The organism is Polaribacter sp. OB-PA-B3 (assembly GCF_054589375.1).
The window spans coordinates 115,343-173,013 of sequence record NZ_BAAIIX010000006.1; the positions used below are offsets into that span (position 1 = coordinate 115,343).

The 57,671-nt window shown below is 30.6% G+C and carries 52 protein-coding genes, 1 tRNA gene and 1 riboswitch (1 of these 54 cut by a window edge); of the genes, 20 read left to right on the plus strand and 33 right to left on the minus strand.

Translation table 11 applies throughout. The features are described 5' to 3' along the window. A protein-coding gene (locus tag ACYPV9_RS11750; RefSeq protein WP_459743973.1) for a hypothetical protein crosses the window boundary here: on the minus strand, positions 1-73 show its 5' portion. It extends 794 nt beyond the left edge of the window; 73 of the gene's 867 nt are visible here — the first part of the coding sequence; its start codon is at positions 71-73; its stop codon lies beyond the left edge, outside the window. A 100-nt stretch (positions 74-173) separates the two neighbouring features. Between ACYPV9_RS11750 and ACYPV9_RS11755 the strand changes: the two genes are divergently transcribed. Genes ACYPV9_RS11755 through mscL form a run of 3 tightly spaced genes read left to right on the plus strand, consistent with a single transcriptional unit; the run spans position 174 to position 2,387 of the window. After that, positions 174-809: a thymidine kinase gene (locus tag ACYPV9_RS11755; RefSeq protein WP_299063748.1), complete on the plus strand. Its 636-nt coding sequence runs from the start codon at positions 174-176 to the stop codon at positions 807-809. Between the two features lie 15 nt (positions 810-824). Further along, positions 825-1,925 (plus strand): alanine racemase, encoded by a 1,101-nt coding sequence (gene alr / locus ACYPV9_RS11760; RefSeq protein ID WP_459743975.1) that lies wholly within the window; start codon positions 825-827, stop codon positions 1,923-1,925. A gap of 54 nt (positions 1,926-1,979) precedes the next feature. Then, positions 1,980-2,387 (plus strand): large conductance mechanosensitive channel protein MscL, encoded by a 408-nt coding sequence (mscL, locus tag ACYPV9_RS11765; RefSeq protein WP_299064041.1) that lies wholly within the window; start codon positions 1,980-1,982, stop codon positions 2,385-2,387. Between the two features lie 60 nt (positions 2,388-2,447). Here the strand turns inward: mscL and aat are convergent, their stop codons facing one another. Beyond that, positions 2,448-3,077, minus strand: a complete 630-nt coding sequence (gene aat, locus ACYPV9_RS11770) for a leucyl/phenylalanyl-tRNA--protein transferase (protein ID WP_459743977.1) — start codon at positions 3,075-3,077, stop codon at positions 2,448-2,450. A 125-nt stretch (positions 3,078-3,202) separates the two neighbouring features. On the opposite strand from aat, the gene ACYPV9_RS11775 reads away from it, so the two are divergent. Together ACYPV9_RS11775 and ACYPV9_RS11780 are read left to right on the plus strand one after the other, a co-directional pair. Beyond that, positions 3,203-3,832: a YqaA family protein gene (locus ACYPV9_RS11775; RefSeq protein WP_299063739.1), complete on the plus strand. Its 630-nt coding sequence runs from the start codon at positions 3,203-3,205 to the stop codon at positions 3,830-3,832. An 18-nt stretch (positions 3,833-3,850) separates the two neighbouring features. Beyond that, on the plus strand, positions 3,851-4,102 hold the full coding sequence (locus ACYPV9_RS11780) for a DUF1456 family protein (RefSeq protein WP_077811117.1): 252 nt from the start codon (positions 3,851-3,853) through the stop codon (positions 4,100-4,102). 59 nt (positions 4,103-4,161) lie between these two features. Here ACYPV9_RS11780 and ACYPV9_RS11785 read toward each other — a convergent pair whose 3' ends face one another. Both ACYPV9_RS11785 and ACYPV9_RS11790 read right to left on the minus strand, forming a co-directional pair. Continuing rightward, entirely contained in the window at positions 4,162-4,533 is a 372-nt protein-coding gene (locus ACYPV9_RS11785) for a DUF3127 domain-containing protein (RefSeq protein ID WP_077811116.1), read from the minus strand. A 15-nt stretch (positions 4,534-4,548) separates the two neighbouring features. Continuing rightward, positions 4,549-5,409 (minus strand): flavin reductase family protein, encoded by an 861-nt coding sequence (locus ACYPV9_RS11790; protein ID WP_299063732.1) that lies wholly within the window; start codon positions 5,407-5,409, stop codon positions 4,549-4,551. A gap of 146 nt (positions 5,410-5,555) precedes the next feature. Here ACYPV9_RS11790 and ACYPV9_RS11795 point away from each other — a divergent pair, with 146 nt between their 5' ends. Continuing rightward, positions 5,556-6,704: a sensor histidine kinase gene (locus ACYPV9_RS11795; protein WP_459743981.1), complete on the plus strand. Its 1,149-nt coding sequence runs from the start codon at positions 5,556-5,558 to the stop codon at positions 6,702-6,704. Positions 6,705-6,716: 12 nt separating this feature from the next. Here ACYPV9_RS11795 and ACYPV9_RS11800 read toward each other — a convergent pair whose 3' ends face one another. The 3 genes from ACYPV9_RS11800 to greA form a co-directional block, all read right to left on the minus strand. Further along, complete coding sequence (locus ACYPV9_RS11800; RefSeq protein WP_459743983.1) at positions 6,717-6,908, minus strand: hypothetical protein; 192 nt, start codon at positions 6,906-6,908, stop codon at positions 6,717-6,719. A gap of 2 nt (positions 6,909-6,910) precedes the next feature. Beyond that, entirely contained in the window at positions 6,911-7,297 is a 387-nt protein-coding gene (locus ACYPV9_RS11805) for an HIT family protein (RefSeq protein WP_459743985.1), read from the minus strand. 72 nt (positions 7,298-7,369) lie between these two features. After that, entirely contained in the window at positions 7,370-7,843 is a 474-nt protein-coding gene (gene greA, locus ACYPV9_RS11810) for a transcription elongation factor GreA (RefSeq protein ID WP_299063724.1), read from the minus strand. Between the two features lie 120 nt (positions 7,844-7,963). Here greA and ACYPV9_RS11815 point away from each other — a divergent pair, with 120 nt between their 5' ends. The 3 genes from ACYPV9_RS11815 to purE are packed head-to-tail and all read left to right on the plus strand — an operon-like array spanning position 7,964 to position 10,106. Further along, positions 7,964-8,371 carry a Rieske (2Fe-2S) protein gene (locus ACYPV9_RS11815; RefSeq protein ID WP_299063722.1) on the plus strand — a complete coding sequence of 136 codons (408 nt, stop codon included), beginning with the start codon at positions 7,964-7,966 and terminating at the stop codon, positions 8,369-8,371. A gap of 50 nt (positions 8,372-8,421) precedes the next feature. Continuing rightward, positions 8,422-9,585 (plus strand): 5-(carboxyamino)imidazole ribonucleotide synthase, encoded by a 1,164-nt coding sequence (locus ACYPV9_RS11820; protein WP_459743988.1) that lies wholly within the window; start codon positions 8,422-8,424, stop codon positions 9,583-9,585. A 41-nt stretch (positions 9,586-9,626) separates the two neighbouring features. After that, a complete protein-coding gene (gene purE, locus ACYPV9_RS11825; RefSeq protein ID WP_077811108.1) occupies positions 9,627-10,106 on the plus strand; it encodes a 5-(carboxyamino)imidazole ribonucleotide mutase in 480 nt (159 codons plus the stop codon). Between the two features lie 15 nt (positions 10,107-10,121). Here the strand turns inward: purE and ACYPV9_RS11830 are convergent, their stop codons facing one another. Together ACYPV9_RS11830 and ACYPV9_RS11835 are read right to left on the minus strand one after the other, a co-directional pair. Then, positions 10,122-12,563, minus strand: a complete 2,442-nt coding sequence (locus ACYPV9_RS11830; RefSeq protein ID WP_299063714.1) for a LamG-like jellyroll fold domain-containing protein — start codon at positions 12,561-12,563, stop codon at positions 10,122-10,124. Between the two features lie 88 nt (positions 12,564-12,651). Next, positions 12,652-15,141 (minus strand): T9SS type A sorting domain-containing protein, encoded by a 2,490-nt coding sequence (locus tag ACYPV9_RS11835; RefSeq protein ID WP_459743993.1) that lies wholly within the window; start codon positions 15,139-15,141, stop codon positions 12,652-12,654. 169 nt (positions 15,142-15,310) lie between these two features. Here ACYPV9_RS11835 and ACYPV9_RS11840 point away from each other — a divergent pair, with 169 nt between their 5' ends. Together ACYPV9_RS11840 and ACYPV9_RS11845 are read left to right on the plus strand one after the other, a co-directional pair. Beyond that, entirely contained in the window at positions 15,311-17,332 is a 2,022-nt protein-coding gene (locus tag ACYPV9_RS11840) for a M3 family metallopeptidase (protein ID WP_459743997.1), read from the plus strand. 50 nt (positions 17,333-17,382) lie between these two features. Continuing rightward, entirely contained in the window at positions 17,383-18,594 is a 1,212-nt protein-coding gene (locus ACYPV9_RS11845; RefSeq protein WP_459743999.1) for a carboxypeptidase-like regulatory domain-containing protein, read from the plus strand. A gap of 1 nt (position 18,595) precedes the next feature. Here ACYPV9_RS11845 and ACYPV9_RS11850 read toward each other — a convergent pair whose 3' ends face one another. After that, positions 18,596-19,834, minus strand: a complete 1,239-nt coding sequence (locus ACYPV9_RS11850) for a glycosyltransferase (RefSeq protein ID WP_459744001.1) — start codon at positions 19,832-19,834, stop codon at positions 18,596-18,598. Beyond that, positions 19,835-20,308 carry a heme-binding domain-containing protein gene (locus ACYPV9_RS11855; RefSeq protein WP_459744003.1) on the minus strand — a complete coding sequence of 158 codons (474 nt, stop codon included), beginning with the start codon at positions 20,306-20,308 and terminating at the stop codon, positions 19,835-19,837. A gap of 135 nt (positions 20,309-20,443) precedes the next feature. Between ACYPV9_RS11855 and lpdA the strand changes: the two genes are divergently transcribed. The 9 genes from lpdA (at position 20,444) to ACYPV9_RS11900 (ending at position 32,917) form a co-directional block, all read left to right on the plus strand. Beyond that, positions 20,444-21,844, plus strand: coding sequence for a dihydrolipoyl dehydrogenase (lpdA, locus tag ACYPV9_RS11860; protein ID WP_459744005.1), 1,401 nt, complete (start codon positions 20,444-20,446; stop codon positions 21,842-21,844). Positions 21,845-21,932: 88 nt separating this feature from the next. Beyond that, positions 21,933-23,153 carry an acyloxyacyl hydrolase gene (locus ACYPV9_RS11865; protein WP_459744007.1) on the plus strand — a complete coding sequence of 407 codons (1,221 nt, stop codon included), beginning with the start codon at positions 21,933-21,935 and terminating at the stop codon, positions 23,151-23,153. 62 nt (positions 23,154-23,215) lie between these two features. Next, a complete protein-coding gene (locus ACYPV9_RS11870; protein WP_459744009.1) occupies positions 23,216-24,520 on the plus strand; it encodes an anthranilate synthase component I family protein in 1,305 nt (434 codons plus the stop codon). Positions 24,521-24,539: 19 nt separating this feature from the next. Then, on the plus strand, positions 24,540-24,776 hold the full coding sequence (locus ACYPV9_RS11875) for a hypothetical protein (protein WP_299063689.1): 237 nt from the start codon (positions 24,540-24,542) through the stop codon (positions 24,774-24,776). A 22-nt stretch (positions 24,777-24,798) separates the two neighbouring features. Continuing rightward, positions 24,799-26,118 (plus strand): tRNA lysidine(34) synthetase TilS, encoded by a 1,320-nt coding sequence (gene tilS, locus ACYPV9_RS11880; protein WP_459744011.1) that lies wholly within the window; start codon positions 24,799-24,801, stop codon positions 26,116-26,118. Positions 26,119-26,210: 92 nt separating this feature from the next. Further along, the gene (locus tag ACYPV9_RS11885; protein ID WP_459744013.1) at positions 26,211-28,181 is read left to right on the plus strand and encodes a protein-disulfide reductase DsbD family protein; all 1,971 of its coding nucleotides are present in this window, start codon (positions 26,211-26,213) and stop codon (positions 28,179-28,181) included. 50 nt (positions 28,182-28,231) lie between these two features. After that, a complete protein-coding gene (locus tag ACYPV9_RS11890) occupies positions 28,232-28,627 on the plus strand; it encodes a hypothetical protein (protein WP_459744015.1) in 396 nt (131 codons plus the stop codon). Positions 28,628-28,753: 126 nt separating this feature from the next. Then, positions 28,754-31,333: a phosphoenolpyruvate carboxylase gene (locus tag ACYPV9_RS11895; protein WP_299063676.1), complete on the plus strand. Its 2,580-nt coding sequence runs from the start codon at positions 28,754-28,756 to the stop codon at positions 31,331-31,333. A 48-nt stretch (positions 31,334-31,381) separates the two neighbouring features. Beyond that, positions 31,382-32,917 carry a YifB family Mg chelatase-like AAA ATPase gene (locus ACYPV9_RS11900; RefSeq protein ID WP_459744018.1) on the plus strand — a complete coding sequence of 512 codons (1,536 nt, stop codon included), beginning with the start codon at positions 31,382-31,384 and terminating at the stop codon, positions 32,915-32,917. Between the two features lie 55 nt (positions 32,918-32,972). Here the strand turns inward: ACYPV9_RS11900 and ACYPV9_RS11905 are convergent. From ACYPV9_RS11905 to ACYPV9_RS12010, 22 genes are all read right to left on the minus strand, one after another. Then, positions 32,973-33,046 (minus strand) — tRNA-Asp (locus ACYPV9_RS11905). Between the two features lie 64 nt (positions 33,047-33,110). Beyond that, positions 33,111-34,034: a DUF58 domain-containing protein gene (locus ACYPV9_RS11910; RefSeq protein WP_459744021.1), complete on the minus strand. Its 924-nt coding sequence runs from the start codon at positions 34,032-34,034 to the stop codon at positions 33,111-33,113. Positions 34,035-34,100: 66 nt separating this feature from the next. Then, positions 34,101-34,418 (minus strand): thioredoxin, encoded by a 318-nt coding sequence (trxA, locus tag ACYPV9_RS11915; protein WP_036783166.1) that lies wholly within the window; start codon positions 34,416-34,418, stop codon positions 34,101-34,103. Between the two features lie 223 nt (positions 34,419-34,641). Then, on the minus strand, positions 34,642-35,598 hold the full coding sequence (metF, locus tag ACYPV9_RS11920) for a methylenetetrahydrofolate reductase [NAD(P)H] (protein ID WP_459744024.1): 957 nt from the start codon (positions 35,596-35,598) through the stop codon (positions 34,642-34,644). Positions 35,599-35,881: 283 nt separating this feature from the next. Further along, complete coding sequence (gene metH, locus ACYPV9_RS11925) at positions 35,882-38,557, minus strand: methionine synthase (protein WP_459744026.1); 2,676 nt, start codon at positions 38,555-38,557, stop codon at positions 35,882-35,884. Positions 38,558-38,570: 13 nt separating this feature from the next. Then, the gene (locus tag ACYPV9_RS11930; RefSeq protein ID WP_299063659.1) at positions 38,571-39,560 is read right to left on the minus strand and encodes a homocysteine S-methyltransferase family protein; all 990 of its coding nucleotides are present in this window, start codon (positions 39,558-39,560) and stop codon (positions 38,571-38,573) included. A 50-nt stretch (positions 39,561-39,610) separates the two neighbouring features. Continuing rightward, positions 39,611-39,720: riboswitch (SAM riboswitch) on the minus strand. Between the two features lie 131 nt (positions 39,721-39,851). Then, positions 39,852-40,745, minus strand: coding sequence for a cysteine synthase CysM (cysM, locus tag ACYPV9_RS11935; protein WP_299063657.1), 894 nt, complete (start codon positions 40,743-40,745; stop codon positions 39,852-39,854). Between the two features lie 4 nt (positions 40,746-40,749). Continuing rightward, entirely contained in the window at positions 40,750-41,505 is a 756-nt protein-coding gene (gene epsC / locus ACYPV9_RS11940) for a serine O-acetyltransferase EpsC (protein WP_459744030.1), read from the minus strand. Between the two features lie 10 nt (positions 41,506-41,515). Next, entirely contained in the window at positions 41,516-41,845 is a 330-nt protein-coding gene (locus tag ACYPV9_RS11945) for a 2Fe-2S iron-sulfur cluster-binding protein (RefSeq protein ID WP_299063651.1), read from the minus strand. A 57-nt stretch (positions 41,846-41,902) separates the two neighbouring features. Beyond that, positions 41,903-42,958, minus strand: coding sequence for an NAD(P)/FAD-dependent oxidoreductase (locus ACYPV9_RS11950; protein WP_459744032.1), 1,056 nt, complete (start codon positions 42,956-42,958; stop codon positions 41,903-41,905). A 69-nt stretch (positions 42,959-43,027) separates the two neighbouring features. Next, positions 43,028-43,603, minus strand: coding sequence for a precorrin-2 dehydrogenase/sirohydrochlorin ferrochelatase family protein (locus ACYPV9_RS11955; protein ID WP_299063645.1), 576 nt, complete (start codon positions 43,601-43,603; stop codon positions 43,028-43,030). Between the two features lie 9 nt (positions 43,604-43,612). Then, the gene (cobA, locus tag ACYPV9_RS11960) at positions 43,613-44,386 is read right to left on the minus strand and encodes a uroporphyrinogen-III C-methyltransferase (protein ID WP_299063643.1); all 774 of its coding nucleotides are present in this window, start codon (positions 44,384-44,386) and stop codon (positions 43,613-43,615) included. 1 nt (position 44,387) lies between these two features. Beyond that, on the minus strand, positions 44,388-46,490 hold the full coding sequence (locus tag ACYPV9_RS11965) for a HEPN domain-containing protein (RefSeq protein ID WP_459744035.1): 2,103 nt from the start codon (positions 46,488-46,490) through the stop codon (positions 44,388-44,390). 142 nt (positions 46,491-46,632) lie between these two features. Continuing rightward, positions 46,633-47,880 (minus strand): sulfate adenylyltransferase subunit 1, encoded by a 1,248-nt coding sequence (locus ACYPV9_RS11970; RefSeq protein WP_299063639.1) that lies wholly within the window; start codon positions 47,878-47,880, stop codon positions 46,633-46,635. Positions 47,881-48,066: 186 nt separating this feature from the next. Beyond that, entirely contained in the window at positions 48,067-48,972 is a 906-nt protein-coding gene (gene cysD, locus ACYPV9_RS11975; RefSeq protein WP_299063636.1) for a sulfate adenylyltransferase subunit CysD, read from the minus strand. 11 nt (positions 48,973-48,983) lie between these two features. After that, positions 48,984-49,610 carry a phosphoadenosine phosphosulfate reductase domain-containing protein gene (locus ACYPV9_RS11980; protein WP_459744038.1) on the minus strand — a complete coding sequence of 209 codons (627 nt, stop codon included), beginning with the start codon at positions 49,608-49,610 and terminating at the stop codon, positions 48,984-48,986. Further along, positions 49,598-49,861, minus strand: coding sequence for a DUF2061 domain-containing protein (locus tag ACYPV9_RS11985; RefSeq protein ID WP_299063633.1), 264 nt, complete (start codon positions 49,859-49,861; stop codon positions 49,598-49,600). Before ACYPV9_RS11985 ends, ACYPV9_RS11980 begins: the two co-directional genes overlap by 13 nt. Before the next feature lie 211 nt (positions 49,862-50,072). After that, the gene (locus ACYPV9_RS11990; protein ID WP_077811079.1) at positions 50,073-50,486 is read right to left on the minus strand and encodes an RrF2 family transcriptional regulator; all 414 of its coding nucleotides are present in this window, start codon (positions 50,484-50,486) and stop codon (positions 50,073-50,075) included. 28 nt (positions 50,487-50,514) lie between these two features. Further along, complete coding sequence (locus tag ACYPV9_RS11995) at positions 50,515-51,705, minus strand: polysaccharide lyase family 7 protein (protein ID WP_459744041.1); 1,191 nt, start codon at positions 51,703-51,705, stop codon at positions 50,515-50,517. Positions 51,706-51,762: 57 nt separating this feature from the next. Next, entirely contained in the window at positions 51,763-52,926 is a 1,164-nt protein-coding gene (locus ACYPV9_RS12000) for an O-succinylhomoserine sulfhydrylase (protein WP_459744043.1), read from the minus strand. A gap of 48 nt (positions 52,927-52,974) precedes the next feature. Beyond that, complete coding sequence (gene thrA, locus ACYPV9_RS12005; RefSeq protein ID WP_459744045.1) at positions 52,975-56,376, minus strand: bifunctional aspartate kinase/homoserine dehydrogenase I; 3,402 nt, start codon at positions 56,374-56,376, stop codon at positions 52,975-52,977. 12 nt (positions 56,377-56,388) lie between these two features. Next, positions 56,389-57,663 (minus strand): O-acetylhomoserine aminocarboxypropyltransferase/cysteine synthase family protein, encoded by a 1,275-nt coding sequence (locus ACYPV9_RS12010; protein ID WP_459744047.1) that lies wholly within the window; start codon positions 57,661-57,663, stop codon positions 56,389-56,391. Positions 57,664-57,671: the final 8 nt, after the last annotated feature.

Genomic DNA, 57,671 nt, shown 5'->3' on the forward strand with positions numbered 1-57,671 from the left:
CATCTTGTTTATTTTTCATCTGTAAAATGCTATGAGCTAAACTCATTAAATCGTTTTCCAATTTTTTGTGCATAAGTTGTAAGTTGAAGTTAAAATTTACTCGTAATTTTTAATAAATTTGTTGATTACGAAAGTAACGCAAAATTTAAATTTCTAAAGCCTAAAATTACAAAATGTTTCTTGAAAATACAGTAAATCATACAGAACAATTTGGTTGGATTGAAGTAATATGCGGCTCTATGTTTTCTGGTAAAACAGAAGAACTTATTAGACGTTTAAAACGTGCACAGTTTGCAAAACAGCGTGTAGAAATTTTTAAACCCGCTGTAGATACTCGTTATGATGATGAAGAAGTAGTTTCGCATAACGATAATAGAATTAGATCTACACCTGTGCCAGCATCTGCAAACATAAGACTTTTAGCAAACAATGTAGATGTTGTTGGTATAGATGAAGCCCAGTTTTTTGATGATGAAATTGTGGCAGTTTGCAATGATTTAGCAAATAGAGGAATTCGTGTAATTGTTGCAGGCTTAGATATGGATTTTAAAGGAAATCCTTTTGGGCCAATGCCTGCATTAATGGCAACTGCAGAATATGTAACTAAAGTACATGCTGTTTGTACACATACAGGTAATTTAGCACATTACAGTTTTAGAAAGGCTAAAAACGACAACATTGTAATGTTAGGTGAAACGCAAGAATATGAGCCGTTAAGTAGAGCAGCTTATTACAAAGCATTACAAAAGCAAAAACAAGAAGTTTTATCTTCTACTGAAAAAGAATCATCTACCAAAGATTCTGACTAAAATACCGCATTTAATATGAATAACCACGTAACCGTTCTAGAAATCGATGGTGCTGCTCTAGACCATAACCTTAATTATTTTAAACAAAAAATTAATCCTGAAACAAAAATTTTAGCTGTAGTTAAAGCTTTTGGTTACGGTAGCGATGGTGTACAAGTTGCAAAACATTTAGAGGATAAAGTAGATTATTTTGCTGTTGCTTATTCGCAAGAAGGTATTGCATTAAGAAATGCAAATATTTCTAAACCCATTTTAGTTTTACATCCGCAGATACCAAATTTAAAAGAGATTGTTTCTTATAGATTAGAACCTAACTTATATAATTTTAAAATTTTTAATGCATTTTTAAAGTTAGCAGACGAAGCTCCTTTAATGAATTACCCTATTCATATTAAATTTAACACAGGTTTAAATAGATTGGGTTTTTGGCACACAGATATTCCTGCTATTATTTCTGATTTAAAGAAAACAAACCATGTTAAAGTACAATCTTTATTCTCTCATTTAGCAGCAAGTGAAGATCTAGAAGAGCAAGAGTTTAGCATTAATCAAATAAACAACTTTGCATATATTGCACAACAGTTTTATAAACATTTGGGTTACGAACCCTTATTACATATCTTAAATACCTCTGGCGTTGTAAATTATGCAAAAGCACAATTTGATATGGTTAGAGTTGGTATTGGTTTATACGGTTTTGGTAATGATGATAAAGAAACTGCTGCATTAAAAAATACTCATAATTTAACATCTATCATATCTCAAATACACACAATTAATCCAGGAGAAACAGTAGGTTACAATAGAGCATTTGTGGCAAAAAGACCAACTAAAACTGCAACTGTGCCTATTGGGCACGCAGATGGTTTGTCTAGAAAAATTGGTAATAAAAAAGGATATGTTGTAATTAACAACCAAAAAGCACCAATTATAGGTAATGTTTGTATGGATATGATAATGGTTGATATAACTAAGATTGATTGCTCTGAAGGTGATGCTGTTATAATATTTAATAATCAACAAATGATAGAACACATGGCAAATGTTTCTGAAACAATTGTCTATGAAACTTTGACTGCAATCTCTCAACGTGTTAAAAAAGTGTTAAAGAAATAATTTTTTTTAGTATTTTAGCCATTCATTAATCAATTAAATACATATAAAATGGGAATGCTTAAAGAGTTTAAAGACTTTGCAATGAAGGGAAACCTTGTTGACATTGCAGTAGGTTTTGTTATGGGTGCAGCTTTTAAACAAGTTGTTACTTCTTTTACAGGTGGAATTGTTTCACCTTTGATTGGTCTAATTTTCAATGCCGATTTAAAAGACTTAAAATATATAGTTAAAGACGGTGTTGCAGATGAAACTGGTAAAGTTGTTGGTGAAGTTGCTGTATTATACGGAGACTTTTTAACCAATGTAATAGACTTTATTATTGTTGCCTTTGTAATGTTCTTAATTGTAAAAGGTTTAAACAACTTAAAGAAAAAAGAAGAACCAGCTCCAGAACCAGCTCCAGCAGGACCTTCTCAAGAAGAATTATTAGAGCAAATTAGAGATTTATTAGCTAAGAAATAAGCAGTAATTCTTATTATAATTTATAAAAATCCTTGAGTTTAATTATTCAAGGATTTTTTTTTATTTTTCTTTTAAAATTGATAAAAATAAAGCTCTATCAATTTCTTTAGCTCCTAAACTTGCCAAATGATTATTATAAACCTGGCAATCTATTAACTTATACTTTTGGGTTTGTACTAAAAAAATAAAAGCAATTTTAGATGCATTAGACACTTTACTAAACATGCTTTCACCACAAAAAACACCGTTAACTTCTACACCATACAAACCACCCACTAATTCATTATCTAACCAAACTTCTATCGATTTTGCAATGCCTATTTTATGCAAATTTATGTAAGCTTGTTCCATATCATTAGTAATCCAAGTACCTAGCTCGTCTTTTCTATCAATATTTTTGCAATTATAAATTACATCTTCAAAGGCCTTGTTTTGGGTAATTGTAAATTTATTTTTACTAATTATTTTCCTCATAGATTTAGATACTTTTAAATCTTCTGGAAAAAGCACCATTCGATCATACGGACAATACCAAATAATAGGATCATCATCAGAAAACCAAGGGAAAATTCCGTTTTTGTAAGCAAAAATTAATCTTTCTTCAGATAAATCTCCTCCTAAAGCAATTATACCTTCTTTAGATGTATACTTATAATCAGGAAAATCAATTTTATTTGTAAGCCAAACCATGCTAAATAATATTAATAATTAGAAACAAACTTACATATTTCTTAAAAAACAGTTAATCTAAAATTCTATTCTTATTTATTTGGAATTTGTTCCTATTTTTGCAAATCAATTAAATAATTGTATTCTTGGAAAAAAAGAAAAAAAAAAGAAAGAAAAAAACCGCATTTATAGGTAAAAGGCTTCATAATTATTATGGTAGAACAGGCTTTTACATGTTTGTTTGGGAAAGTGTAAAAAAAGCTTTCTTACCTATTGTACTTGTAGTTTTAGGGCTATTTTTATTTAACAAATACGTTTACGACATTAACAAGGGCTTAGAAACAATTACAGAAACTTTTTCTAGAGTTGGTATTCTAATAACATTTTTTATTTCTGAAACTATATTAGGATTAATTCCGCCAGAAATATTTATTGCTTGGACAAAGAAAACAGACGAGCCTATTTTAAATTTATCAATGTTAGCCGCATTATCTTACTTTGGTGGTTTATTATCTTATTTTATAGGTAAAACTACCTTAAAAATAGAGTCTGTAAAAAATTATCTAGAAGTTAAAATGGCTGCTAATCTTAAAAACACTAAGAAATGGGGTGGATTTTTAATTTTAGTTGGTGCACTTTTACCTTTACCTTTTTCTATTGCATGTTTGGCTGCAGGTATGATTAAATATCCTTTTAAAAATGTTGTCTTTTTTGGATTATTCCGTTTTTTAAGGTTTGCAATTTATGCTTGGGCTATATTTAAAGTAGTTACATAAAAATAGTACCTTTGCAGTATGGGATTAACAAATAACGATATTTTAAAAAAATTACGTGTTGCGCATAAATTGCGCGATACAGATATTATAGAAATCTGCGCTTTGGTAGATTTTAAAGTTTCTAAAGGAGAATTAGGTGCTTTATTTAGAAGTGAAGATCATCCGAAGTATGTAGAGTGCGGAGACCAAATATTAAGAAATTTCTTAAACGGTTTGGTTATTCACCTTAGAGGCCCAATGCCTAAAAAAGAGAAACCAAAAACAACATAAAAAAAAGAGTGCAATTTTATAATTGCACTCTTTTTTTATATAATTTATACTTCTAAATTCTAGAAAGGTAAATCGTCTGGCTCTTCGTTAGAAACGTTAGATGCTGGCTGAAACTGATCTACTGGAGGTAAGTTTTGCCCTTGTGTGTTAGATTGAGATAAGTTCTCTATTCTCCAACCTTGTATAGAGTTAAAGTATTTCGCTTCACCTTGTGGGTTAATCCATTCTCTACCCCTTAAATTAATAGATACTTTTACGTCTTGCCCAACAGCATAATTGTTTAATAGGTCTACTTTATCTTGTACAAATTCAATCATAATCATTTGAGGATATTGATCATCTGTTGTTACAACTAATTCTCTTTTTCTAAAACCATTTGCACCAAATGTTTGTACATCTCCGATTAACTTAACTTTACCAATAACTTCCATAATATATAATCTTAACTATTTAACTAAAAGCACTTTCCAAGCACTTTCTACATCATTCTTTTTTAAAAAATCTTGTGCAAATGTATGTTTTTTTGTGGTTTCTAACCCAATAAATTTAGGATGTTCTTTCGCAAAGTTATTAACACTTTCTTCTGTTGGCAATTGTTCTACGTTACCTAACATACCCAAATTATTGCCTGTTAAAACTGTACTATTTCTAATTTCTTCACTTATTGCATCTACGCCAATACCTAATGTAGAAATTGGTTTAGGTATTTCAAAAAAACCATCTCGTGCCCTCGAATAATAACTACCGCCAGCTCTTGCAACCAAATCTATTTTATGTTGATCTATAGCTCCGTTTTCATCTAAAACATCATCAGAAATATGAATTTTAACCACTTCACAAACCACCAAATTACCTGCACCACCGTTTTCTCCTGTAAAAATAACATCGTTAACTTTACATTCAAATTGCACTGGTGATTCTGCTACTCTAAAAGGTTTTATAACATCAGATTTTAGCATTGTAAAACCAGCTTTGTCAAACTCATTTACGCCTTCTGGGTATTCGGTAGAGCTTAAAGACATTTGCTGTACAATATCGTAATTAACCATATTAATTACTACTTCTTTAGTTTCTAAAGCATTTTCTAATGTATGCTTTGTAGTATTATCTCTTACTCTCCTTGCGGGAGAAAAAATCATAATTGGCGGGTTTGCACCAAAAACATTAAAAAAACTAAACGGAGATAAATTCGGGTTTCCATCTTTATCAATAGTACTAGCAAAAGCAATTGGTCTTGGGGCAACTGCACCTAATAAATAACCATGTAATTTTGCTGTAGAAACTTCTTTTGGGTCTATTGTAAGCATATCTTATTTCTTTATAAATTCAAAAAAATCTTAATCATTAATTTTTTTTAAATAATTCAATTTTAATAAAAAAGAAAATTTTATACTGTAAAGATACTATCAAAATAGGAAATGAGTTATATACTGAAAGCTTTATATTTGTTTTTATGAATTTTCTAACCAATACTCTTTTATTTAAAAGAATTGCTGTTTTAATATCTTTAATAATCGTTTCTTTAATTCTATGGAATACCTATATATTTTTTCAGAAATTTAAAAATGATGAAAGAGTAAAAATGGAAATTTTAGGAATTGCTCAAAAGCAATTAGCTAATTCAGATTTAAATGCAGATATAACTTTACCCGATAAAATTATTGTTGCGAATACGAGTATTCCTTTAATTTTGGTTGATGAAAAAGGAAATATTGAATCCTTTCAAAATTTAGATTCAATAAAGTCTTTAAATACAGCATATCTAGAAGAACAACTTCAAAAAATGAAGGAAGAAAATGCACCTATAGAAATTAGTTACAACGGTAAAAACAAGCAGTATATTTATTATCGAAATTCTGATTTATTAAACAAACTTACCTATTACCCAATTGCCTTAATCTTAATATTGTTCTTATTCTTAAGTGTTATTTATTTATTTTACAATTCTAATAAAGCTGCAGAAACTAATAAATTATGGACAGGTATGGCCAAGGAAACTGCGCACCAAATTGGCACACCATTATCCTCTTTATTAGGTTGGATTGCCATTTTAAAAATGGAAAATGTAGACGACAAATATGTAGAAGAAATAGAAAAAGACGTAAATCGATTGAATATAATTGCCAACAGGTTTTCTAAAATTGGCTCTATACCAGAGTTAAAATCAGATAATATTGTAGCAATTACAAAAAATGCATTCGACTATTTAAAGTCTAGAAGTTCTAAACAAATTAGTTTTTCGTTTACGACTTCAGACACCAAAATAAACACTAAAATTAATGCCGAATTGTATGGTTGGGTTATAGAAAACCTTATCAAAAACGCAATCGACGCAATGCAAAGAGAAGGTTCTTTAGATATCCGAATAGAAAATACGCCTAAAAAAGTAAAAATTAGTATTTCTGATACCGGTAAAGGAATGCCAAAAAAATTATTTAAACAAATCTTTAAACCCGGTTTTACAACAAAAAAACGTGGTTGGGGTTTAGGTTTATCTTTATCTAAAAGAATTGTAGAAGATTACCACAAAGGTAAAATTTATGTGCAAAAATCTGAAATAGATAAAGGTACAACCTTCGAGATCTTATTAAATAAAGCTTAAGAGTTCAAAGAACTAATTGCCCTTATACTTCTTATATTTTGATGATAGATAACCAAAAACTAACCCAGATAACATCCAAAAAATAAATTTCACAAGAATTCTATTTAAAGTAATCTTTTCACCATCAATTAAAGGCCAAATAAAAGCCATACACAAGAACATCCAAACTCCCCAGCCTAAACCAATTTTCTGCCATTGTTTCATCTTTAAAAATTCTTGGCAATACTAGCTGCTAAAGACTGAAACTCATCCTTAGATAATTTTACTTTTTTAGAAAATTGAATGTCTGCCATTTCATTTAAAGGAATTAAATGCACATGTACATGTGGTACTTCTAAACCAATTACACTCATACCAACTCTTAAACAAGGCACTGCTTTTTCTATTGCTTTTGCTACTTTATAAGAAAAACTCATTAGAGCATTGTATTCTTCTTTAGATAAATCAAAAAGCTTATCAACTTCTTTTTTGGGCACAACCAAAGTATGGCCTTCCGCATTTGGGTTTATGTCTAAAAAAGCAATAAAATCATCATTCTCTGCAACCTTATAACTTGGTATTTCTCCTGAAATAATTTTTGTAAAAACGCTCATAATACATCAATTTTTAGTAAAAATAAAAAACGCTTTTCATTGAAAAGCGTTTTAAATAACATTTTATAGAAATTATCTCGAAATTTCTACAATTTCGAATTTCATTATACCGTTTGGTACTTTAATCTCTGCAATTTCTCCAACTTTTTTACCTAATAAACCTTTACCTATTGGCGAGTTTACAGATAGTTTTCCGTTTCTAACATCTGTTTCTGAGTCTGCAACCAATCTGTATTTAAACTCCATTCCGTTAGCCGTATTTTTAATTACAACGTTAGAATGTATTAAAACTTTAGAGGTATCTAATTGACTTTCATCTAAAATACGTGCACCAGAAATTACATTTTTTAATTTTGCAATTTTAAACTCTAAATGAGATTGTTCTTCTTTTGCAGCATGATATTCCGCATTTTCACTTAAATCTCCTTTATCTCTTGCGTCTGCAATTTCTTGCGTTACTCTTGGTCGCTCTACTTGTTCTAAATGAACTAATTCGTCTTTTAGCTTTTTTAAGCCTTCTACTGAATAATATGAAATTTCACTCATGTTGTTATAATTTAAAAATCTCATTGCCTTTGCAGGAATGAGATTGTCTTACAAATGTACAAAATATTTGTAACTTGCATTCGTTATTAAGAAAACAAAGATTATTTTATGTTTAAAAAAGTGCTTTTTTTTATAAGTTTAGTGTTGTTTTTTGCCTGTGCAGAAAACAATTTACCAGCAAACTGTTTAAGGCAATTTCCTGTTAGTTTAAGCACAGATCTAAACAATCCGCAGTTAATAAATGTGCAAACACCGGGTGGTTTTGCAAATCTTACAGGTGGCGCTAAAGGTATCTTTCTTTTTAATATAAATGGTTCAGAATTTGTTGCTTTTGATAAACAATGTCCACAAAACGATTGCAACTCTCCTATGACATTCGAAAAAGGAACCGTTTTAAAATGTTCTTGTGATGAAAGTGAATACAGTGTTCACTTTGGTGGCGCACCACAAACTGATGATTTTGAATGTCCGGCTAGACAATATAAAGTTACAAAATCTGGTTCTTCAATTAGAATCAGTAATTTTTAGTGAAAATGATTTGAGTTGTGTATTTTTGCTGAAACACAACAACTTCAACAGTGAAAAATTATTATTCTTCAGATTTTAAATTGGGCGTTCTTGGTGGTGGCCAATTAGGACGAATGCTTTTAGCAGAAACACAAAAATTAGATATTTACACCTCTATTTTAGACAGTAATAAAAATGCACCTTGTGCACAAATTTGCAATAATTTTGTTATTGGAGATTTGTTAGATTTTGATGCCGTTTATAACTTTGGTAAAACCGTAGATTTACTTACAATTGAAATAGAAAATGTAAATCTAGATGCTTTAGACAAATTAGAAAGCGAAGGCCTTAAGATTTACCCAAAACCTAAAGATTTAAGAATTATTCAAAGTAAAGCGAGACAGAAAAACTTTTACTTAGATCATCAAATACCAACTGCAGAATTTTCTCATTATGCGTATTTAGAAGAGTTAAAACATTCTTTCGAAAACAATATTATAGATTTTCCTTTTGTTTGGAAAGCTGCAAGATTTGGTTACGACGGTAACGGCGTAAAAATTGTTAGAAACATTAAAGATCTAGAAAGTTTACCTAATGTAGAGTGTATTACAGAAAAATTAATTCCGTTTAAAAACGAATTGGCTGTAATTGTAGCTAGAAACAAAGATGGTAAAGTAACAACGTATCCTGTTGTTGAAATGGAGTTTCATCCGGAAGCAAATCAAGTAGAATATGTAATTTGTCCTGCAAGAATAGAGAGTAAAGTGGCAGAAAAAGCAAGAGAAATTGCTTTAAAAGTTGTTAGCAATTTAGATTTTGTTGGTTTATTAGCAGTAGAAATGTTTCAAACCGTAGACGATAAAATATTAGTTAACGAAGTAGCACCAAGACCTCATAATTCTGGACATTACTCTATAGAAGCGAGTTATACCAATCAATTTGAACAACATTTAAGATCTATTTTAAATCTACCTTTGGGTAATACAGATAGTAAAGTTGCCGGTATTATGGTAAACTTGGTTGGTGAAGAAGGTTTTACCGGAGACGTAATTTATGAGAATATTGAAGAAATTTTAAAAATAGACGGAGTTACGCCACACCTATACGGAAAAAAAGAAACACGTCCGTTTAGAAAAATGGGACATGTTACAATTGTAAATTCTGATATAGACACTGCAAGAAAAGTTGCCCAAGAAGTAAAAGAAAAAATAAGAGTAATTAGTAAGAATAATTAACAACTTAAAGTTATTTCTGATAACTTAAAACATATAAAAATATGGTAGGTATAATAATGGGAAGCGATTCTGATCTTCCAATAATGCAAGAAGCAATTGATATTTTAGAGAGTTTTGATATTCAAATAGAAGTTGATATTGTGTCTGCACATAGAACTCCAGAAAAATTAGTAGATTATTCTAAAAACGCACATAAAAGAGGTATAAAAGTAATTATTGCAGGTGCTGGTGGCGCTGCGCATTTACCAGGCATGGTAGCTTCTATGAGTCCGTTACCAATAATTGGTGTACCTGTAAAAAGCAGAAATTCTATAGATGGTTGGGATTCTGTTTTGTCTATTTTACAAATGCCAGGTGGCGTACCTGTAGCAACAGTTGCTTTAGATGGCGCTAAAAATGCTGGTATTTTGGCAGCACAAATTATAGGTGCTTCAGATACTTGTGTTTTAGATAAAATTATTGCTTACAAAGAAGGCTTAAAACTTAAAGTAGAAAAGGCTTCTGAAAATGTTAGAAAATAAAAAAAATACTGATTGCTAATTAGCAATCAGTATTTTTTTTGTAATATTTCTATTATCTATCAAAGTTGTATTTACTATATAAACACCTGTCTTTAAGTTAGAGATATCTTTTGTATCTGTACCTAAAAATGTTTTTACTTTTCTACCTTGAATGGTATATAAACTTACATCTTTAATATTGTCTACATCAAAATCATATTCTACAATTAACTCTTTTGCTCCATCTATATAAACTGTAAAATCTTTTGAATCTATTTCTTCTACTAAAAGAGCCTCTTTACCTGTTTTCTTTGTAGCTCTTCTTTTATTTTTTGTATAAATAATTTTAAATCTTGTATTATTCTCACCAATAGTATCAATATTAAAAGTATAATCTCTTTGTCTTAAATCTACCGTTTTCTTAGCTTCTGTATCCCTTAAATAAATATAGTAATCTTCATCAATTTTTTCATCTTGAACTCCGATAGAATACTCACCTAATTCATCAACAACAAAACCTAGCTTAACAACCTTTTTATCTCTTTTTAAAATTGGTAAACCTTGTATAGACGCTTTTGCACCTCCTCTTACAATAGAGTAAAAGCCCATAGATTTTTGACTAATGTCAAAAGGTGCGTCGTAAAGCCTATCATACCTATTGGTTGCACCTTTAAGAAAACCGACTAATACAGTATTTGTTTTGTTTCCTTTATTAAATGTAAACCAAGATCTTCCTTTTCTTTTTTTTGTGACCTTAGCTTTATCTGATTTGTAAAATTGTGTGTTATTTGCAACAATTTGGTGCGTGGTTTTAAAAGTTAATGTACTATTAGCAGTAGTTCTAACAAAGAAACCTTGCCCTGAACCTATCTTACCAGTAGTAGTATTACTTAGTCCACCAGTTATGTTGTATTGCAAATAATCAGAAACATTATTATCGCCAACTTCTGCAGTATTTTGATTCCATATATAAATGGTTCCGTCAATGTCTGCATTGTCTGTATCTGCGCTTACCAAATCCCAGTCTATAGCAGAAAAATAAGGATTACCAACTAGATTATCTCCTGAAGTAGACCAAACATTATCAGGATCTGTACTTGCTAAATTACTAGAATTAAAAACATTTACAACCACGTCTCCCTCATTTAACTTTCCTGTAAAAGTTCTTAATTGCCCACCAACACCTTCGTTCTGTATTGCATAACCAATACCAGGATTAAAATCTGCAGTACCATGAAAAGCCCAATCTGAACTTGTACTACTTGCATCAAATCTATAAATTAACTCTGCGTCTGGAAATACAGTTGCAATATTAGAATCCGCAGCAACTACAGGAGAACTCCAGTAAGAATAAAAATCGTTACCAGAATAATTTGGCGTTGCTCTTTTAATATTAAAATCTCCAGACCCAGCAATTGCGGCATTACAAGAATTAAAAATTAAAGCGCCACCGTCTTCAACCGTAATTGTACCATTATTAGTTAAACCATAAAAGATGTTTAAAGTTCCGCCGCTTTTAACAACCACCTCTGCTCCTGCTTCAATTGTTAATCTTCCTATTTTAACTTCTGATGTTATTTCTGGGTTATTTGAACCATTTTGAATCACTACCGTTTGCGTCTTCGAAACTTCTGGTGATGTTGCCGCCCAATTTGTATCGTTAGAAAAATCTGAAGAAGCACCACCATTCCATGTATAACTTGTATTACTTCCGTTTGCTGTTGTAGTTGCAGCAATAGAAGAAGCCCCATTTGCTTCATAGTTAACTTGATCGCCATCTTGATAAGCAACTAAACTTGTGCCAGCAGTAAGATATGTAGATTTATTAGTATCTATTTCTGCTGCTGTTCTTGCAACGTTCCAGATTCTTAATAAAGATATATTACCATCAAAATTATTGTCAACATTATTTTGACCAGAGAAAGCTCCGTTGTAAGTAGAACCACTTGAAAAACTTGTTGGATACCTTACAGCACCACCGTTTCTACCTATAGAAATATTACCAGAGTGAGTACTTACCTGTAAACCATCTTGTTGATCTTTTTCTACGCCATCTAAATACCATCTAAAGGTTACATCTGGCGAAGCTGTATCTTCTATTGTTAGGGCTACGTGTGTCCATTTATCAACAGTAATTTCTCCTAATTCAGATCTAAAAAATCTTCTTCTAGCTGCTATATCAGCATTATTTCTGTATCCGCCTAAATAAATCCTTCCTGCTTCTATATAAAATAAAATCACGTTTACTTGCGCACCTTCTTCATACAGAACTTGTCTTGTAGTAATATCCGAAGGTTTAAACCAAAACTCTACAGTTCTGTTTTTTGTGTTCTGTAAATTAATGGCATCTGTATTTGGTATTGTAATATAATCGTTAGTCCCGTTAGCTTCAAAACCAGCTGAACATGGAATTTGAGCTTGTAAAGAACTGTAAACAATTATAAAAATATACAAAATATAAATTGTAATATTCTTCATAATTCTTTTTTTTTAAATGTGTTATAACACTATTGTTATGTCGTTTAGCTTTGTAAAAGCTTACAAAAACGACTAAGAAATTAATATCTTAATAAATAAGAATTTTCTTTCTAAACTCTTGCTTATCGCTAAAAGTTACCTTAACAAAATATACGCCTTTACTGTAGTTTGAAACACTTTTTAGATCTTCACTTTTAAAAACATTTATAAGTCTACCTTGTAAGTTATAAACCTGAATATCTTTGATTTCTTCTTGCGTATTATTTTTGATAATCAACTCTTTATTTGAGTCTACATATAAGTTTAAACTTTCATTTAAATCTTCTAAAACCTCTGTACTTAAAGTTGTTTCTTCTTTGCTATTTTTTGAATACTTTACCTCGAATCTCTCATCATTTTCACCTACAGCTTCAATTTTAAAATTATAATTACCTTCTTCTAAGTTGAAGAATACACCTAATTCTTTATCGTGTAAATAAATGGTATAATCATTATTAATAGTTTCTTCTTGTATTCCTATTGAATAATCACCTACTTTATCTACAATAAAACCTAAGGGTACAATTTCTTCATCGTCTTGTAAAACAGGTAAACCTTGTATTGATGCTTTTATAGAATTATTAATCAACGAATAAAAACCTAAAGATTTTTGATTTGTATCAAAACCAGCGTCGTAAATTCTATCAACACCTTCCGTTGCTCCTTCTAAAAAACCAATTAATAAAGTATTGGTTTCATTTCCTCTTGTAAATTTAAACCATGATCTGTCTTTTTTCTCTTCGAGCGTTTTTTTATTATTAGACTTATAAAATTGCGTATTACTAGACGCAATTTGATGTGTTGTTTTAATTTTTATTGAGCTATTTGATAAAGCTCTTACAAAAAAACCTTGACCAGTACCAATATTTCCTGTAGCAGTATTTGTAACACCACCTGTTAAATTATATTGCAGATAATCTGAAACATTGTTTTCACCTACTTCTGCAGTTGCTTGGTTCCATAAATATATGGTTCCTTGAATTTCTGTATTATCGGGGTCTTTAATTACTAAATCCCAATCTATTGCTGCTGGATATGGATTCCCAACTAAATTATCTCCATTTATAGACCAAGTATCGCCATCATTATCAGAACCTGATAAATTTGTTGTATTAAAAACATTTACTGCAATATCTCCTGAATTAACGGTACCTGTAAAAGTTCTTAACTGACCTCCTAAACCTTCATTTTGGACAGCATAACCAATTCCTTGCTCAAAATTTGAAGTACCATGAAATACCCAATCTGAATTTAGTGAACTTGCTTCGAATGCATAGATAAGTTCTGCATCAGGAAAAACTGTTGCAATATTTGAATCTGCACTAATAACTGGCGAGCTCCAATAAGAATAGAAATCGTTACCATTATAAGTAGGTGTGTTTCTTTCAACATTATAATTTCCTGTACCGCCAAGAACTTTCTTTTCTCTTAATACTAAACTCCCACTTTCTTTAACATTAATAGTACCATTATTAACTATATCATAACTAACTTCTAAAGTACCACCACTTTGTATAGTAATATTTGCACTTGCATTAACTTGCAGGTCTCCTGTTACAATATGAGTTCCAGAAGTTATTATTGGATAATTTATCGAAGCTTGAATTTCTACAGCCTCTTTTGTTAATATATCTGGCACAGAACCACCTACCCAATTAGAGCCCGTATTCCAATCTGTAGATGCAGCAGTTGCACTCCAAATAATTGTTGGTACAGGAGAAACTGTTGCTTCATTAGTGCTTACATTATCATTTGCTAAATATGTAAATGTATCTCCATCTAAAATTGCCACTAAATCATCTGTACCAACTGTAGCTATTATATCTGATTTGTAATCGTCTATTTCTTGTGCAGTTCTCACTCGATTCCAAATTCTAAATCCCCATAAATATCCTTCAAAATAATTAGTGCCAGAATTGCTAGTTAAAGCTGATGCACTATAGAAATAATCGGAATCTAATTGACTTGTCCAACCTGCTGCTGTTATACTTGGAAATCTTATACTAGTATCTTTATACCCTAATCTAACAGTATTGTGTGGTCCAAATTGATATCCAGAATTTTCACCGATTAAAATACCATTTAAATAAAATTTTAAGGCTGTATTCTGATTAGCACCCATTGGGTTTGTTGTATTATTTGCAGCTTGGGCATCATCTAAAACAAGAGCAACATGGTACCAAGTACCAGCAGTAATTGCTTTTCTTAAAAAAGTACCCTGCCATTGTGGGGAATAATCTGCTCTGTTATAACCTCCCACAACTAAATACCCTCCTTCTATATAAATAATAACTGCTCTTGTACCAGCTCCTTCTTTCATAATAAATTGTCTGGTATTAACTTCTGCTGCTTTAAACCAAGTCTCGTAAGTTCTATTGTTTGTGGTTGTACTATTAATATTTGTAATATTTGTATTTGAAGCACCACCTACATTTATAAAATCATTTACACCATCAAAATAAAAACCGTCATTATCTGTTTGAGAAAAACTACAAACTGTTAAAATTAAGAAGATTACATTTAGTGAAAAATTTTTCATAGTAGTTTTTTGGGGATTTTAGAACCTAATCAAAATTAAATACATTTTATAAATAAAGCAATAAAACTTCGATAAACGGTTGTTAAAATAAGTTTAACAGATGTTTACTTTAGATTACACAATAAAAAAATAAGTTTTTTTATCTTTGAAAACTGATATACACACATTTATGAATCCACTTTTACAAGACTTTAATACAGCTCCTTTTTCAAAAATTTCAAATAAAGATTACAAACCTGCAATTCTAAAAGCAATAGAAATCGCAAAACAAGAAATCGAGGAAATTGTAAATAACACAGAAACACCTAATTTCGAAAACACAACTGTTGCATTGGATTTTTCTGGTGAAAAACTAAATAGAATTACAAGTATATTTTTTAACTTAAATTCTGCTGAAACTAATGATGAAATTCAGAAAATTGCACAAGAAATTTCACCATGGTTAAGTGAATTTAGAAATGATATCACCTTAAACGAAACTCTTTTTAACCGTGTAAAAGCTGTTTTTGATTATAGAGAAAATTTAAAATTAACACCAGAGCAAGAAATGTTGTTAGAAAAACAATATAAAAGTTTTGCAAGAAATGGTGCTAATTTAAATGAAGAAAACAAGAAAGAGCTTAGAGAAATTGACGCTAAATTATCTAAGCTTTCGTTAAAGTTTGGCGAAAATGTACTTGCAGAAACCAATGCTTTTGAAATGCATTTAACCAAACCAGAAGATGTAGCTGGTTTGCCAGAAAGTGTTAAAGAAGCCGCTAAAGAAGTAGCCAAATCTAAAAATAAAGATGGTTACATTTTTACGCTAGATTACCCAAGTTACATTCCGTTTTTAACGTATGCAGACAATAGAGATTTAAGAAAAAAAATGGCAATTGCAGCCGGTAAAAAAGGTTTTCAAGAAAACGACTTCAACAACGAAAAAATTGTTTTAGAAATTGTTAACCTTCGTCATAAAAGAGCAAATTTATTAGGCTACAAAACGCATGCACATTTTGTTTTAGAAGAAAGAATGGCAGAAACGCCAGAAAAAGTAATCGAATTTTCTAATAATTTATTAGAAAAAGCAAAACCTGCTGCGCTTAAGGAATTTGAAAACTTAGAAAAATATGCTAAAAAACTTGATGGCATAGATCGACTACAAAAATGGGATGGTGCTTATTATTCTGAAAAACTAAAGAAAGAATTATTTGATTTAGATCAAGAATTATTAAAACCGTACTTTAAATTAGAAAACGTTATTAATGGCGTTTTCGAGATTGCGAATAGATTATTTGATCTAAATTTTGAAGAAACAAACTCTATCGATAAATATCATGAAGATGTTAAAACATACAATGTAACAGACAACGAAGGTAATTTTATTGCTGTTTTTTATGCTGATTTTCATCCAAGAAAAGGTAAAAGAAATGGTGCGTGGATGACTTCTTACAAGTCACAACAAATAAAAAACGGACTTAATGAAAGACCACATGTTTCTATAGTGTGTAATTTTACTAAGCCCACAGAAACCAAACCTTCTTTACTAACATTTAATGAGGTTACAACATTGTTTCATGAGTTTGGGCACGCGCTACACGGCATGTTAGCAAACACAACATACAACAGCCTGTCTGGAACATCTGTTTCTTGGGATTTTGTAGAATTACCAAGTCAGGTTTTAGAAAACTGGTGTTACGAAAAAGAAGCATTAGAATTGTTTGCGAGACATTATGAAACAGATGAAATAATTCCGATGAAATATGTAGAAAAAATTAAGGAATCTGCAAGTTTTCATGAAGGTATGCAAACCTTGCGTCAATTAAGTTTCGGACTTTTAGACATGAAATGGCACTCTGAAAACCCATCAGAAATAAATTCTGTAAAAGAGTTTGAAAACAATGCTTTTTCTAACACAAAATTATATCCAGATGTAAAAGAAAATGCCATGAGTACTGCTTTTTCTCATATTTTTCAAGGAGGATATTCTTCTGGCTACTACTCGTACAAATGGGCCGAAGTTTTAGATGCAGATGCATTTGAATATTTTTTAGAAGAAGGTATTTTTAATAAAGATGTTGCTACTAAATTTAAAGAAAACGTACTTTCTAAAGGTGGCACAGAAAAACCTATGATTCTTTACAAACGTTTTAGAGGAAAAGAACCAAAACCAGACGCACTTTTAAAAAGAGCTGGTTTGCTTAATTCTTAATATTGATTAATTTATTTGTTAGAAAACACCTTCTTATACGTTATTAAAGTATGAGGGACTGTATTTACATTATTGCATTGTTTTTTTCGATACAAATTACATCGCAAATAACAATTCATGGAACGGTATTTGAAAAAAGTACCCCATTAGAAGGTGCAGCTGTATATTTTAACAATACAATGTTAGGTACAACTACTAATTCTAATGGGGAATTTTCGATTACAGTAAAAGAAGGACAATATGATTTAATAGTTTCTTATTTAGGTTACAAAAAAATTAATTTTGCATTAAACACATCAAACTATACAAAACCTTTAGTTTTCAATTTAAAACAAGAAAACAATACATTAAATGAAATAATTATAAGGAAAACCATTTATGATGATGAATGGAAATATAACTTGCAAACATTTAAAAGAGAATTTATTGGAACTACAAAATTGGCTGATGTTTGTAAAATTTCAAATCCTGAAGTATTACATTTTGATTTTGATACTAAAGAGAACCTATTAAGAGCATTCGCAAGAAAACCTTTACAAATTATTCATAAAGGATTAGGTTATAGAATAATTTACGAGTTAGAAGAATTTAAAATCCATAAGAACGAAGTTACATATTTAGGATATTCTAGATATAAAGAATTAAAAGGAAGCAAACGTAAAAAGCGCAAATGGCGTTCTAATAGAATGTTAGCTTATAACGGTTCTTTTACCCATTTTTATCAATCTTTATTAAAAGGAACCACCTATCAAGATGGTTTTTTAATTCATCAATTTAAAAGAATTTTAAATCCAGAAAGACCTTCTGAAGAAAAGATTGCAAGAGCCCGAGAATTAGTAAAACTTAACAGAAATAGAATAAATTTTTCTAAAGTTATTAAGAAACCAAAAACAGCATTAGACTCATCTTTAGTGATTTTAAAAAAGGTAAAATTGCCTAAATTTAAAGATTATTTGTACAAATCTAAAGTACCAATTAAAGATATCATTCAATTTAAAAACGGTGTTTTTTATCTAAAATTCGAAAATAATCTAAGCGTTGTTTACACAAAAGAACTAGAAGTAGAACGCTATATATTAAGAACTCCATTTAGCAAATCAAGAAAAGCATTACCACAAACATCCTCAATTATTCCTTTAAAACTTCCTTCAGTTTTAGATAAAAATGGTAATTTAATTAGTCCGTTAGACATGTTTTATGAAGGCTATTGGTCTTTTGAGAAATTTGCAGACGCATTACCTTTAGATTACGTAGTAGAATAAATTACTTATTCTTTTCTTCAATCCATTTGCTCATATACTTTGTGGCTTGTATGGTTTGATGCAGTAGTAAACTTCTTAAGAAATTGGCATTTCTGTGTTGTTCTATATTAGATTGAATGCCTTCTAAAACATCAAAAAATAGTGTGGAATTTTTTTGTTTACTATAAATTTCATTTATAATTTGAATTCCTTTTTGTTGAGAATTCTTCCATATTAACTCATCACTGTAAAGTAAAATAGTTTTGTTTGCAAAAGCAGCATAATCATCTTCTATAAAACCATTCCACTCAAAATTATTTGCCATTCCTTCTGCACCAATACTTGTTGTTACACTTGGTGTACCGCAAAGCATTGCTTCTGTTAATTTCCCTTTAATTCCTGCACCAAAATTTAAAGGAGCCAAAACTACTTTAGCTTTTTCAACAACTTTATTAGCATTTTTTGCAAATCCTTTAATTAAAAAACCCTCTTTTGTATTATTTAATTCTTGTATTTGCTGATTAACATATGCACCATAAACATGTAATTCTGCATCTGGAATAGATTTTTTTATAATTGGCCAAATGTTCTTTTTTAAGGTTAAAACTGCATCAACATTTGGTTTGTGAAAAAAATTACCGATAAAAATAAAATGCTCTCTTTCTTTAAAAGATTGCCATTTTTTGGTTTGTAAAACGTCTATTTCATTAAACAGAAAAGGCAGATACATAATGATGTTAGAAGGTATTTTAAACACATCTTTTAGCAATTCTATTTCATAAGTAGAAATAATTAAAGACAAATCGCATCTTAAAATCGATGCAATTTCTCTCTTTGTAATGTCTTGTTTTAAAAGTTCTGCTATAGAAAAATTTATCTTCTTTTTTACACAGAATTCTCTTGTTTTACGCAAACAATGTAAGTCTTCTGTATCTAGAATTGTAATTGCATTGGGGCATTGTTCTGCAACACGCCAACCAAATTGCTCTTCTATCATAAAACGATCGAACAAAACTATATTTGGCGCAAGATTCTTTATAAAATCATCAAAAGAACTATGATTTAACTCAATTGAAGCTTCTTCTATACCTAAAGATCTTAAATCTATTGCTTTCTCACTTTTTTGAGCCGCAGAAACAAAAGTTATGTGATATCCTTTTTCTAAAAACTGATTGATTAACTGCAACATTCTTTTACCTGCAGCCGAAGAATTTGGTTCTACCCAAACAGCACCAATAATTAAAAGGATTTTATTTTGCAATTATTTAGAATTCATTTGAAGTTTATAATCGGCTTGCACCTTTTTACCCCAAGCAACTACAGCATTAATTTGCTCTTGTGTAAGATTTGCATCGGCATGCGTCCAAGTATAAGAATCTAAAGGCATTTCTCCTTTTTCTACTTCTTCATAAAGTTCGTCCATTTTATGCTCTTTCTTTTTTAAAGAATAAGAACTCCATTTAGAAAAATTTAAATGTTTTTTTCCATCTTTAATATGATCGTCTAACCAATAATTTACTGGTGTAATATTGCTGTACCAAGGATAAACTGTTTTATCTGAATGGCAATCATAACAAGTTGTCTCTAATATTTTTTTAACATCTTCTGGCGGATTTGTTTCTGATATAAAAGCAGCGACAGAAGTCATTTCACCATCGTTTTTTTCTGGACCGAAAAACTGAGCAATTACAAAAACAACTAATAGAAAAACTAATATTTTTTTTACGGTTTTCATCTGTAAATTTTAAGAATATTTTATACTGTAAAACTACTAAATTCTTACTTTAATTAATGAAAATATCCGTATTTTTGTCAATTATTATTAAAAAACAAAGCATTAGGTTGCAAAAAACACAAAATATACTTACTTATGAAATATGATATTATTGTAATTGGTTCTGGTCCTGGAGGATATATAGCTGCAGTTAGAGCTTCTCAATTAGGAAAAAAAGTAGCAATTATAGAAAAATATTCAACTTTGGGTGGTACCTGTTTAAATGTTGGTTGTATACCTTCTAAGGCTTTATTAGACTCTTCACATCATTATTATGATGCCGTTCATCATTTTGAAGAACACGGTATTTCTGTTGAAAAACCAACGTTTGATTTTGGTAAAATGGTTGATAGAAAAGCTAAAGTTGTAGAAACAACTACTGGCGGAATTAAATACCTTATGGATAAGAATGACATCGATGTTTTTGAAGGATTAGGTTCTTTTGTAGATAAAACTCATGTTAATATTGCTAAAAACGATGGTACATCAGAAGTAATTGAAGGTACAGATATTATTATTGCTACAGGTTCTAAACCTTCTACTTTACCTTTTATAACTTTAGATAAAGAACGAGTAATTACATCTACAGAAGCTTTAAAATTAAAAGAAGTACCAAAACATTTATTAGTTATTGGTGGTGGTGTTATTGGTTTAGAGTTGGGTTCTGTTTACAAGCGCTTAGGTGCAGATGTTACCGTTATAGAATATGCTCCTAAAATTACACCAACTATGGATGCTGATGTTTCTAAAGAATTACAAAAAGTTCTTAAAAAACAAGGTATTAAATTTGCTGTAAGCCATGGTGTAACTTCTGTAGAAAGAAACGGAGAAGAGGTTACTGTAAAGGCAAACAATAAAAAAGGAGAAGAAGTTACTTTTACCGGAGATTATTGTTTAGTTGCTGTTGGTAGAAAAGCTTATACAAAAGGTTTAGGTTTAGAAAAAGTTGGCGTAGAAGTTAACGAACGTGGGCAAGTGGCTGTAAATGATCATTTACAAACTAATGTATCTAATATTTACGCAATAGGTGATGTAGTTAAAGGTGCAATGTTAGCTCATAAAGCAGAAGAAGAAGGTGTAGTAGTTGCAGAATTTTTAGCAGGAGAAAAACCACACATAGATTATAATTTAATTCCGGGTATTGTTTACACTTGGCCAGAAGTTGCCGCTGTTGGTAAAACAGAACAAGAATTAAAAGATGCAAAAGTAGATTACAAGTCTGGTAAGTTTTCTATGAGAGCTTTAGGTAGATCTAGAGCTAGTGGAGACATTGATGGTTTTGTTAAAGTTTTAGCAGACAAAAATACAGACGAAATTTTAGGTGTACACATGGTTGGTGCACGTGTTGCTGATTTAATTATGGAAGCTGCAGTAGCTATGGAATATAGAGCATCGGCAGAAGATTTAGCTAGAATTTGCCATGGTCACCCAACCTATTCTGAAGCTGTTAAAGAAGCTGCAAAAGCTGCTTGGGACGGTAAACCATTAAATGCATAAAACTGTAATTAGAATTACAATTATTTATAAAAAAAGCACCTAATATTTAGGTGCTTTTTTATGTTAAAAAGTTTCCTATTTTTATAAAATGAAAAAGAAACTTATTACGTTACTATTTTTTTTAGCGGGTTTAACCTTTAACGCTCAAGAAAATACAAACTTCAAAACACAACCTAACTCCTTTTTATCAAAAGCATATTACAGCATTAATTTTGGCGGAATTTTTTATCCTTTTTCTAATGATAATTTAAAAGAGGGTTATCAAACAGATTCTTATTCTAGAAATATCTTTTCTGGACGATTGTTATTAGGTTATAAAATTTTACCAGATTTAGCAGTTCAATTTGGAACTTTAAGACCTGCTTCTTGGTTTCAATATACAAACGTAAACAATGTTGGTTACCATAATAGTGTTTGGATAAATGCTTGGTCTTTATCTTTAAAGAAAAATATAAACTTTAATAATAAGTTATCTTTTTTTGCTGAAAGCGGAATTGCAAATGTAACCCGAGTAGGATTTTCTATAAATGATGAAATTGTATATTCTGATGCACATTACGCAAGTTTCCTATATGGTTTTGGGTTTAATTATAAGTTGAATAAAAAATGGAAATTAAATCTAAACGGAACATTCTTGCCTAAATCAACAAAAGAAAATCAACCCTCTATTTCTCAAGTAACTTTAGGTTTCGAATATCATATTAATAAATTATCTGAAGAAAAGGCTGATAAGTTTGGCAACAATGGTCATTTTTTTCCTAAAAACCTATTACAAGTTAGTTACGGAACTAGTAAAATTGGCTTTGGTGTCAATAGGTTTTTTGGCATGAGTTTAAAAGTTGGTAATTTCGAAAGCTTTGGTATACCTGTATTTTGGGTTGGCGAAGTAAAAGCAGCCAACTCGTTTTCAATTACCTACCAACAATTAGTTTTTAGAACAGAAAAAATATTTTCTTTAGATTGGGGTGCAAGTATTACTGTTTTTAATACAGAAGCAACTAATGAGAAGGTTCTTGCTTTTTCTATTTTTCCGTCGATGCGTTTTTATCTTTTAAGAAGAAATAATTTTGATCTGTATGCAAATTACTCGCTTATTGGTCCTACATTTTTAACCAAAGGAAATTTAGACAACCTTAATACTGGCCCAAAAATAACGTATCAAGACACAATGGGTCTTGGTTTTTTCTTCGGAAAAAAACGAGATTATAACGCAGAATTTAGAATTATGCATTACTCTAACGGTAACATTTTCACAAATAACTCTGGTGTAGCAGTACCAATTCAGTTTACATTAGGTAAAACATTTTAACCTATAAATCTGCTTAAAATTTTATAATTCTAACCAATAAGAATTGTATTTTTGCAAGAATTATGCAAAGAACTGTTCGTACATTTTCTATTGAAAACACCGCTGCTTTTAAACAGAATTTACTGTTTTGGTCTCAGCAATTTGACACAGCACTTTGGTTAGATTCTAATAACTACAACCAAACTTACTCTAATTTTAATTGTGCTTTGGCTGTAGAAGAATTTACATCCATAAAAACAGATTACACCAATGCTTTTGATAAGTTAAAAGAATATCAAACTACAACAAAAGATTATATTTTTGGATATATTTCTTATGATGTAAAAAATGATGTAGAACATTTAAAATCTAAAAATATAGACAATTTAGATTTTGCTGATTTGTATTTTTTTCAACCTCAAAAATTAGTTTTTATAAAAGAAAACTCCGTTGAATTTCATTACTTGAAAATGGTTGATGATGAAATTGAAAGCGACTTAAAAACGATTAAGGATTTTAATCCTTCTGTTTTTGAAAATTCTAAAAGCGACATCAAAATAAAATTACGAATTCATAAAGACGAATATCATCAAAAAGTATCTAAAGTTTTAGAGCATATTAAAAGAGGTGATATTTATGAAGCCAATTTTTGTCAAGAATTTTACGCAGAAAATGCAACTATAAATCCGTTGCAGGTTTATACACATTTAAATGACATTTCTGAGCCACCTTTTGCTGCTTATTTGAAGCTAGAAAATCAATATGCTTTGTGTTCATCACCAGAAAGATATATTAAAAAAGAAGGTAGTAAAATAATTTCGCAACCTATAAAAGGTACGGCAAAAAGATTAATTAGCACAATTGATGACGAGAAAATTGCGCGAAATTTAATGAGAGATGAAAAAGAACGTGCAGAAAATGTAATGATTGTAGATTTGGTAAGAAACGACCTTTCTAAAACTGCAACTAAAGGCTCTGTAAAAGTAGAAGAATTATGTAAAGTGTATTCTTTTAAACAAGTGCATCAAATGATATCTACAGTGGTTTCTACTATAGATACAGCATTAATACATCCGGTAGAAGTTTTACGCAGTACTTTCCCAATGGGAAGTATGACAGGTGCACCCAAAGTTTCTGCAATGCAAATTATAGAAAACTTAGAAGAAACCAAAAGAGGTTTATACTCTGGTGCAATTGGTTATTTTACACCAGAAAATGATTTTGACTTTAATGTTGTAATTAGAAGTATTTTATACAACGAAGAAAAAAAATATGTTTCATATTCTGTGGGTGGCGCAATTACTGCAAAATCTATTGTAGAAAATGAATACGAAGAATGCCTGCTTAAAGCAAAAGCTATGAAATATGTTTTACTAAACGCGCAGTAAAACGAAAACAATACTTATTATGATATTTAATAAAGAAGAACTTTTTCAAAAAACTTTAGAGAGTTTATCAGAAACACCAACAGAACAAAATATGTTTAATAAGTTTTTAGAATTGTATCCGGCAGAATGGAAACAACTAAAAGTTACATTTTCTAAATTTAATAGAAGCAAACAGTTTGGAAAAACAATTCCGTTACCAAAACCCGAAGTTTCTTTAAGAAAAGAGATTAGAGTTTGGTTAAGAAAACAGCAATAAATTACGTATTTTTAAGATTGATATGCTTCAAAAATTATCTAACTATATAAATAGTAAACTTCCTTTTTTAAAGGATAAAAAGCTATTGATTGCCATTTCTGGAGGCATAGATTCTGTTGTTTTAACTCATTTATTAGCATCTTTAAAATTCGATATTTCTCTGGCGCATTGCAATTTTAAACTAAGAAATATAGAAAGTGATTTAGATGAAGAATTTGTTAAAAAACTAGGTAACAAATTACAAATTGAGTGTCATAGTATTTCCTTTGACACAGAAAAAGTAGCAAAAGAAAAGAAAGAATCTACACAAATTGCAGCAAGAAACCTAAGATATAATTGGTTTAAAGAATTAATTAAAAAATATAATTTCGATTATGTTTTAACGGCCCATCATGCAGATGACAATTTAGAAACTTTTTTAATTAACCTAACGCGAGGCTCTGGTTTAGATGGATTTACCGGAATACCAGAAATAAACGACTCTATTGTTCGTCCGTTTTTACAGTTTTCTAGAGATGAAATTTTAGACTATGCGATAGCTAATAATATTTCATGGAGAGAAGATAAAAGCAATGCTTCTACAAAATATGTTCGTAATAAAATAAGGCATCAAATTTTACCGGTTTTAAAAGAAATAAATCCGAATATATTAGCAACATTTTCTAAAACTGTAGCAAATCTACAAGAGAGTAAAGACATTATTGAAGATAGAATTGAAACCGTTTCTAAAGATATTATCGAATATGTAGATGATAAGAATTCATTTAAAATCAATATTGATAAAATTCAGCAATTAAAAAATCCAAAAGCATATTTATACCAACTTTTAGAAAAGTATCATTTTACAGAATTTAACGATGTTTACAACTTGCTAAAAGCGCAGTCTGGTAAACAAGTTTTTTCTAAAACACATGCTTTACTTAAAGATAGAGGTTTTTTAATTTTGTCTGAAAGAGATTTTTCGACTACACAACAAAAAACTTTTAAGATTAATGAAAAGGATACTGAAATTTTAGAACCTGTTCATTTAACTTTAGAGCATTTGGCAGAAAAATCAACAAAAAATAAAAATACAATTTACGTTTCTAAAGAGCATTTACAATTCCCTTTGTCTGTAAGAAAATGGGAAAATGGCGACTATTTTTATCCGGCAGGAATGCAAGGAAAAAAGAAACTGAGTAAGTATTTTAAAGACGAAAAAATGTCTTTATTAGAAAAAAACAACACTTGGCTTTTGTGTAATGGTTCCGATGAAATTATTTGGATAATTGGAAAAAGGCAAGACAACAGATTTTTAACATTTTCTAACGCTGCTTCTCTTATAAAAATTAGCCTTTTATAAAAGGTTTACGTATTTTTAAAAAATTAAATATCAATATCTATTATTGATACAAACCTATTTAATCATCTCTAAAATAAGAGATTTACCGAAAAATGAAAAAACTATTTTTATTACTTACATTGTGCTTTTCCTTTTTTTTAAATGCACAAACAGAAGACAATCCTATCGTTTGGAAAACGTCAATACAGAAGATTTCTGACACAGAATACGATGCTATTTTTACTGCAAAAATCTTAAAAGATTGGCATTTATATTCTCAGTATAATCCAGAAGATGCATCACAAGCTCTAGAAATTGTTATTCCAGAAGATAAAAAAGGATATAAATTAATTGGTAAAGCAAAAGAGAGTAAAACAGCTAAAGAATACTCTGAAGTTTGGGAAAAAGAAGAAATTTTCTTTAAAAATAATGCTACCATTACACAACGTGTTTTAATTGAAGACTCGAGTATTGATAATATAACTTTAGATATTTATGGGCAAGTTTGCAAAGAAGCCTGTATACAATTAGAAGATTCTTTCTTATTTTCTTTAAATGGTAAAACTTTAGAAAAAGAAGAAATAATTTTAGATGAAAAAAGCAAAAGATTAACCGAGAAGTTAAAATTAAATTTAAAAAACACAGAACTCCTTAAAACAGATACAACATTAGATAATAACAATGGTAGTTCTTTAATGAATATATTTCTTTTAGGTTTTGTTGGTGGTTTATTAGCACTTTTAACTCCGTGTGTTTTTCCTATGATTCCTTTAACAGTATCATTTTTCACAAAACAATCTCAAAGTAAAAGTAAAGGTGTTTTTAACGCTATTTTATACGGATTATTTATCGTAATAATTTACATGCTTTTAAGTGTACCTTTTCATTTAATTGATGGTTTAGACCCAAGTATTTTAAACACTATTTCTACCAATATTTGGTTAAATATTTTCTTTTTTATCATTTTAGTCTTTTTCTCTTTATCTTTTTTTGGTTTTTATGAAATTACGTTACCAAGTTCTTGGGGAAATAAAATGGATGACGCATCAAATATTGGCGGTTTTATTGGCATTTTCTTTATGGCCTTAACATTAGCAATCGTTTCATTTTCTTGTACCGGTCCAATTTTAGGGTCTTTGCTAGCAGGTTCTTTAGGTACAGTTGGCAACCCTGCTTTTCAACTTTCTGCAGGTATGACAGGTTTCGGACTCGCTTTGGCTTTGCCTTTTGCATTATTTGCATTGTTTCCTAATTTATTAAATTCTTTACCTAAATCTGGTGGTTGGCTAAATACCACTAAAGTTATTCTTGGTTTTTTAGAATTGGCATTTGCTTTTAAATTTTTATCAAATTCTGATTTAGTTGGTCATTGGGAAATCTTAAAACGTGAAATTTTTATAGGAATTTGGATTGCAATTTTTATTGGTTTAGCACTTTATTTATTTGGTAAAATTAAATTTCCGCACGATTCTCCTCTTAAGAAATTGTCTTTTTTTAGAGTTTCTTTTGGTATTTTAGTGTTTGCATTTGTAATTTATTTAATTCCAGGAACATTTAAAAATCCTACATGGAATTTAAATGCTTTAAGTGGTTTTCCTCCTCCACAATTCTATAGTATTTACCAACAAGAATCCGATTGCCCTTTAGGTTTAGATTGTTATAAAGATTTTGATGAAGGTTTAAAGGCTGCGCAAGAAACGAACAAACCTATTTTATTAGATTTTACAGGTTGGGCTTGTGTAAATTGTCGTAAAATGGAAGAAAACGTATGGAGTGATCCATCAATTTATAATATTTTAAAAGAAGATTACATCCTTATTTCTTTATATGTAGATGATAATGAAAAAAAGCTGCCAGAAGCAGATCAATTTAACTTTAAAAAATCAAACGGAAAGATCAAAAAAATTAAAACTTACGGTGATAAATGGTCTACATTTCAGGTTCTAAATTTTAAAAATGCATCGCAACCTTATTATATATTAATGAGTGCAGATTTAGAAATTTTAAATTCTCCGCAACAATATACAGATATAGAGACATATAAAAATTGGTTAGAAAAAGGAATTTATAATTTTAAAAATTAAAAATTGGTATACGTATTGATGCTATTATTTTGACAACTAACATCTTATTTATGAAAGCAGAAATTTTTCTTATTACAGTTTTTATGCTAATTAGCAATCTTATTTTTTCTCAAGATAAATATATCAAAATAACAAAAGCACCAACAAGTATTTATACAATTAATAGTTTTAGCAACAACCCAAATAGTTTCTCTAAATTAAATTCTAAATTAAATTTAAAGTCTTTTGAATTTGTAACGCTTAATGTAGAGGATATCGAAAATAATGTTATGGCTATCGATTTTCTTAATATTGATAAAAAGCCATCAGAATTTATTTACGATGATTATAATAATTATCAAAACAACTATCTTTTAAAGGGTTTTAGATATAAGAACGATCCAACAAGGTGGAATCTTCATTGTATAGAGAATAGAATTCAGCCATATTTCTTGAATAAACAATAAATTCTATATTCATTAAAAAACCATAAAATTTATATCGTTTTCGTAATTTTTTTGTTAATTATTAGCAAAAACTTAAGTTCTGAAACCTTGCTTTTTTGTAGATTTACTCTATAAAAATAACAGAATATGTCAGGATTACCTAAGCTAGCTCGTTTTAACGAAAATGTATTGTCTAAATATCAAATTTACAACAGTATTTTTATGACCTTGCCTTTCGACACCATAAATAATACGGGTGTCTTATTGCCATTGTTTAATGAGTTATGTAAAAAAGGTTTTCAAGAAGGTAAAAATCCTACAGAAATTGTAGATGCTTTTTTTAGCAAATACCAAGAAAATCCTTCAGAAAAAGAAAAAACAGATTTATTATTTCGTTTTATACAATATATAGAAAGACAAGTTGTATTGTTTGACGCTATAGAAGACGCGGCTTTTCCTGTTGTAAATAACATGGACGGTGTTGGTACTCTTAGAAATTCTAAAGAAACTGCTCTTTTAAGCGAGAAAAAAGAAGCATTAAAAGCTTATTTAGAAGAATTTAAAGTTAGAGTTGTTTTAACTGCGCATCCAACACAATTTTATCCAGGTACTGTATTAGGTATTATTACAGATTTAGACAAAGCAATTCAAAATGATGATTTGCTTTTAATTAAAAAGCTTTTAGCACAACTAGGTAAAACGCCTTTTTATAAAAAATCGAAACCAACACCTTTTGATGAAGCCGTGAGTTTAATTTGGTATTTAGAAAATGTATTTTATCATTCTGTAAGTAAAATATACAACTATATTCAAAACAATATTTATGATGGAAATCCGATGGATAACGAAATTATAGATCTTGGTTTTTGGCCTGGTGGTGATAGAGATGGTAACCCATTTGTAACAACACAAATAACTTTAGACGTTGCAGAAAGATTAAGACAATCTGTATTAAGAAGCTATTATAGAGATGTTAGAAAACTTAAAAGACGTTTTACTTTTGATGGTGTACAAGAGATTTTAACTAAGATCGAAAAAAGACTATACAAACACGTTGTAAGAAGTTATAGTAAAGTAAACTTCTCTCAAAGCATATTATTGCAAGAACTTGCAGAAGCAAGAAAAATTGTAGAAACAAAACATCAATCTTTATTTATTGAAGAATTAGATGATTTTATTAATAAAGTTAGAATTTTTGGTTTCCATTTTGCAACTTTAGATATTAGACAAGACAGTAGAGTGCATCATAAAGCATTTACTCAAATTGTTAAAGATTTACAAGAAATTGGCGATACTACTTTTCCTAATAACTACGAACATTTAACAGAAGATGAGCAAATAGAAATTTTATCTGTTGTAAAGGGAAGTATCGATCCAAAATCTTTAACTGATGAAACTTCTGTAAGCACTATAGAATCTATTTACGCTTTAAAAGAAATTCAAAAAAGAAACGGAGAAAGAGGCGCAAACCGTTACATTATAAGTAACAACCAAACAGCATTAAATGTTATGGAAACATTTGCAATGCTAAACCTTTGTGGCTTTGAAAACGAATTACCCGTAGATGTAATACCTCTTTTTGAAACTGTAGAAGATTTACAAAACGCAGAAGATGTAATGCGTAAGCTTTATAGCAACAGAACATATAGATATCATTTAGAAAAAAGAAAAAACAAACAAACTATAATGTTAGGTTTTTCTGATGGTACCAAGGATGGTGGATATTTAATGGCTAATTGGGGAATTTTTAAAGCAAAAGAAGCATTAACAAAAATTTCTAGAGAATTTGATATTGAGGTAATTTTCTTTGACGGACGTGGAGGACCGCCTGCACGTGGTGGTGGAAAAACTCACCAATTTTATGCATCTTTAGGACCAACAATAGAAGATAAAGAAATTCAATTAACAATACAAGGACAAACAATTAGTTCTAATTTTGGTACAGAAAATTCTGCACAATACAACTTAGAACAATTATTAAGTTCTGGTATTAAAAATGATATTTTTACAAAAGATCAATTAAACGAAAAAAATAGAGAATTAATAGAAGACATGGCAGCTACTAGTTACCAAACTTATGTCGACTTTAAAAATCATCCACAGTTTTTACCTTACTTAGAAAAAATGAGTACGTTAAAATACTATGCTAAAACCAATATTGGTAGTAGACCAAGTAAGCGTGGTGGCTCAGACAAATTAGATTTCTCTGCTCTTAGAGCAATTCCTTTTGTTGGAAGCTGGAGCCAGTTAAAACAAAATGTACCAGGATTTTTTGGTGTAGGAACCGCTTTAAAGAAATACGAAGACGCAGATAGGTTTGATGAAGTAATTGCTTTTTATAATGAATCTGACTTCTTTAAAACGTTGTTAGAAAATAGTATGATGAGTTTAACTAAATCATTTTTTGAATTGACAGCATACATGGCTAACGATAAAGAATTTGGTGATTTCTGGAAACTTATTTACGAAGAATACAAAACAACTAAAAGATTACTTTTAAAACTTACTGGTCACAAAGATTTAATGGAAAACTTCCCTGTAGGAAAAGCCTCTATAGAAATTAGAGAACAAATAGTTTTACCTCTTCTTACAATTCAGCAGTTTGCATTAAAACAGATTCAAGAACTTCAAAATTCTGATGAAAACTCAGAAAAATTAGAAGTATATGAGAAAATGGTGATGCGTTCTTTATTCGGAAATATTAACGCAAGTAGAAACTCTGCATAAATAAAAAACTAAAGCATACTTTTTTTCTTTATATTTAAAGAAAAAAGTATGCTTGTAAAAGTTTATGGCTCAGCCGTTTTTGGTATTGAGGCAACTACAATTACCGTAGAAGTAAATATAGACAAAGGTATTGGCTACCATTTAGTAGGTTTGCCAGACAACGCTGTTAGAGAGAGTTCTTACCGAATTTCTGCCGCGTTAAATAACAACAATTACAAACTTCCTGGTAAGAAAATCATTATAAATATGGCTCCTGCGGATATTCGCAAAGAAGGAGCTGCTTATGATTTAACATTAGCTGTAGGTATTCTTGCCGCATCTAATCAAATTAAATCACCAAACATAAACCAATACATAATTATGGGAGAACTTTCTTTAGACGGAAGTTTACAACCCATAAGAGGAGCATTACCCATTGCGATAAAAGCGAGAGAAGAAGGTTATAAGTATTTAATTCTTCCTAAAGAAAATGCAAAAGAAGCAGCAATAGTAGATAATTTAGAAGTTTTAGGTGTAGAGAACATTCTTGAAGTTATTAATCATTTTAATGATGATAAAAAAATTGAACCTACCATTGTAGACACAAGAGCAGAGTTCTATAAAAATATCGATTTTCCAGAATTTGATTTTTCGGATGTAAAAGGGCAAGAATCGATAAAACGTTGTATGGAAATTGCTGCAGCAGGAGGACATAACATTATTCTAATTGGCCCACCAGGATCAGGAAAAACAATGCTTGCAAAACGTTTGCCCTCAATCTTACCTCCAATGACGCTACATGAGGCCTTAGAAACTACAAAAATACATTCTGTGGTTGGTAAAACTAAAAATGAAGGTCTTTTGTATCAAAGACCATTTAGAAGCCCACATCATACAATTTCAAATGTTGCATTAGTAGGTGGCGGACAATACCCAAAACCTGGTGAAATTTCTTTATCACATAATGGCGTATTGTTTTTAGATGAATTACCAGAGTTTAAAAGAGACGTTTTAGAAGTTATGCGTCAACCACTAGAAGATAGAGACGTTACAATTTCTAGAGCTAAATTTACAGTAACTTATCCTTGTAGTTTTATGTTGGTTGCTAGTATGAATCCTAGTCCTAGTGGTTTTTTCAATGACCCAAACTCACCTATGACTTCCACTCCGCAAGAAATGCAACGTTATCTAAGCAAAATTTCTGGCCCGCTATTAGATAGAATAGACATTCATATAGAAGTTACACCTGTCCCTTTTGATAAATTATCAGAAGAAAGAAAAGGAGAATCTTCTGTAGAGATTAGAAAGCGAGTAACAGCATCGAGAGAATTACAATCAAAAAGATTTCAAGATTTAGAAAACGTACATTATAATGCTCAAATGAACGTAAAACAGATAAGACAGTTCTGTAAACTGTCTGAAGAAAGTAAAACTCTTTTAAAAACTGCGATGGAAAAACTGAATCTATCTGCCAGAGCTTACGATAGAATTTTAAAAGTTTCTAGAACCATTGCTGATTTAGCTAACTCAGACAATATTTCTCCAGATCACATTGCAGAAGCAATACAATATCGAAGTTTAGACAGAGAAGGTTGGTTAGGGTAAAAATTATAAAACATTGTAAAATGAAAAAAGCATCTCAAAATTGAGATGCTTTTTGCGGTCTGGACGGGACTCGAACCCGCGACCCCCTGCGTGACAGGCAGGTATTCTAACCAGCTGAACTACCAGACCGTTGCTCTTAGCGGTTGCAAATATAACACAGTTTTTAATATCTGCAAGCATTTTTTTAAAAAAATTAAATATTTTTTTTTCTACTAATTAAATAAGCGGTTAAAACATCATTAAAACCTTTATTAATATCTACAGGAACATAATCTATCTTGTATTGTAAACATTTGTTTTTTAGGTTTTTAAAATACTCTTTTACTAATTCTTTGTATTTTTCTTGAACATTTTCTGCAAAAACATTAATTTCTTCACCAGTTTCTATATCAATAAATTTTTTTGGAGAATTATCGAAATTAAAATTAAATTCTGTTTTTTCATCATAAGTATGAAATAAAACTACTTCGTGTTTATTGTACTTTAAATGTTTTAGTGCTTCAAATAAAGAATCGTTCTGTTTATTTGGCTGAAACATATCTGTAAAAACAAAAATTAAAGATCTTCTATGAATCTTTTCTGCAATTTCATGAAGATATTTATAAGTTTCTGTAGCATTCTTAGATTTTAATGTTAATAGTTGCTCTAATTGGTTTAACAACATTTTTCGGTGTCGATCACTCCCTTTTTCTGGCGCATAATATTCATAGACATCAGAATAAACACTTAAACCAACTGCATCTCTTTGTCTTTTAAGAATTTCCATTAACGCAGCGGCCGCAATTGCCGAAAAACCAACTTTATTTAAACTATTAATTGTCTGCCTTTTTACAACGGGATAATGCATCGAAGCCGAATTATCGATAATAATATGACATCTTAAATTTGTTTCCTCTTCGTATTTTTTTGTATATAATTTTTCTGTTTTAGCAAATAACTTCCAATCTATATGTCTTGTACTTTCGCCTTTATTATATAATTTATGCTCAGAGAATTCCACAGAAAACCCATGAAAAGGACTTTTATGAATACCCGTTATAAAGCCTTCTACAACTTGTCTTGCAAGAATGTCTAAGTTTTTTATTTCTGATGATTTAACTTCGGATGAATTTACCATACTACCAAAATAAAAAAAGGTTTGACGTTAGCCAAACCTTTATCTTATTTAATATGTTAATACTACTTATATAGCAGCATCAATTTTACCTGTGTAAACATTTTTAGGTGCAACACCAACTTGCTTATCTACAACTTCTCCGTTTTTAAAAATTAAAACGGTTGGTATATTTCTAACACCATATTTAGCAGCAAATTCTTGGTTTGCATCTACATCTACTTTACCTACAACAGCTTTACCATCATATTCTGTATGAATTTCATCAACAATTGGCCCAACCATTCTACAAGGTCCGCACCAAGCAGCCCAAAAGTCTACTAATACTGGTTTGTCAGATTTTAATACTACCTCTTCAAAATTTGCGTCTGTTATTTCTAATGCCATTTTTTTATATTTTAAAAGTTCTTATTTCTAATTTTGTACTGCAAAAGTAAACAATTTATTTACTTTCTATATTTCAAAAAAATTACTTTTTACTATTAGTCTATCAATAGTCTTTATGCTTACAAAAATAGATTATCACAAAAAACAAGCTGTTTCAAATCAAAAATTAATAATTCTTCATCTAAAACTACTACAATTTAAAGATATAAAAATTTTTGATACTTTAAAAAAGTTCAGTAGCAATAGCTTGTACATTATCACTTTTCCCCATAGAATAATAATGTAAAACCGGTACACCAGCCGCCAATAGCTCTTTAGATTGCTGTATAGCCCACTCTATACCAACTTGTCTAACGGCTTTATTGTTTTTGCAATCTTCTACAGCATTAATTAAAGGTTCTGGTAAATCAATTTTAAAAACTTGTGGTAATAATTGCAGGTGACGTTTAACGGCAATTGGTTTAATTCCTGGAATAATTGGTACATTAATACCAGCGTTTTTTGCGGCAGCTACAAATTCAAAATATTTCTGATTATCGAAAAACATTTGTGTTACAACATAATCTGCACCAGCATCAATCTTTTCTTTTAATCGTTTTAAATCGGTTTGTAAAGATGGTGATTCTAAATGTTTCTCTGGATATCCTGCAACACCAATACAAAAATCAGATTTATTTGATGCTTCTACAACCTCGTGTAGATATTTTCCGCAGTTTAAATCTTGAATTTGAGAAACCAAGTCTTTTGCATAATGATTACCGTCTTTATTGGGTTCAAAATACTTTTGATGACTCATCGCATCTCCTCTTAACGCCATAACATTATCAATACCAAGATAATGACAATCTACCAAAACATACTCTGTTTCTTCTTTACTAAAGCCACCGCAAAGTACGTGTGGCACAGTATCTACATCGTATTTATGTTTAATTGCAGCACAAATACCAACTGTACCTGGTCGCATTCTAGTAATTTTTCGATCTAATAAACCGTTACCTTTATCTATATAAACGTATTCTTCTCTAGAAGTTGTTACGTCTATAAACGGAGGTTTAAACTCCATTAAAGGATCTATGTTGTTGTACAATTCTTGAATATTATTTCCTTTTTTTGGCGGAATAATTTCAAATGAAAATAATGTTTTTCCGTTGGCTTCTTTAATGTGATCTGTAATCTTCATCGTTCCTGAATTTATTCAGTAATCTAGATGAAATAAGCAATTGTTAGTGCAGTTACAGTTAATGTTAAAAGCCTTAGAAAGAAAACTATTTCTATTCTATGTTTTTTCATTTTTTTAATATTTACTGCAAAACTCTTATTTCTTCTTTTATTAGTTGTTAGTTTAAATAAAATTAATTGTTAATTAATTATTTCTTTTGGGCGTTCCCTTTCAGGTCGCGCTTTTCGTTATATCTTTTTTTCGTTCCTCAAATAAGGATGTCACTTCAATCGCTAACGCGGGCTTACTCTTCTGCTAAATTAGGATGCAACCATTTTCTAGCTTTTTGCTTTGTAATACCTTTACGTTCTGCGTAGTCTGTAACTTGATCGTCTGTTATTTTACCCAAACCAAAATATTTGGCTTCTTTATTTGCAAAATAATAACCAGAAACTGCGGCGGCAGGCCACATTGCTAAACTCTCTGTTAGCTTAACACCTATTTGCTCTTCAACGTTAAGCAAACTCCAAATTGTTTCTTTTTCTAAATGATCTGGGCAAGCAGGATAACCGGGCGCCGGACGAATACCTTTGTAACTTTCTTTAATTAAATCGTCATTAGTTAAAATTTCATTAGAAGCATAACCCCAATGTTTTGTTCTAATTTGTTTGTGTAAATATTCTGCAAAAGCTTCAGCAAAACGATCTGCAATTGCTTGCGCCATAATTGCATTATAATCATCTTCTTTAGCTTTATAACTTTCTGCCAATTCTTGTGTTCCAAAAATACCCACACAAAAAGCACCCATATAATCTGTTTTACCAGAATCTTTTGGTGCAATAAAATCGGCTAATGCATGGTTTGGTATGCCTTCTCTTTTCTTTAATTGCTGCCTTAGAGTTCTAAAAATAAATTCTTCGCCTCCTTTTTTATGTACAGAAATATCATCTTCATGGATAGAGTTTGCTTCGAACAAACCAAAAATTGCTTTTGGCTTTAAAGATTGATTTGCTATAATTTCATCAATCATAACATTTGCTTCTTTATACATTATTGTTGCTTGCTCCCCTACAATCTCATCTGTTAAAATATCAGGAAATTTCCCGTGTAAATCCCAACTTCTAAAAAACGGACTCCAATCGATAAAAGGCACTAATTCTTTTAAACTTAACTGTTCTAAAGTCTGAATTCCTAGTTCTTTAGGTTTAACAATTTCAGAAGTATTCCAATCAATTTTATACTTACGTTTACGAGCTTCTTTTATAGAAATATATGATTTTTCTTTACCACGTTTTAAAAACTTTGTTCTAAACTCATCATAATCTTTCTTTAGTTTTGCTACATATTCGTTATTGGTTTTTTTGTTTAACAAATCACCCACAACAGTTACTGCTCTAGAAGCATCATTTACATGAACTACAGCATTTTTATATTGTGTATCTATCTTAACTGCTGTATGCGCTTTAGAAGTTGTTGCACCACCAATTAATAACGGTAATTTAAAATTTTGACGCTCCATTTCCTTAGCCAAATAGACCATTTCATCTAACGACGGAGTAATTAATCCGCTTAAACCAATTGCATCTACATTTTCTCTTTTTGCAGCTTCAATAATTTTTTCTGGCGGAACCATAACTCCTAAATCTACAATCTCGTAATTGTTACAACCTAAAACAACAGACACAATATTTTTACCAATATCATGTACATCTCCTTTTACTGTTGCCATTAATATTTTACCAAGCGCTTTTTGCTCTTCACCTTTTTCTGCTTCTATAAAAGGATTTAGATAACCTACTGCTTTTTTCATTACACGTGCAGATTTTACTACTTGGGGTAAAAACATTTTTCCTGCTCCAAATAAATCTCCAACCACATTCATACCAATCATCAAATTACCTTCAATAACCTCTATTGGTTTTTCTGCTTGTTGTCTTGCTTCTTCTACATCTTCAATAATAAATGCATCAATACCTTTAACCAAAGCATGTGTAATTCTATCTTGTAAAGGGTTTTCTCTCCAAGATAAATCGACAGTTTTTTCTTTTTTGGTTCCTTTTACAGTTTCTGCAAAATCTAATAAACGTTCTGTAGCATCGTCTCTCCTATCTAGAATTACGTCTTCTATATGTTCTAATAAATCTTTCGGAATATCATCATACACTTCTAGCATTGCAGGATTTACAATTCCCATATTCATACCCGCTTGTATGGCATAATACAAGAAAACAGAATGCATAGCTTCTCTAACAGTATTATTACCTCTAAAAGAAAATGACACATTACTTACCCCACCACTTACAGACACGTTTTCTAAATTCTGACGCACCCAACGTGTTGCTTCTATAAAATCGATGGCATTTTTACGATGCTCATCCATACCTGTTGCTACAGGAAAAATATTTAAATCGAAAATTATATCTTCGGATGCAAAACCTACTTTATTAACTAAAATATCATAAGAACGTTTTGCTATTTCTATACGTCTTTCGTAATTATCTGCTTGCCCAACTTCATCAAAAGCCATTACAATCACTGCGGCTCCGTACCTTTTTATTTGAGTTGCTTCCCAAATAAATTTTTCTTCTCCTTCTTTTAACGAAATAGAATTTACAACGCATTTTCCTTGTACAACTTGTAAACCAGCTTCAATAATTTCCCATTTAGAACTGTCTATCATCATAGGAACTCTACATATATCTGGCTCTGCAGCAATTAAATTTAAAAAACGAACCATGGCTTCTTTTCCATCTATCAAACCATCATCCATATTAATATCTACAATCTGTGCACCACCATCTACTTGATGTCTTGCAATATCTAAAGCCTCATCAAATTTCTCTTCTTTAATCAGTCTTAAAAACTTGCGTGACCCTGCAACATTTGTTCGTTCTCCTACATTTATAAAGTTGCTGTTTTCGTTTAGAATTAAAGGTTCTAAACCAGACAATTTCATATATTTTGTTTGTTTTATCTTCATTAGATTACCTTTATTAAACTTTACGTGGCTTATATTTTGAAGCTAAATTTGATATGACTCTTATATGTTCTGGTGATGTACCACAACAACCACCAATAATATTAATCAAGTCTTTTTTTAGGTATTCTTCTATTTGTTCTCCCATTTCTTCAGGAGTTTCGTCGTACTCTCCAAAAGCATTTGGCAAACCAGCATTTGGGTGCGCAGATATGGCAAAATCTGTTTTGTTTGCTATTGCCTCTAAATGTGGTTGCAATAAATTGGCTCCTAGAGCGCAATTAAACCCTACAGATAATAACGGTATGTGAGAAACAGAAATTAAAAATGCTTCTGCCGTTTGCCCTGATAAAGTTCTACCAGAAGCATCGGTTATTGTTCCACTTAACATAATTGGAACTTCTATATTTCGAGCAGCTTTTACTTCTTCTATAGCAAATAAGGCTGCTTTTGCATTTAAAGTATCAAAAACGGTTTCTACCAATAAAATATCTGCACCGCCATCTAATAAAGCTTCTACTTGCTGTTTGTAGGCAATTCTTAATTCATCAAAAGTTACTGCTCTAAAACCAGGATCATTAACATCTGGAGACATACTTGCAGTTCTATTTGTAGGCCCTATAGACCCCGCAACAAAACGAGGTTTATGTGGTTCTTTTGCTGTAAATTGATTTGCAACTTCTTTGGCAATTTTTGCAGATTGATAATTTAGCTCGTACACCAAATCTTCCATTTGATAATCTGCCATTGCTATTGTAGTACCAGAAAAAGTATTGGTTTCTATAATATCTGCACCCGCTTCAAAATATTTAGCGTGTATGGTTTTGATAGCTTCTGGTTGTGTAATAGATAATAAATCGTTGTTACCTTGAAGTGGAGAAGGATATTCTTTAAAACGTTCTCCTCTAAAATCTTCTTCTGTAAATTTATAAGCTTGTAGCATTGTGCCCATCGCACCATCTAAAACTAAAATTCGTTCTTGTAAAGCTTTGTATATCTCTGACATTTTTTGATATTTTTATCAATATATGTCATCAGGAAAGGAAAAATTCTTTGCTGTTATCTGTCAAGTTTAAAAAAACTTGTAGAATGTAGCACCTTTCTCATAAAATGAGAGGTTGCCAAGGCTTCATCGGGTCTAATCCCTCTACCTTTCGTGATAACGTAATTAATAAGTTTATGAACTGTACTGCAAATAAACGCATTATTTATTTATTTGCAGAATTATTATATTAAAAATTTAAATAACTTTTCCCCTTATTATTTTTACAAATAACAAAAGTTACTTAAGTAATTGTTACTCTTTTTCGAATAAAGTTGAAGATAAATATCGATCACCTCTATCACAAACAATTGCAACTACTACTCCTTTTTCTAATCTTTCTGCTACTTTAATTGCTGTTGCAACAGAACCACCACTACTCATACCTGCAAAAATCCCTTCTTCAGCAGCCAATCTTTGTGTCATTTTTTTAGCTTCCTCTTCGCCAACCTCTATTACCTCATCTACTTTAGATCTTGTAAAAATTGCTGGTAAATATTCTTGGGGCCATTTTCTTATGCCAGGTATTTTAGCACCATCTAAAGGTTGAGCACCAACTATTTTAATATCTTTATTTTGCTCTTTTAAGAAATCTGATACTCCCATTATAGTACCTGTTGTACCCATTGCAGATACAAAATGCGTTACTTCACCTTCTGTATCTCTCCAAATTTCTGGTCCGGTTGTTTTATAATGTGCTTTAGAATTGTCTGTATTATCAAACTGATTCAATCTAAAATATCCTTTTTTATATTTAAGTTTTAAAGCATAATCTCTAGATCCTTCTATGCCTAAATCTGCAGGAGTTAAAATAACTTTGGCACCATAAGCACGCATAGTTTTTACTCTTTCTATTGTTGAATTTTCTGGCAAAACCAACACCATATTAACACCTAAAACCTTAGCCATAAGCGCCAATGCTATTCCGGTATTACCACTTGTTGCTTCTACTAAAGTATCACCTTTCTTAATATTCTTTCTTCGTAAGGCTTCAGAAATCATATTGTAAGCTGCTCTATCTTTTACACTACCGCCAGGGTTATTACCTTCTAATTTTAAAAGTAGCTTTACGCCATCTTTTTTAAAGATATTTTGCGCTTCTACTAATGGTGTATTGCCTACAAAATCTATGATACTCTTTGTTTTCATTTAATTAATTTCTTTGAAAAATTTTATTTTCTGATTGTACGGTTACCACAGAATTTTCTAAAACGGTTTCTGTAATACAAACATTTGCTCCAATTACAGAATTTTCTCCTATAATCACATCACCACCCAAAATTGTAGCGTTTGCATAAATAACAACATTACTTTCTATGGTTGGATGCCTTTTTGTAGACGCCATACTTTTTTTAACTTGAATTCCTCCTAAAGTTACGCCTTGAAATATTTTAACATTGTTTTTTATTACAGTTGTTTCTCCTATAACTATTCCGGTCGCGTGATCAATAAAAAAAGAATCACCAATTTGTGCTCCTGGATGAATATCTGTACCTGTTATACTATGAGCAAATTCACTCATCATTCTTGGTAACACAGGTATTTTTTGTTGTAATAATTGGTTACTTAATCTATACACTGCAATTGCATAAAACCCCGGATACGCTAAATATATTTCTCTTAAACTTTTAGCTGCAGGATCGCTATTTAAAGCTGCTAATGCATCTAAATCTAATTTTCTTCTAATTTCTTTAAAAGACTTCTCAAAATCCACCCAAAAACAAACTTCATTTTCTATAGATAATCTATCTAAAATTTTTAAGAATTTATTCTTTGTAGCCTCTCCATAAGTACTATTATAATTTGAATCAAATATGCAATTAATTAATTCTTTTGTAAAAACTTCTACAGCATCTCTTAAACACATGCTGTAGTTTTGCTGTTTTATATTTATAGAAACTTCATTCATAAATACAATTTTAAGATTCTGGTGCTAATTCTACTTCTAAGCCATCTATTTCTGGCGTAATTTGAATTTGACAACCCAATCTACTATTATCTTCTACATTAAAAGCTTCTGCCAACATTGCATCTTCATCATCTGTCATCTCTGGCAAATCATGTTCAGATTTCACATAACATTGGCAAGATGCACACATTGCCATACCGCCACAAATACCAATTGTACCTTCTTCTGCTAACTCATAGGAACGAACAACCTCCATTAAATTCATTGCCATATCTGTAGGTGCAACAACATCATGTGTTACGCCATTTCTATCTGTAATTTTTATGTTGATGTCTTGCATCTGCTTCACTTTTAATAATATTGTCTGCAAAGTTACGGAAACCTAACAGATAACCGACTATTCTATTGCTTTTACAACTGCTTTTGGGGCCTCTTTCCTTGTTCCATCAAAACCATCTACACCACCAACAGTTGTATATTTCATTACATATTTTTTATCTGGAAAAATTCTTTTATAGGCACTTTGACACATTAAAGTTGCTTCGTGAAAACCACATAAAATTAATTTTAATTTCCCTGGATAAGTATTCACATCTCCAATTGCATAAATACCCGGAATATTTGTTTGATAGTCTAAAGCGTTATTTACTTTGATTGCATTTTTCTCTATTTCTAATCCCCAGTTGCCAATTGGCCCTAATTTTGGAGACAAACCAAATAGAGGTATAAAGTGATCTGTATCAATTATAAAGGCATCTTCTCCTTTCTTTTCTACAGCAACACCTGTTACTTTATCTTTACCTAAAATACCTTTTACCTCTGCCGGAGTAATTAACCTTATTTTACCTAAATTTTTTAATTCTTGTACTTTTTCTACAGAATCTAAAGCTCCCCTAAATTCGTTTCTTCTATGAATTAAAGTTACTTCTGATGCCACGTCTGATAAGAAAATTGCCCAATCTAACGCAGAGTCTCCTCCTCCAGAAATTACAACTTTTTTGTTTCTGTATAATTCTGGTTCTTTTATAATATATTCAACACCTTTATCTTCAAAACTTTCTAAATTATCAATTTTTGGTTTTCTAGGTTCAAAAGACCCTAAACCACCTGCAATTGCAACAATTTTAGCGTGATGTTTTGTTCCTTTGTTAGTAGTAACAATAAAAGTACCATCTTCTTGTTTGTCTATTGTTTCTGCTCTTTCTCCTAAAGTAAAACCTGGCTCAAACTGTTTTGTTTGTTCTAGTAGTTTAGTTGTTAAATCTCCTGCTAAAATTTCTGGATAAGCGGGAATATCATAAATTGGTTTTTTAGGATAAATCTCTGAACATTGACCACCTGGTTGTGGCAAAGCATCAATTAAATGACATTTTAGTTTTAATAATCCTGCTTCAAAAACTGTAAATAAACCTGTTGGTCCTGCACCAATAATTAATATATCTGTTATAATCATAATTGTTTGCTTTTGACTTTTCGCTTTTCGCCTTTTGCTTATTACAAAAGCTAAAGGTTAATAGCTATTTTATTTCTCAACTAAACTTTTTGTGAATTCGTTTAGCTTTTCTACTTTTTCTTCAAAGTCTCCTTTGATAGTTTTTCTGTACTCGTTTAAATTCTTTACTAAATCATCTATGTTTTCTGGAATAACTTCTTCAAAAAACTGACGTAATCTTTTAGCTGTTGTAGGTGATTTTCCATTGGTGGAAATTGCTACTTTTACATTCCCTTTGGTTACAATGCCGCCCATATAAAAATCGCAAAACGGTGGATTGTCTGCTACATTTACCAAAATACTTCGCTTTCTGCAATGTTTGTAAACTGTTTCATTAACTTTCGGAATATCTGTAGTAGCAATAACTATATGTTTCTTTTTTAAATATCGTTTACTATATTTTTTCTTAATTAATTTTACATTTCCGGTTTTTGCTAAAGAAATTGTACCTGGCCTAAACATGGGCGAAACCATGGTAACATTTGCATCTGGACTAGATTTTAACAAAAATGTAAGCTTCTCTTCTGCCACAAAACCTCCTCCAATAATTAAAACTTGAAGGTTTTTTGTTTTTAAAAAAATGGGATATAAATTATTTCTTTCCATCAGTACAAATTATAACAATAAAGCTTTAGAATACTCTTGTTTAACTTTGGCTAAAATTGTTCTATGTTTTACTACTTCACCTAAAATAATAATTGCAGGATTACTCAATTCGTTTTTCTCTACAATCTCTACAATTGTATCCACAGTTCCGATTCCAACTTTTTCATTAGTTCTTGTACCGTTTTGAATGATTGCAACTGGTAAATTATTCTTATTTTCTTGTTGAAACAATTTTATTATTTCTGGTAATTTACCCATTCCCATTAACACAACTACCGTGGCATTTGATTTTGCTGCTAATGCAACATCATTAGATAATTTATGCTCTTTTGTAGTACCTGTAATAACCCAAAAGCTTTCTGCACTGCCACGTTTTGTTAAAGGAATATTTTGATATGCTGGCACTGCTAAAGAAGATGAAATACCAGGAACCATAGCGGTTTCAATTCCGAAACTAGCAGCATATTCCATTTCTTCTGCTCCACGTCCAAAAATAAAGGGATCGCCACCTTTTAAACGAACCACGTGACCATGAGATTTTGCTCTCGTTACAATTAAATCGTTAATTTGTTCTTGTTGATATCTATAACAACCTCTTCGTTTACCTACAAAAATTTGCTCTGCATTTGGGTTGATATAATCTAATAACTCTTCATTTACCAATGCATCATACAAGACTACATCTGCAGATTTTAGGGCCTTAATAGCTTTTAACGTGATTAAATCTACATCTCCAGGACCTGCCCCTACAACTGTTAATTTCGGTATTTTTTGATTTATCATTTTAGCGTACACTTTCAGCTAAATTATTAGATAAAACTCTAAATTCTTTAACTTTTCTCAATAAAATTTCAGAATCATTGATATATTTAAAACAAAACTCTTTAGATGGTGAATTTTTATTAATTTGATAAATTAACTCACTAAAAGATGTATTTAACTCAATTTTACCAGACCCCACAAATAACTCATCAAACTGCTTTATAATTCCTGCGTGAGTATTTGTCTTTTTACTTTCTGCCAATAACATTGCCTTAGCAGTATTTACTAAAGATTGATATGCATAATAAATAGCTCCAGAATAAATCTCATTTTCATAAGATTCTCTGGCATTTTCAATTTTTTCTTCACTTTCTAAAAATAAAGTAGCTATTAAATCGATAACAACACCTGCACATTCGCCTATACCAATTGCTTTTACATATTTATCTTCTTCACCCCAGTCAATAAAATCTTCTTGGGTTAAATTGGTAACATCTTGTAAATCTTGTAAAAAATTATAGAAATATTTTTCTCCTTTTTCTTTATAATAATCTACAAATTGTTTTCCGTTGGCATTTTCTTCAAAATCATCTAAAATTCTACGTAATGCTTCCGGACCTCTTCTACTTGGCACTTTTACTACTTTATCGGCAAAAAGTGCATTTCCGTCACCTAAGTTACCTCCACCTAAAAGAACTTGTAAGGCTGGTGCTACTAATTTATCCTTCGTTCTAACAGTCATTCCTTGAAAACCAATGTTGGCCATATTATGCTGCCCACAAGCATTCATACAACCACTAATTTTAATGACTAAATCTTGATTTTCTAAATACTGAGGATATTCTGCAGTAATTACTCTTTCTAATTCTTTAGAAATCCCTGTACTACTTGCAATCCCTAAATTACAAGTATCTGTACCAGGACAAGCTGTAATATCTACTGCTTTGTTATAACCAGCTTCTGCAAAACCTAATTTATCTAATTCTTGATAGAAGAAAGGTATTAATTCTTCTTTCACAAACGGAATTACAATATTCTGACGTAAAGTTAAACGGACCTCCGAAGCCGCATAACTATCAACTAAATCTGCTAATAATCTTGCTTTATCTGTATAAAAATCTCCTAATAAAACTTTAATACCAATAGCAACGTAACCTTCTTGTTTTTGCGGAATTAAGTTTGTCGATTTCCATAACTCAAATGCTTCTTTGTTTTTAATTTTGACTTGAGGAACATCAACAGAAACTGGAGTTGAAGCAACATAAGCATCTGCATCAATAGTAACCGTTTTTAATTCTATAGCTTTTTGTTCTTGTGTTATTAAATCTCTAAAAGCATCTAAGCCTATATCTTTTAATAAGAATTTCATTCTTGCTTTGGCTCTACTTTTACGTTCTCCATAACGATCAAAAATTCTTAAAACACCCTCCATTACAGGTATAATTTTATCTGATGGTAAAAACTCATATAAAACATCTGCGTGCCTAGGTTGTGAACCTAAACCACCAGCTACCATCACTTTAAAACCTCTAATGCCATTTTGAATTTTAGCAATAAAACCTAAATCGTGCATGTAAGACAAACCAGTGTCTTCATCTGTAGAAGAAAAAGAAACCTTAAATTTACGACCCATTTCTTGGCAAATTGGATTTCGTAAAAAGAATTTATAAAGAGCGTCTGCATAAGGCGATATATCAAAAGGCTCGAGTACATCGATACCTGCAGTTTCTGATGCAGTTACATTTCTAACAACATTACCGCAAGCTTCTCTTAAAGTTACATCATCTCTTTCTAACTCTGCCCACAATTCTGGTGTTCTATCTAAATCTACATAATGAATTTGGATATCTTGACGTGTTGTAATATGTAATCTTCCTCTTGAATATTCATCAGAAACAGCTGCAATTCTATTTAATTGATTTGTTTTAAGTTTACCATAAGGCACCTTTATACGAATCATTTGAACACCTTGCTGTCTTTGCCCGTAAACACCTCTCGCTAAACGAAGACTTCTAAATTTTTCTTCATCTATTTGTAGATTTTTGAATGCAGCAATCTTATCTGCTAATTCTATAATGTCTTTTTCTACAATCGGATTTTCTATTTCTGTTTCAAAACTTCTCATAATATGCCCAAACTAACCTCTTAAATAAAAGAGGAACTCTTACTTGGGTGTAAGAATTTAATTATAATTTCCTTATTTCCCTATAGGATTAATAGATTTATTGATTAAAGAGTCCTAGTTATTTTAAATAAATTAAAAAAAATTATTTTATAAACCCAACACCTACGGTATTATTGGTTTTAGGATTAATCAAAATGAATGACCCATTCGATTTATTATCTTTAAAAGAATCGAATGTTAATGGTTTGCTTAATTTTAACTGAATATCTCCTATTTGATTTAGTACTAATTCAGAAGGATTTTCTTCTATTCCAGAAAAATCAGTTTTAATAATACTTGATAATTGTGTTATTTTTGCCTGAGCATCATTTACACCATGTTTAATGTAATATTTTTGTAATGGTTGTAAAGATTCTTTATCCATCCAACAGACAGTAGCTTCTAATTGTTTTGAAATTTTTGGCTCTTCTTTCGATTTTACCAACATATCACCTCTACTTACATTAACATTATCTTCTAAAGTAATCGTTACAGAACTGCCTCTTTTTGCCAATTCGTATTCTGAATCGAAAAAATTAATTGATTTAATTCTTGATTTTGTTTGAGATGGTAAAACAGTAATTTCATCACCAACCTCTAAATCTCCACCATAAATTTTACCTGCATAACCTCTAAAATCATGATATGCAGATGTTTTTGGTCTTATTACAGTTTGAACAGGAAAACGAACTTGCGATGAATCGTTGATATCTTCTGCATCTAAATTTTCTAAATGATGCATTAAAGTTTCTCCTTGATACCAAGGCATGTTATCAGATTTGTCTACTACATTATCTCCTTTTAATGCTGATAATGGTATAAAAGTTAAATTCTGACCTTTGTACTCGCTTTTACTTGCTAAATACTCTATTTCTCCTTTTATTATGTTATATTTTTCTTCGGAAAAATCAACTAAATCCATTTTATTAATTGCAATAACAACGTCTTTAATTCTTAATAAATTATTAATAAAGAAATGTCTGTATGTTTGTTCTACAACACCATTTCTTGCATCGATTAAAACAATTGAAGCTTGTGCTGTAGAGGCACCTGTTACCATATTTCTTGTATATTCTATATGACCTGGTGTATCTGCAATAATGAAACTTTTACTTGGTGTAGAAAAATAAATATGAGCTACATCTATGGTAATACCTTGTTCGCGTTCTGCAACCAACCCATCTGTAGCTAAAGAAAAATCTAAATAATCGAAACCTCTTTGTCTACTTTTTTCTTCTATAGCTTCTAACTTATCATCTGTTAATGATTTTGTGTCGTATAGAATTCTACCAATTAAGGTACTTTTACCGTCATCTACACTTCCTGCTGTTGCTATTTTTAATACTTTCATTTTTTATCAACTCTTCGCTATTAGCTTTTGGCATTTAGCTTAATTTGTATTCATTTTAAATTCTTACAAGTTTTTTAATTTTGTAAGTTGTTTGCAAATAATTGCGTTAGGGATTGAAATGGCATCCTTTTTTTGTTTTTTCAAAAAAAGATATAATGTAAAGCCCGTTTAAACGCCCAAAATATTTTAGAAATACCCTTGCTGTTTTCTTTTTTCCATTGCCGCCTCAGAACGCTTATCGTCTATTCTTGCACCTCTTTCTGATATTGACGAATCTCGAATTTCTTCTACAACTTTTTCTATATCTACCGCATCGGATAAAACTGCTGCGGTACAACTCATATCGCCAACCGTTCTAAAACGCACCATTTTCTCTAAAACTTCTTCTTCTTTATCTCTATAAACTATAGCATCGTCTGCGGACCAAATCATACCATCTCTAACAAAAACTTTTCTTTTATGTGCAAAATAAATAGACGGAATTTCAATTTTTTCTTCTTTTATATAAGACCACACGTCTAATTCTGTCCAATTAGAGATTGGAAAAACACGTACATTTTGCCCTAAATCAATACGGCCATTTAACATATCGAAAACTTCTGGACGTTGATTTTTTTCATCCCATTGACCAAAATCATCTCGAACAGAAAATATACGTTCTTTAGCTCTCGCTTTTTCTTCATCTCTTCTTGCACCACCAATACATGCATCAAAACCAAATTCTTCAATAGCATCTAACAGCGTTTCTGTTTGCAACATATTTCTACTTGCATATCTACCAGATTCTTCTTTTACTCGACCAGAATCTATATTATCTTGTACATTTCTAACAATTAATTCTACGCCTAACTCTTTGGCTAAACGATCTCTAAATTCTATTGTTTCTGGAAAATTATGCCCGGTATCTATATGCATTAACGGAAAAGGAATTTTTGCAGGATAAAACGCTTTTTGTGCCAAACGCACTAGCGTTATACTGTCTTTACCGCCAGAAAATAACAGCACTGGCTTTTCGAACTGTGCAACTACTTCTCTAAATATATATATCGCTTCACTTTCTAAAGCATCTACTTGTATTGTTCTTTGATTCATAATCATGTCTTTTAGATATGCAAACCACATTCTCTATTACTCTCTACTTTTGTTGGATCGAAGTATGTAAACTCATTTGGTAAGTTTTTTTCGATTAAATATGCATCTAATTCTTTATCTGTACTATTGTAAAATGGGCTAACTTTTATGATACCATCTTTACTAATAGATACAATATCGATACTGTCTCTAAATGCTGTTTGCCCTTTTCTTAAATTAGTAAACCAAACATCTGGTTGATGCTCTTTCATAGCTCTTGCAAAAGGCTCTAACTTAACTTGCTTTGTAAACTCTGCATGTTTTGGATCGTCTACAGACGGAACGCCTAAAACAACATTTCTATGCGCTGCTGTTTGCTTAGGCGTATACAATTGAATGTTTAAGTTTAATTTTTTGATGAGATCTTCTGCGTGTTTATATGTTTGTACTGTATTATAACCTGTGTCACACCAAATAACTTTTATATCTTTTTTAATTTCTGTTACCGCATTTAAAATAACAACTTCATAAGGCCTAAAATTTGTAGTTATTACTGCATTTTTAGCTATTGAAATTGCCCAAGAAATAATTTCTTTTGGACTTTTATCTTTTAATTTTTCGTTTATTTTATCTAAATCTAGGTTCATTATTTTCCCCATTTTATTTTGTTCCAAATTCGTTCGTGAAAAAAGTATAATAAGAGCTTGGTTACAAAATCAACAGATGCAATTGAAGTTGCTAAACCTATTTTACCTGTTAAAAAATAAGATACAAGTAATGTGTCTAAAGTACCTATAAGTCTCCAGCTTAAAGCTTTTATCACACTTCGTAAAGGTTTTTCAGAAGTTTTATCTTCTTTAAAACCTCTACTTTGTGCTTTTTTACTAAAAATGATTTGATTTAAAATCATAGTTATTAATTAATTCAATAACCCTACTTATTTAGTAGGACAATGCAAACCTACGTTATTTTTTGTAAGTTTTACAATGATTTGAATCAATATTTAAACAAACCCTATAGATTTAGTAGATTAATAATAAAATCAAATGAAAATTGCGAATATTAAACCAAAAAGAGTTTAACATAAAGAATTTTTTACTAGTAAAATTATGTAATTTAATTTAGCACTTGCAAAGGTCTGCTAATGATGTGTTTCTAAAAATATCTAATGTATTGTCTCTTACTTTAATCATTAACCGATGAACAGAACATGCATTTTCATCAGGACAGTCATCACATTTTTCGTAAAAATTTAAACTTACACAAGGCACCATAGATATTGGCCCTTCTAAAATTCGCATCACAGTTGTCATAGGTATATCCGAAGGACTTTTAAGCAGATAATAACCTCCTCCTTTTCCTTTCTTTGAACCTAAAATTCCGTTTTTACGAAGAGTTAACAAAATAGTTTCTAAAAATTTTAGAGAAATATTTTCGCTTTTAGAAATTGTAGCAATAGCAACAGGATTTTTATTTTCTTGTTTCGCTAGATAGGTAAGCGCTTTTATTCCGTATTTTGTCTTTTTTGAAAGCATTAATTTACTAGATTTTAATCAATAACCTCTATTTGGTTGTATGGCTTTTATCTAAACTATAAAAGGTAGCTTGTGCATAATCTGTAGTATCACCAGAGTTATTTAAATGATAAACACCAGCTTTAAAATACATGTATTGCCCACCAACATTATATCCGCTTTTAACCATATCTACAGTTTTAGAAACATCATCTTTACCGTCTCTACTAATTGTAACTGTTAAACTATCTCCAACAACTTTTATCGAATAAGTAAACTTTTCATTTAATGCAATTCCGTTTGCTGGGTTAGAAGCACTACTACTTCTAGAACCAATTAATTCGTACCATTGTTCGCTACCATTACCATCTGTTGGTTCATGTGCAAAATAAATAGAACCTAAAGCATTTTCTTTTAATTTTCTGTAATAAATTCTTACAGGCTCATCGTCATTTGCGTGTATTTGACCAATTACCAATCTACCAATATGGCTACTATTACCAGTTGTTGTAACATGATTAATAGCTAATGTAGCATTCATTACTCCGTCGTAACCAGCAGCAGCATTTAAATCGGCAGAAGGTGCTGTACCAAAAACCCAATTATTTTTATTTACACCTTTAGTACTAATACTTGTATCTACACCTCTTAACATTTCTCTTAGTTCTACTCTAGTATAATTTGTGTTTGCAGAAGTTTTAAAACCATTTACTGGACATTTAAAAACCATTCCGCCATCATCTGATGTATAAAAATACTTATTATTTTTATATTTATTATTTAATTCGCTTACAGTAATTGTGGTTGCTATGCCGTTTCCGTTATTTTCTGGAACGCTTAAATTCCATGTAGATAAATCAAAGTTTTCTGATGGTGCGTTTGTAACATTTTCTTTACCAGCTTGCTTCACCTCTATTATTTCTGATAAACTTCCGCCAGAAACTTGTATAATTCCTGTACGAAGATTTAATGTAGTATTTTCTAAAACAGTAACATCAATTTTACCATTGTTAGCACTAGAGGTTGGTGTTACCGAAATCCAATTTTGATTTGTAGTTACATCCCAATCTATATTAGAAGAAATATTTACTGATTTTGTTTCTTCTTGAGCAGTAAATTCTGATAATGAATTTACGGTTAATTTTTCTATAAAAATATCTTCAGAAGTTTCACCAGAACTACCGCAACTTATAAATATGGTAAGAAATGAAATGAATAAAATACTTTGTAATGATTTCATAAAACCTTTTAAATTATTAAACCTTAAAGGTAGTAAAAAGAATAATTAATTATTGATTTATTGTAAAGCTTGTTTTAAATCGTCAATAATATCTTTAACATTTTCTAAACCTACAGATACACGAACCAAACCATCTGTAATACCAACTTCTAAACGATCTTCTTCTGATAAACGCCCGTGTGTTGTAGAAGATGGATGTGTTACAATTGTTCTAGTGTCGCCCAAATTAGCAGATAAAGAACACATTTTAATTTTATTTAAAAAATTTCTTCCAGCCTCTACACCTCCTTTAATTTCAAAAGCAACAATATTTCCGCCCAATTTCATTTGCTTTTTTGCGATTTCATATTGTGGATGCGATTTTAAAAAAGGGTATTTCACCAACGATACTTGTTCGTTCTCTTCTAAAAACTGAGCAACTTTTAAAGCATTTTCTGCATGTTTTTCTACTCTTAAAGCCAGAGTTTCTAAACTTTTAGACAAAACCCATGCGTTAAAAGGCGACATTGCTGGCCCTGTATTTCTAGCAAACAAATAGATTTCTCTAATTAAATCTTTGCTACCAACAGTTACGCCACCTAAAACTCTACCTTGTCCGTCCATTAATTTTGTAGCAGAATGAATAACCAAATCTGCACCAAATTTTATTGGTTGTTGTACATAAGGTGTGGCAAAACAATTATCTACTATAAATATTAAATTATGCTTTTTTGCAATTTGACCTATAAGTGCTAAATCTAAAATATCTACTGCCGGATTTGTTGGCGTTTCTATGTAAAGAATTTTTGTGTTTTCTTGAATTAAACTTTCAACTATATCTACTTCATTAACCTTAAAGTAAGAAGTTTCAATATTCCATTTCGGCAAATATTTTGTAAACATACTATGTGTAGACCCAAATACAGATCTACATGAAACAACATGATCGCCTGCATTTAATAATGCCGCAAAGCTTGAAAATATTGCAGACATACCTGTCGCAAAAGCATAACCTGTTTCTGCACCTTCCATTGCAACAACTTTATCTACAAATTCTGATGTGTTTGGGTTTGTAAATCGACTATACAGGTTACGTTGTTTTTCTTCGGAAAAAGAAGCTCTCATTTCTTCTGCATCATCAAAAACAAAACTCGATGTTAAATATAAGGGTGTAGAATGTTCTGAAAACTGACTTCTTTCTGTCTGATTTCTTATTGCTGATGTTTCAAAATGTTTGCTCATGTTTATGATTTAATAATTCTGAAACAACTTTCAGAATAACCTTTTTTATTAATTATTATGTTTTGCCAATCTTAAAATATCTCCAAATACACCTCTTGCAGTTACACTTGCTCCGGCTCCGGCCCCTTGAATTACAATTGGTTGTTCGCCATAAGACTCTGTATAAATTTCAAATATTGCATCAGAGCCCTTTAAAGAACCCAAAGGTGTAGATTTTTCTATTGACACTAATTTCACTTCTAAATTCCCTTTTGATTGTGATAAATCTCCGCTTAATTCACCAATATATCTTAAAACGTGATTTGGCTCTTGATTTTCTTTTAAAGTCTGATATTCGGTATTTAATAACTCTAAATTTTCTAGAAAATTTTCTGCTGTACCTTCTCTTAAATTTTCTGGAATTAAGTTTTTGATAACCACTTCGTCTAACTCATTTTCTAATTCTAATTCTCTAGCAAGTATCAATAATTTTCTAGCTACATCATTACCTCCTAAATCTTCTCTAGCATCTGGCTCTGTAAAACCTTTATCAATTGCTTCTTTTAAAACATCAGAAAAAGGAACATTTTTATCAGAAAAATTATTAAATAAATAACTTAAACTTCCAGAAAAAACACCTCTAATTTTGGTTATATTTTCTCCAGATTCATGTAATAAACGAATTGTATCAATCAAAGGTAAACCTGCACCAACATTGGTTTCGTATAAATATTGTTTTTTATATTCTTTTAACTTTGCTCTAATTTCTTTATAAAAATCAAAAGATAAAGTATTTGCAATTTTATTACAAGATACTAAATCGAAACCAGCTTCTATTAAAGGTACATAATTAGCTACAAAATTTACACTTGCAGTATTATCTACAGCTATTAAGTTTTCGAAATGATGTGCTTTTGCATAGGCAATTATATCATTAACACTTACATTTTCTTCTCCACTTTCTAAAAGATTCTCTTTCCAATTTTTAGAAACTCCTTCTTTTTTTAACAATACTTTTTTAGAATTAGCTACAGCAAAAACATTTAATTGTAGTTTTCTTCTATCTAAAACAGACTTTGTGTTTTCTATAATTTGATCTATTAATGTACCACCAACCAAACCTTTACCAAAAACAGCAATATTTATTTTTTTTGTAACACCAAAAACCTGCCCATGAATTACGTTTACAGCTTTGTGTAATTCGTTTCTTTTTACCACCAAACTAACATTTTTACCAGTTACTGTGTTGTTAAATAAAACGGGTACAATTTGATTTTTAATTAGAGCATTATACGGAAGATGAAACTCACTTAAATCTTGGCCAATAATAGAAATTACAGCTACATCTTTTACAACAGAAATCTGATTAACATCTTGCGAATAAAAATCATTTTCAAACTCTTTTTCTAATGCATTTATTGCTTCTTCAGATTCGTTTTCTGCTATTATTAATCCGATTCCTCTTTCTGATGAACCTTGCGATATAATGCTAATACTTATATTTCTATCGCTTAAAGCTTTAAAAATTCTAGCATCTACACCAACTTTACCCAATAAACCTCTACCTTCAAAATTTAGCAAAGCAACATCTTCTATCGTAGAAATAGATTTTATTCCTTTTGTTGATGATTCTGATGTAATAAGTGTTCCTTTATCTTCTTTATGAAACGTGTTTAAAATTCTAAGATTGATGTTTTTTTCTATAAGTGGTATAATTGTTTTAGCATGTAAAATTGTTGCTCCGAAATTTGCCAGTTCATTTGCTTCAGAAAAAGATAGCTGTTCTATCTTTTTGGCATCTGCCACCAAATCTGGATTTGCAGTAAAAATTCCGCTAACATGTGTGTAATTCTGCAACTCTTCTGCATCTAAATAATTGGCTAATAATGCAGCCGTATAATTACTACCATTTCTACCCAATGTAGTTGTTTCTCCTTTTTTATTTGCGGCAACAAACCCACTAACAACATTAATTACGTTACTATTTTTCTTAAAAAAAGCAGAAATATTCTCTTTTGAAATTGCCGTTATTGGTTGTGCATTACCAAAATTTTCGTCTGTAATTATTAAAGATCTAGCATCAACTGCATTTGCAGGTACATTTATTTCTTCTAGTAAATTTGCTACTAATTTTACAGACAATAATTCTCCTTGGGCTAGAACTTCATCTTTTATTTTAATACTATAATCTCCTAATAAAGAAACTCCTTCAAATATGGTTTCTAATTTTGTAAATTCTGATGTAAAATCTATTTTATTTGTTGGCTCTTGCTGATATTTTTTAAACTCTTCAAATTTAGATTTATACTCTTTTTTAGTTGCAGCAAGATTTAGAATTTCTTCTAAATCGTTGGTTGCATTGCCTCTTGCAGAAGCTACAACTGTAATTTTTTTATTTTCTTTATGTTTTTTGGCAATGATACTTATTGCACTTTTTAAGCCTTTACCGTTGGCTAAAGATTTCCCTCCAAACTTTAAAACTTTCATCTTCTTTTCTCTGTAATCTTTATTAAAAATAGGTGCTATTATTTTCTCTAATTGATCATATTCTATTAAAAATGCATCATGACCATGCACCGAATTTATTTCGTTATAAGTAACATTGTCTTTTGTTAATGCTAACTTTTTATGAGTCTCTCTATTTTCTTCCGCAGTAAAAAATAAATCAGAATCTACACCAATAATATGAATGTTGGCTTCTATCTTATCTAAGATTTCTTCAGATTTTAAACCTCCATTCGTAACATCAATCGTTTTTAATAATTGATTCATTAATTTATAAGACGATAATTGGTAACGTTCTTGTAGCTTTTTACCGTGATGCAACAACCAACTTTCTACATCAAAAATATCTGAATTTACTTTTTTTGATCGATGAAAACGTTCTTTAAAACTCTCTGGTGTTCTATAACACAACATTGCATGCATTCGTGCATCGTGTACAGGATTACTAGAATTCACCAAAAATTGTTCTTGAATTTGGCAATTGGCTATTAACCAATCTGTAGATTTCCAGTCTGTTGCAATTGGCAAAAAATGTTTGGTTAATTTCGAATTTAAAACAAGCATTTCCCAAGCAATTCCACCACCTAAAGAACCACCAATCAAAGCAAATATTTTGTCAATTTTTAATAATTTTAATCCTTCTAAAAAAATATTCGCAACATCTCTTGCTATAAAATCTTTATAATTTTCTATTAAATAACCATCAAAACCATTGCCTGGTATATTAAAAGACAATACGGTGTAAACCTCTGTATTAATTGCTTTATTTAGACCAACAATATCTTGCCACCAACCATCAATGCCCGCAACATTAGAATTACCTGTTAAAGCATGATTGATTAAAACCACAGGAGCCGAACCTAATTCTTTACCAAAAACTTGATAACTCAAATTTAATTCAGGAATTTTTGCACCAGCTTCTGTGGTAAAATTTTTTATTTTGATATGTTTTAGTAATTCTTTCAATTAAAAACCGATTTATATTTCTGAAAAAGCTGCTTTTAAATCTGCTTTTAAATCTTCTATATCTTCTATACCAACAGATAAACGAATTAAATCTTGAGAAACACCAGCACTTTCTTGTTCCTTTTCATCTAATTGTTGGTGTGTTGTACTTGATGGATGAATAATTAAAGATTTTGTATCACCAATATTTGCCAATAAAGAGAAAATTTTTGTTTTATCTGCTATTGTTTTTGCAGCTTCAAAACCGCCTTTTGGACCAAAAGTTACAATTCCACTTTGCCCATTAGGTAAATATTTATCAGCTAAGGCTTTATATTTACTACTTTCTAAACCAGGATAATTTACCCAAGCAACTTCTTCTTGCGCCTCTAACCATTTTGCCAATTCTAATGCATTTTTAGAATGTTGCTGTATTCTTACCGGCAATGTTTCTAAACCTTGAATAATGTTAAAAGCATTGGTAGGACTTAATGCACCACCAAAATCTCTTAATCCTTCTAAAATTAATTTAAAAGTATATGACGCAGCACCTAAAGCTTCGTGATATTTTAATCCGTGATATCCTGCAGAAGGCTCTGTAAATTCAGGAAACTTACCATTTGCCCAATTAAAAGTACCAGCATCAACAATTGCACCTCCTAAAGAAGTTCCTTGTCCGCCAATATATTTTGTAAGTGAATGTATTACAATATTTGCTCCGTGTTTAATAGGATTTAATAATGCAGGTGTTGCTACAGTATTATCTACAATAAAAGGAACTTCCGCAGCTTTAGAATGTGCAGCTATTGCTTCTAAATCTAAAACATCTAATTTAGGGTTTCCTAAAGATTCCACAAAAAATGCTCTTGTATTTTCTTGCACAGCATCTGCAAAATTATCTGGATTAGAAGCATCTACAAAAGTTGTTGTAATACCAAATCTTGGCAAGGTAACGCTTAATAAATTATAAGTTCCTCCGTATAAACTACTCGAAGCCACAATATGATCTCCAGCCTTTAAAAGCGTTAATAAACCTGTAGAAATTGCAGCCGTACCAGAAGCAAAAACAACAGCTCCGATTCCGCCTTCAACAGCCGCCAATCGGTCTTGTAAAATTTGATTTGTAGGATTATTTAAACGTGTATAAATAAAACCTAATTCTTTAAGCGAAAATAAATTTGCCGCGTGTTCTGAATTATCAAAAACATATGAAGATGTTTGATAAATAGGAACTGCTCTTGTACCTCCGTTTTGTGTTACGTCATGCCCTGCATGTAATGCGTTTGTTGCTAATTTTTGAGTACTCATTTTTCTAT

What these genes read in the sequence shown, in the direction of transcription:
- ACYPV9_RS12000 (WP_459744043.1), bottom strand. Translation starts at nt 52,926, where the DNA reads ATGAGCAAACATTTTGAAACATCAGCAATAAGAAATCAGACAGAAAGA.
- ACYPV9_RS11780 (WP_077811117.1), top strand. Translation starts at nt 3,851, where the DNA reads ATGGGATTAACAAATAACGATATTTTAAAAAAATTACGTGTTGCGCAT.
- ACYPV9_RS11845 (WP_459743999.1), top strand. Translation starts at nt 17,383, where the DNA reads ATGAGGGACTGTATTTACATTATTGCATTGTTTTTTTCGATACAAATT.
- purE (WP_077811108.1), top strand. Translation starts at nt 9,627, where the DNA reads ATGGTAGGTATAATAATGGGAAGCGATTCTGATCTTCCAATAATGCAA.
- ACYPV9_RS11855 (WP_459744003.1), bottom strand. Translation starts at nt 20,308, where the DNA reads ATGAAAACCGTAAAAAAAATATTAGTTTTTCTATTAGTTGTTTTTGTA.
- tilS (WP_459744011.1), top strand. Translation starts at nt 24,799, where the DNA reads ATGCTTCAAAAATTATCTAACTATATAAATAGTAAACTTCCTTTTTTA.
- greA (WP_299063724.1), bottom strand. Translation starts at nt 7,843, where the DNA reads ATGAGTGAAATTTCATATTATTCAGTAGAAGGCTTAAAAAAGCTAAAA.
- cysD (WP_299063636.1), bottom strand. Translation starts at nt 48,972, where the DNA reads ATGAATCAAAGAACAATACAAGTAGATGCTTTAGAAAGTGAAGCGATA.
- ACYPV9_RS11995 (WP_459744041.1), bottom strand. Translation starts at nt 51,705, where the DNA reads ATGAAATCATTACAAAGTATTTTATTCATTTCATTTCTTACCATATTT.
- ACYPV9_RS11930 (WP_299063659.1), bottom strand. Translation starts at nt 39,560, where the DNA reads ATGTCAGAGATATACAAAGCTTTACAAGAACGAATTTTAGTTTTAGAT.
- ACYPV9_RS11910 (WP_459744021.1), bottom strand. Translation starts at nt 34,034, where the DNA reads ATGGTAAATTCATCCGAAGTTAAATCATCAGAAATAAAAAACTTAGAC.
- ACYPV9_RS11945 (WP_299063651.1), bottom strand. Translation starts at nt 41,845, where the DNA reads ATGCAAGACATCAACATAAAAATTACAGATAGAAATGGCGTAACACAT.
- ACYPV9_RS11900 (WP_459744018.1), top strand. Translation starts at nt 31,382, where the DNA reads ATGCTTGTAAAAGTTTATGGCTCAGCCGTTTTTGGTATTGAGGCAACT.
- ACYPV9_RS11990 (WP_077811079.1), bottom strand. Translation starts at nt 50,486, where the DNA reads ATGCTTTCAAAAAAGACAAAATACGGAATAAAAGCGCTTACCTATCTA.
- ACYPV9_RS11785 (WP_077811116.1), bottom strand. Translation starts at nt 4,533, where the DNA reads ATGGAAGTTATTGGTAAAGTTAAGTTAATCGGAGATGTACAAACATTT.
- ACYPV9_RS11835 (WP_459743993.1), bottom strand. Translation starts at nt 15,141, where the DNA reads ATGAAAAATTTTTCACTAAATGTAATCTTCTTAATTTTAACAGTTTGT.
- ACYPV9_RS11870 (WP_459744009.1), top strand. Translation starts at nt 23,216, where the DNA reads ATGCAAAGAACTGTTCGTACATTTTCTATTGAAAACACCGCTGCTTTT.
- aat (WP_459743977.1), bottom strand. Translation starts at nt 3,077, where the DNA reads ATGGTTTGGCTTACAAATAAAATTGATTTTCCTGATTATAAGTATACA.
- metH (WP_459744026.1), bottom strand. Translation starts at nt 38,557, where the DNA reads ATGAAGATAAAACAAACAAAATATATGAAATTGTCTGGTTTAGAACCT.
- ACYPV9_RS11980 (WP_459744038.1), bottom strand. Translation starts at nt 49,610, where the DNA reads ATGGGGAAAATAATGAACCTAGATTTAGATAAAATAAACGAAAAATTA.
- ACYPV9_RS11830 (WP_299063714.1), bottom strand. Translation starts at nt 12,563, where the DNA reads ATGAAGAATATTACAATTTATATTTTGTATATTTTTATAATTGTTTAC.
- metF (WP_459744024.1), bottom strand. Translation starts at nt 35,598, where the DNA reads ATGAAGATTACAGATCACATTAAAGAAGCCAACGGAAAAACATTATTT.
- ACYPV9_RS11890 (WP_459744015.1), top strand. Translation starts at nt 28,232, where the DNA reads ATGAAAGCAGAAATTTTTCTTATTACAGTTTTTATGCTAATTAGCAAT.
- alr (WP_459743975.1), top strand. Translation starts at nt 825, where the DNA reads ATGAATAACCACGTAACCGTTCTAGAAATCGATGGTGCTGCTCTAGAC.
- epsC (WP_459744030.1), bottom strand. Translation starts at nt 41,505, where the DNA reads ATGAATGAAGTTTCTATAAATATAAAACAGCAAAACTACAGCATGTGT.
- ACYPV9_RS11985 (WP_299063633.1), bottom strand. Translation starts at nt 49,861, where the DNA reads ATGATTTTAAATCAAATCATTTTTAGTAAAAAAGCACAAAGTAGAGGT.
- trxA (WP_036783166.1), bottom strand. Translation starts at nt 34,418, where the DNA reads ATGGCATTAGAAATAACAGACGCAAATTTTGAAGAGGTAGTATTAAAA.
- ACYPV9_RS11790 (WP_299063732.1), bottom strand. Translation starts at nt 5,409, where the DNA reads ATGCTTACAATAGACCCAAAAGAAGTTTCTACAGCAAAATTACATGGT.
- ACYPV9_RS11795 (WP_459743981.1), top strand. Translation starts at nt 5,556, where the DNA reads ATGAATTTTCTAACCAATACTCTTTTATTTAAAAGAATTGCTGTTTTA.
- ACYPV9_RS11800 (WP_459743983.1), bottom strand. Translation starts at nt 6,908, where the DNA reads ATGAAACAATGGCAGAAAATTGGTTTAGGCTGGGGAGTTTGGATGTTC.
- ACYPV9_RS11950 (WP_459744032.1), bottom strand. Translation starts at nt 42,958, where the DNA reads ATGATTATAACAGATATATTAATTATTGGTGCAGGACCAACAGGTTTA.
- ACYPV9_RS11895 (WP_299063676.1), top strand. Translation starts at nt 28,754, where the DNA reads ATGTCAGGATTACCTAAGCTAGCTCGTTTTAACGAAAATGTATTGTCT.
- lpdA (WP_459744005.1), top strand. Translation starts at nt 20,444, where the DNA reads ATGAAATATGATATTATTGTAATTGGTTCTGGTCCTGGAGGATATATA.
- ACYPV9_RS11875 (WP_299063689.1), top strand. Translation starts at nt 24,540, where the DNA reads ATGATATTTAATAAAGAAGAACTTTTTCAAAAAACTTTAGAGAGTTTA.
- ACYPV9_RS12010 (WP_459744047.1), bottom strand. Translation starts at nt 57,663, where the DNA reads ATGAGTACTCAAAAATTAGCAACAAACGCATTACATGCAGGGCATGAC.
- ACYPV9_RS11865 (WP_459744007.1), top strand. Translation starts at nt 21,933, where the DNA reads ATGAAAAAGAAACTTATTACGTTACTATTTTTTTTAGCGGGTTTAACC.
- mscL (WP_299064041.1), top strand. Translation starts at nt 1,980, where the DNA reads ATGCTTAAAGAGTTTAAAGACTTTGCAATGAAGGGAAACCTTGTTGAC.
- ACYPV9_RS11755 (WP_299063748.1), top strand. Translation starts at nt 174, where the DNA reads ATGTTTCTTGAAAATACAGTAAATCATACAGAACAATTTGGTTGGATT.
- ACYPV9_RS11970 (WP_299063639.1), bottom strand. Translation starts at nt 47,880, where the DNA reads ATGAAAGTATTAAAAATAGCAACAGCAGGAAGTGTAGATGACGGTAAA.
- cobA (WP_299063643.1), bottom strand. Translation starts at nt 44,386, where the DNA reads ATGATAAATCAAAAAATACCGAAATTAACAGTTGTAGGGGCAGGTCCT.
- ACYPV9_RS11965 (WP_459744035.1), bottom strand. Translation starts at nt 46,490, where the DNA reads ATGAGAAGTTTTGAAACAGAAATAGAAAATCCGATTGTAGAAAAAGAC.
- ACYPV9_RS11840 (WP_459743997.1), top strand. Translation starts at nt 15,311, where the DNA reads ATGAATCCACTTTTACAAGACTTTAATACAGCTCCTTTTTCAAAAATT.
- ACYPV9_RS11955 (WP_299063645.1), bottom strand. Translation starts at nt 43,603, where the DNA reads ATGGAAAGAAATAATTTATATCCCATTTTTTTAAAAACAAAAAACCTT.
- ACYPV9_RS11805 (WP_459743985.1), bottom strand. Translation starts at nt 7,297, where the DNA reads ATGAGCGTTTTTACAAAAATTATTTCAGGAGAAATACCAAGTTATAAG.
- cysM (WP_299063657.1), bottom strand. Translation starts at nt 40,745, where the DNA reads ATGAAAACAAAGAGTATCATAGATTTTGTAGGCAATACACCATTAGTA.
- ACYPV9_RS11885 (WP_459744013.1), top strand. Translation starts at nt 26,211, where the DNA reads ATGAAAAAACTATTTTTATTACTTACATTGTGCTTTTCCTTTTTTTTA.